This window comes from Aquamicrobium zhengzhouense, from assembly GCF_016124105.1.
Taxonomy (GTDB): domain Bacteria; phylum Pseudomonadota; class Alphaproteobacteria; order Rhizobiales; family Rhizobiaceae; genus Aerobium; species Aerobium zhengzhouense.
The window spans coordinates 114,014-170,444 of sequence record NZ_JADGMQ010000007.1 but is presented as its reverse complement, the minus strand read 5'-3'; the positions used below and the strand labels follow the sequence as shown (position 1 = coordinate 170,444).

The following is a 56,431-nucleotide window of genomic DNA, read 5'->3' as shown; positions in this document are numbered from 1 at the left end:
CGCGTCCTGCCGCTCAGCGCTACAGAGACCGCCGTCACCACAAAATGGCTGGTGCACAAGGATGCGGTGGAGGGCATCGACTATCGTCTCGAAGAACTGATTCATGTTTGGACCGAGACCAACGATCAGGATCGCAGGATCGTTGAGGACAATGCGAGAGGCATCCAGTCGCCGGCCTACGAACCAGGCCCTTATTCGCCGATACATGAAGGGGGCGTGATGCAGTTCATCGACTGGTACGCTGGTTTCATGGAAAAACGCTTGTCTGACCGCGGCCGGCCGGCCCTGCGATCTGTCGCCTGAACGGAGCGAATGCCATGTCGCTGATGATGACAGGTACGGTGCCAGTCCCGCTTCCATTAGACGAGATCAAACCGTGGAACGCCACCCGCCAGATGCTGGTCTGCACCAGCGTTGTCGATGAGGCACCGCATGTGAAGACCTTCACCTTTGTGGTCGAGAACGGCGGGTGGTTCCGCTACCTGCCCGGCCAGTTCATAACCGTCGAATTGCGCGCAAAGGACGGCGATTTGCACCGGACATATACGGTCTCGTCATCGCCGTCGCGTCCCTACTCCATCTCGATCACTGTCAAGGCGCAGCCGAACTCGATCGGGACGCGCTGGATGTTCGAGAGCATTCGGCCCGGTTCGCGCATTCGCGCCTACGGGCCGAACGGTCATTTCACGCTGATGCGGCATCCGGCAAAGAAATATCTCTTCATATCCGCCGGGTCCGGCATCACGCCGATGATGTCCATGCTGCGCTGGCTGTCCGATTGCGATCCCGCCGCAGACGTTACTTTCGTGAACTCGTCACGGCGGCCGGAAGACTTTATCTTCCGCGAGGAGCTCGAAATGCTAGCCTGCCGCATGCCGAACCTAACGCTTTGCCTCTTACCTGAAATACGATCGAGGGCGTCGCCTTGGGGCGGAATTACGGGCCGCATCGATCGACACAAATTCGCTCTCTTCGCCCCCGACTTCATGAGCCGGGAGATATTCTGCTGCGGCCCCGAACCGTTCATGGCCGCAGTAAGCTCGATTGTCAGGTCGGAAGGATTTGATATGGGGCGTTTCCACCAGGAGAGTTTTGGCGCTTCCTCCTTTGCTGAGCCAATACAAAAGGAAGTCGAGGAAAGTGGCGTCGAACGAACTTCGTCCGGACTTACGGTCACATTCCTCGGCGCTGGCAAGGATGCGGATTGCCTGCCAGGCCAGACGATCTTGGAAGCTGCGCGTCATGCAGGTGTGAGAATTCCTTCCGCATGCCAGTCCGGCATTTGCGGTACGTGCAGGGTTTTGAAGCGTTCCGGGAATGTGGATATGCGTCACAATGGCGGCATCAGCCAGCAGGACATCTCAGCTGGCTACGTGCTCGCCTGCTGCTCCCGGCCCTTGTCTCCGGTCGAGGTGGACGCATGACTGTTCCTCCACGCGATGGTTTGCGCACGGTGGGAAGACGAGGTCGCGATAGCGCAAAGATGGCGACTACTTCCCCCCTGCCGCCGCCCGAGGAAGTATTCGCCGACTGGCTCATCTCGGCACAATCCGAAGCCTGTCTGGAGGCGGCTGCGCGCCGGCAGATCGAGGTCATTGACCGCTCGATGATGTCGCTGCATCCATCCGTGCAGCAATTGCGCCTGATGCTCCTTGCTGTAGCGAACGGTGGGGACGCCAAGGCTCAATGGGGCGTGCCTGATCGATGAAGAAGCAGGCAACCTAACCGTTGAGATAACGGCGAGAGCAATAGAGCAGCGTCGCCTGCTCTTCGTTTTCCCGAATTCTCATCACCCGGCCAAAGAGGATGCGATGTGTCGCTTCATCCACGGCATTCGTCAGTTCGCATTCGAAACTCACGGAAGCCGTTGAGAGGAATGGGACGCCATTGAGGCCTTCCGTCCAGTCGCCGTAATCGAAACGCTCTTCCATCGGCGTCTTGCCACCGAAATGTCTTGAGAGGTCCTCCTGACCCGGCATCAGCGTATTGACGCAGAAATGACGCGCGTTTGCGAAGGCAGGGAAGCACGAGCTGGAACGATTGATGCACACGAGCAACGTCGGCGGCGTATCGCTCACGCTGCACACTGCCGAAGCGGTGAAGCCATAGCGCTGGTTCGCGGAACGCGTCGTGACGACGCTGACTGCCGCGCCGAGCCGCGACATGCCATTGCGAAAGGTGGACTGGTCCACGATGTCGAAGTGGTGACCCATAAGACCCATCTCGATCCCCTTTTGACTGGCGCGATGCGGCGCGGCGATTAGCGACGCCGCGCAACATCACGTGGCCCGATGCTAGGCCCCGAGTTCTCGGCGGACGATTTCTGCGCCCGCGCTCAGAGCTTTCAGCTTTCCAGTTGCAACATCGCGTGGCAGCGGTGCCATTCCACAGTTGGTGCAGGGGCAAAGCTTGTCCGCATCAACGAACCGAAGCGCGTTTCGGAGCGTATTTGCCACCTCTTCCGGCGTTTCGACCGTTTTGCTCGCAACGTCGATGGCGCCCACCATGACTTTCTTGCCACGGATGAGTTCGATCAGGTCCATCGGCACATGGGAGTTGTGGCACTCCAGGGAGATCAGATCGATCTTGGATCTCTGCAGCTTGGGGAAACTTTCCTCATACTGCCGCCACTCTGACCCAAGCGTCTGTTTCCAGTCCGTGTTCGCCTTGATGCCGTAGCCGTAGCAAATGTGGACCGCCGTCTCGCATTTGAGACCTTCGATCGCCCGTTCGAGAGTGGCGACGCCCCAGTCATTCACCTCATCAAAGAAGACATTGAACGCCGGCTCGTCGAACTGGATGATATCGACCCCGGCCGCCTCGAGCTCCCTGGCTTCCTCGTTGAGGATCTTGGCAAACTCCCAGGCGAGCTTTTCGCGGCTTTTGTAATGGCTGTCATAGAGCGTATCGATCATCGTCATCGGGCCGGGCAGAGCCCATTTGATCGGTTGCTTCGTATGCTGGCGCAGAAATTTGGCGTCTTCCACGAAGACGGGCTTCTGGCGGGACACTTCGCCGACAATTGTGGGCACGCTCGCGTCGTAGCGATTGCGGATTCTGACGGTTTCACGCTTCTCGAAATCGACGCCGCTGAGGTGCTCGATAAACGTTGTGACGAAGTGCTGACGCGTCTGCTCGCCATCGCTGACGATGTCTATTCCTGCATGCAGCTGATCGTGAAGAGACAATAGCAGAGCATCCCGCTTGCCACCGGCCAGTTCCTCACCTTCCAGCTTCCAGGGCGACCAGAGCTTTTCCGGTTCCGCGAGCCAGGAAGGCTTGGGCAGGCTGCCTGCTGTCGATGTGGGCAAAATTTTATTCATCGCGAAGGACCTTGTTCGTCGGTTGGTCAGAGAGCGGAACTGGAAGACCACTTCTCAAGAATGCTTTTGTAGGGGCTTATGAAGTGCTCTTCCGCGAACCGTCCCTGCTCGACGCCAAGGCGGCTACGCTCCTCGCGGTCGTAGACGATCTGCGTCAGGGAATAGTCCTGATGCTTCAGGTCTGGCTGATAGCAGGCCCCGGCGGAGGAGTTGGCGTTGTAGATCTCGGGGCGATAGATCTTCTGGAACGTCTCCATCGTGCTGATGACGCTGGTCAGCTCAAGATTGGTGTAGTCGGTTGGCAGGTCGCCTGAGAAATAGAACGCCAGCGGAGCTGCGCTATCCGGCGGCATGAAAAAGCGGACAGTGAGACCCATCTTGGCGAAATACTCGTCCGTCGCCGACGGCTGATCCTGCACGTATTCCCAGCCAAGGATTGGATGCAGATTGTCGGTCCGGCTGTAGGTTCTGCTGCTGGATGCGCTGATGCAGATGACCGGGGCCTTGGCAAAGCGCTGTTTGTACGCGCTGGAGCGCACGAACAACTTGAACAGATTGCCGTGCAAGTCTCCGAAGCCCGCAGGTGTGCTGAACCCGGAACCATTCGCGTTATGAGACGGCAGCAAGACACTGAAGTCGTAATCACGAATGTAGGACGAGAAATTGTTGCCCGCGACGCCTTCTATGCGTCTTGAGGTCTTTCGATCCACAATCGTCGTGTTGAGCATCTCGATCAGGGGAATGGCGTCGGCCGAGCTAGCCCCGCCGATCTGCAACTTCGCCGAGATGATTTCGATCTCGACGGAATAGCGATCACCTTGCGGATTGTCCCAGCTCGCCAAGGCGTTGAACCGGTTATCGATCATTCGCAGCGCTTTGCGCAAATTGTCCCGTCGGTTCGCTCCCCTTGCAAGGTTGGCAAAATTGGTGGTCAGGCGCGTTGCGTCGCCGGGCTGATAGTTCTCATCGAACCGGATGCTGTCGATGTGAAACGCAAAGTCGGCCTGATTGGCCGCGTGCTGGCCATCGAGAGGTTGCGGGCCTGACGGCACAACCGGATTTTTGGTCTGGGACATGCTTCACCGCGATATGTTGGGGAAGGGGGCCCGGCACATAGCAGCGTCAAGCCGCAACGCGGCCCTGCTAAGACACCGGGACACTCCTCCCGTCGACGTACATTCACCAAGGCAGGTCTCCTGGCTCGCGGATCCTCGCCGTCGTCCGCTCCCCGGAAACACCCAGTGACAATCGGACATCAGCTCACCGCTTACAGGTGCGGGGGCAGCCTCGGCCTCACACCGACTTCCCTCTTAGCCTCCGGACATGTGCCCGAAGGACCCTGGTGGCCCAGTGATAAAAAACAAGAGCCGTGGGTGTCAAGCAGATATAAGGAAATGTTTATATCTTTACCTCGTGAACTCATTTTTGGTTCGTGACGTGACAGCCCGCTGTCAGGCAGAGCCGCGCTGCAGGAGCGAGTTGAAGCTGGGGAGGGGTAGCAATACGGCGGTTAGGCGAGGGCAGGGCGGGCCTGAGTATTTGCGCGGCACCGAGAGGCCCTTGGCGATCGCCGGGCCAAGAATGATCATGAGCAGAGCGTTCACGGCGAGCCTTCATTTACAAGGTGCCGCAAACGGTCGGTGACGAGGCGGCTGAATTTCAGGCAACCCCGGCACCATCGGGTCTGCTTCTGGCGATGAAGGCAGCGCCAAGATCAGCAGGTAACGTAAGCGGCTAGGTCATCCACCGCTGGAAACGCGCCGAGCACCGGAGATTCCGGTTGCAGCCTAAAAAAAGAGGAAATGTCGGGGAATAATGGGTGCCCGATGCCCACAAGGGCCGGAGAGGCCGGCCCTGGGAATGCGCATCACGCCTCTATGGCTGCGTCGACCGGGGCGCCGAGCGTGAAGCGGTTGTTGTAACTCTGACTGAGGGTGAAGCGTATATTCGGATCGCTCTCCCAGATCGATATCTGCGATGGACCGACGTCGATCAGCCGGTCTTGAAAGGGATACTGACCGGCAACAACCGGACGCCCGAGCTCCTCATAGCCAATCGTCATCATGCGGCCACCCGTTCAATCTTCATGCGCATTTCGCGCAGCCGGGCGGTCTTGCTGTCTCTCTTGCGGCGTTCTTCATGAAGAATCTGCCGTGCAATACGGTCCGATCGTTCAAGTCTTGATTCGCGGCGCTCTGGTCCTTCTCTCATCATGTTGCTTATCTCCTTTGTTGCATTACCAAGATAAGTATTTGTTTTCGTTAAACAAGGTATCGCGACGTTGCGCCACAGCGTCGCCCGAAAGGGCGCAGAAAGGATGTCGCATCTATTCTTGCGCTCCTTGAATGATTTGCTGCGAAGGCCATAGAATTACTTCTCCTCACTACCCCTCCCCAGCTCCGCACTTGGTCTTCGGGGAAAGACAGAGCAACGGTCCGTATTTCTAGCCGCCGCTCCCGCTAGAGCATGTCTCCCGAAAGTGGGAACCGGTTTCGGGAGACACGCAAGAAACAAAGACTTAAAGCGTGCGGAGCGAATCCGAAGGATCGCGACACGCTTTAGTCCCTGGAGCAAGTGCCACGAGGCGTCACTTTCCGCCACGTCTAAAGCAGCGTGTTTCAAACGATCGGCCCCTCAAGAGAAGAATAATTCTCGGTGCCTTGCGTTGGACGCAATTGCCGCGTAAGGTGTCTTTATCGATCTTGCTTTCGAACTTTGTTTTCGCGCTGCGGCGCTTCTTCGATCTTCCTTATCAACTTCGTGTCTTTCAGCGACTGCCATTCGGGCAGGCGACTGGTTATATTTGCCGATTTGAAAGGAAATCGTCATGAATACTGGAACCGTAAAGTTCTTCAACTCCACCAAAGGTTTTGGCTTCATCGAGCAGGATGGTGGCGCCGGTGACGTGTTCGTCCACATCTCAGCTGTCGAGCGTGCAGGCATGCATGGCCTTGTCGAAGGCCAGAAGCTCAGCTTTGACCTGGTGAAGGACAACCGCAATGGCAAGTTTGCGGCCGAGAATATTCAGGCTGCCTAACTGATCGCGCTTCCGGTCTTTGACCACGGATGTACTGGCACTGACCATTAAAGCGTTTAGAGGAAGGTCGGGTTTACCCGGCCTTTTTCGTTATCTGCGCCGATCTGAGCGGTCAGCGCGATGACTGCACGTTGGACTGTTTGGAATAATCGCCCGATGCTCCTGTTGCAGCATCGACAGCCCTCGAAGCGCAGGGGCTATTGGGACCGGGCGCGATCTGGAAACCAGACAATGACCGCAACCATCGCTGGTAGCGGTCATAGGCACTTTTCGCTTCTTTTGCGGGCTACCTGACGACGAGCACCGGTATTGTGGTTGTCGTGACGACCTCTGCCGTCTGGCTACCGATCACGAACCGTCGGATGCCGCGCCTTCCATGAGACGACATCACGATCAAATCGCATTTCGCCTCCTCCGCGAAACGGACGATCGCTTCTGCCGGATGGCGATCGATCTCGTGAGCCAGCTCCACGGGAACCTTCTTCTCTGTTGCGCGCCTTTGAATGTCGGCAAAGCGTTCCTTCATCATTTCGTCTACCGAGGCATCATACGAAGCGGTCGGATCCTCAACGCCAGCAAGGCTCGCGGCATGCCGCGCGCGATCATCAAGCGGTTCGGTCACGCTGAGAACGGTGACTTTGGCACCGAGTGCATGCGCAAGCTTCATGCCGTGCTCAAGGCCGCGATCTGCCAGTTCGGACCCGTCGGTTGCAATGAGAATATTCTGGTACATCTGTTTCCTCCCGATGTTAGCGTGAGACAACGACATGTTGCCGGCACATTGCGCAGTCATCTCCCCAAGATGATCGAGCGCGACCTGATCATTCGTTGCCAAACTAAGAATGGCAAGCGACACGCTGGCAGAGGTGCGAAGTCGAGCAGGCTGACGGCTTTAATTCGCCTTCTGCTCGAGCCGGCTCCGACCGAGATCAAGCAGATCGCCAATGCGACTGACGCTGAGCAAGCATAAACTCGAGACTGGCATCACCTGACGTTCCATAATATGCGTTATGAAACTGCTTCTGGCGACGCGTCGGCTCACCGCTGCGTTTGCTGCGGTGAGTGTAGCCGGGAAGGTTAGAGCAATTCCGCTTTTGCCAGATCACGCATCAGATGGCTTGGACCGTAGGTCCATGGCGCGCATTGTGTCGACAGCCGGACGCGGTTGACCAACTCGCCGAGCGTCGGCGTCGAGATCGTTACGATATCATCTAGGTGATGGGTGAAACCCTTGCCTTTCCCGTCCCGATCCTGAATGGGCGCGAACATGGTGCCGAGATAAAGGACCAACCCATCAGGGTAGTGATGGTGATCGCCGATTGCTGCCTCGACAAGCAATTCGGGTTCGCGAGAAATCTGGCTCATGGATGACGAACCCTTCAGGACAAATCCGTCCTCGCCCTTTACCTCCAGGGCGATATCCATCTGCTTCACCGCGTCGAGAGAAAAATTGCCGTCGAACAGTCGGATGAACGGCCCCAAGGCGGCGGAAGCGTTGTTGTCCTTGGCTTTGCCGAGCAGGAGCGCGGAACGTCCCTCGACGTCGCGAAGGTTCACGTCGTTACCAAGCGTCGCTCCAACGATTTTCCGTGCTGATGAGACGACCAGAGCAACTTCCGGCTCCGGATTGTTCCAGCTTGAATCCGGGTGAAGGCCGACATCCGCGCCGTAGCCGACGCTCGCCATGGGCTGGCACTTCGTGAAGATCTCGGCGTCCGGACCGATGCCGACCTCAAGATACTGGCTCCACACCCCGCGCTCGATCAACCTCTGCTTCACCGCAGCTGCGGTTTCGGAGCCGGGGACGAGGGCTGATAGATCTTCGCCGATCAGCTCCAGAATGTCGCCGCGAAGAATGTCGGCACGCGCAGGATCGCCCTTTGCCTGTTCCTCGATCACCCGCTCAAGCAGGCTGACGACAAAAGTCACGCCCGAGGCCTTAACCGCCTGAAGATCGATAGGCGAAAGGAGCAGCGGCTTCCCACTGTCGCGCGCGCCAAGACTGTTGCTCAAAACATCGTCGAGCGTTCCGGCAGATTTTCCCTCAGCAGAGTGGACATATCCGGCAGGGTCATCCATCTCGCATATGTCGCGGACAGTGGGTGCTGCCCTCGACGTGATTTCGACAATATGGCCATCGCGTATGGTGACGACGCTCGGATGTTGCACCCCCGGCAATTGCGCCCGTCCCAGAAATACGCCTTCGTTGAAAACGTCCATGAATTCCTCCCCGTACTTGGCCCCCTCAGGCGCCTGTCTTTCCACCCAGCTCATCTTCCACATGGACGCGGATGATCTCGTCGAATGAAGATTCTGCCGCAAAGCCGAGCTCCAGCGCCCGGCTCGCGTCAAAGTCCTTCGCCCAGCCATCGACCATCTCGATGATCATCTGGTCAGGCTCGCGGCGGATAAGCTTGACGGCTCCCTCCCCTGCCACCCTGCGCAATGCTTCAATCTGCTCGCCGACGGTGGCCGACAGGCCGGGCATGTTGAGATTGCGCCGCGCGCCGAGCAGATCCGTGTCGATCTCCGCTGCCTTGATCAGGAACCGCACGGCACTGCGGGGGCTAACATGCCAGTGGCGGACGCTTTCATCGACCGGCAGAACCGCTTCCTGCCCCGCCAAAGGTTCGCGCAAAATCGAGGAAAAGAAACCGGAGGCGGCTTTGTTGGGCTTGCCGGGGCGGATGCAGACGGTCGGCATGCGGATGCCGACGCCATCCACGAAGCCGCGTCGTGAATAGTCGGATAGCAGCAGTTCGCCGATTGCCTTTTGCGTGCCATAGCTCGTGCGCGGCGTCGTGAAGAATTCATCGCCGATCTTGTCGGGGAACGGTGCGCCGAAAACCGCGATTGATGAGGTGAAGACCAGTCGCGGACAGTAAGGCTCGTCCTGCCCGGCATGGCGGATCGCCTCAAGAAGATAGCGCGTCCCGTCCAGATTAATCGAATAGCCCTTTTCGAAGTCGAGCTCCGCCTCTCCCGAAACGATTGCCGCCAGATGGAAGATCACGTCTGGCCGGTCCGCAATCAGTTGGCCCGCACTCTCGGGATCGGAGATATCGACCGCAACGCTGTCAAATTCGATGCTGTCGCTGACAGGGAGATCTGCGGGAACCACATCTGCAAGCTTTATCCGGGTGATTTCCTTGCCGTCGATCTGTCGGCTTGAAACGAGCGCCTGGGTCAGCTTGCGGCCCAGCATTCCTGTGGCACCAATGATCAGGATATTCATGTTCGCGGCGTTCCTCTGTTGGTGCTTTCGCGGACTTTCAGTTCGTAGCCAATATTGATCGCAGCTGGCTCCGGTCGCTCACCTCTGGCGGCGGCCAGCACCATTTCCACGGCGCGGCGGCCGACATCGTAGCGAAAGGTGCGGATCGACGAGATGGAGGGAACGCTGGCGGCTGCATATTCAAGGTCGTTGTAGCCCATGATTCCGAACTGATCTGGCACGCGGATGCGCCTGCGCTGGCATTCGAACAGCGCGCCCAGCGCCATGTCGTCATTGTTGCAGAACACCGCGTCAGCGGTGGGAACGAGGCCGAGGAAGTCGGCGAAGATCTGGCTACCCAGTGTCACCGAGGATGGCATTGGCGTCGTCAGGACGAGGCGCTCGTCATAAAGGTCCGCGTCTCGCATCACCTCTTCATAGCCTTCAAGGCGCCTGCGGGCACGTGGGTCCATCCGTGCGCCGATGAAGCCGATGCGCCGATAGCCTTGCTCGATCAGGTGGCGGGTGGCGGCGCGTCCCCCTTCCCGATGGTCGAACCCGATCATCATGTCGATCGGATCGTTGCCGTAATCCATGATCTGAACCACCGGGCATCCGAGACCGGACAGAAGCGCCCGCGCTGCCGGGGTCTGATCGACACCGGACACAATCAGCCCGGCAGGTCTTTGCGAAGCGAAGACCTTGAGCAGCTCTTCTTCCTTGCGAAAGGTGTAGCGCGAGTTGCCGAGCTGGACCTGATGGGACGTGCCTTCCACGGCGTCATAAACCCCGCGAAGCACGTCAGAAAACACCTGGTTGGTAACAGACGGGATGATCACCCCGATCGTCGGGGTGGTCGCTGACGCAAGGGCCCTTGCCGCCTGGTTTGGGGCATATCCCAGCTGGTCGACGGCCTGCGTCACCCGTGCCCGCATCTTGTCGGAAACGATATCGGGCGTCCGCAATGCCCGCGATGCGGTGATAACGCTTACACCGGCAGCATCTGCAACATCTTTGAGAGTTACGGCCTTGTAAGTATTGGTCTTTTTACTCAAGTCCTCCCCCAATCCGCTTTTTATTGTCTGAGGCGGATATTGACAATGACATACGCTGTCATTTAACCATTTGTCTAGTCGGCCGATAAATATACCCAGCCGATGTCGGGGAGAGGATCGTGCGTTGCTATCAATGCGCGACCCCAAGGGAGGAATAAACTTGCACTCTGCTGAACCGCTAGTCTCAGCGGTGGAGTTGGCTCATGCATAGAGCGGCCACCACTGTCACACGCATCATCGAGTTCGTCATGGTGGCGCTGATTGCCGGCATGGCGCTGATGGTGTTTGTCAATGTCGTGCTGCGGTACGGCTTCAATTCCGGCATCGCCATTTCCGAGGAGATGGCCCGCTTCTTCTTCATCTGGCTCACCTTCATCGGCGCGGTCGTGACCTTTCATGAGCACGGCCATCTGGGCGTCGAGACCCTGGTGCGGACCTTTGGCCGGCCCGGCCGTGTCATCTGCATGGGCCTCAGCAACGCGATGATCATCTTCTGCTGCGCCATCCTGTTCTGGGGCACCTGGCTGCAGATGCCCATCAACGCATCGATGAAAGCGCCAGTCAGCGGCATGCCGATGATCGGCGTCTTCGGCGTCAGCTTCTTCACCGCAATCGGTATCGGCCTGATCGCGACGGTACGGCTGATCAGGATCCTTCTCGGCCGTGTGACGGAATACGAAATCGCGCAGTTCGTTGGCGATTATGATGACATGGACGCTTTGACGGGGCGCGGCGAATGACAATCGTAGTATTTCTCGTCTCGCTTCTTGGCGCCATGGCAATCGGCACGCCCATTGCCTTCGCATTGATGTTCTGCGGCGTTGCCCTGATGACCTATATGGGCATCTTCAACACACAGATCGTTGCGCAAAACATGATCGAGGGGGCCAACAGCTTCATCCTCCTCGCCATTCCATTCTTCATTCTCGCAGGCGAATTGATGAATGCGGGCGGCCTGTCCAAGCGCATCATCGACTTTGCGATCGCTATGGTTGGCCATCGTCGCGGCGGACTTGGCGTCGTCGCCATCGTCGCGGCCCTGATCATGGCCTCGCTTTCGGGCTCTGCCGCTGCAGACACGGCTGCATTGGCCGCGATTCTGATCCCGATGATGCGCACTGCCGGTTATGACGTTCCCCGATCGGCAGGCCTGATCGCTGCTGGCGGCATTATTGCCCCTGTTATCCCGCCGTCCGTAGCGTTCATCGTCTTCGGCGTGGCTGCTAACGTATCGATCACCCAGCTCTTTTTGGCAGGCATCGTGCCGGGCATCCTGATGGGCGTCGCGCTGCTCATCGCGTGGCAGATCGTCGTTCGCCGTGACAAGGTTGCGGTGTTGCCAAAGCAAAGCTGGGCCGAACGCGGGCGAGCAACCGCGCGGGCGGGTTGGGCGCTTCTGATGCCGGTCATCATCATGGGCGGCATCCGCTTCGGCATCTTTACACCGACCGAGGCAGGAGTCGTCGCGGCCGTCTACGCCCTTTTCGTCGGCCTGTTCGTCTACCGCGAACTCAAGTTCAGCCAGCTCTACGGCGTATTTCTGCGGGCAGCCAAGACCACGGCGGTCGTGCTGTTCCTGGTTGCGTCGGCCCTCGTGTCGGCCTGGTTGATCACGAGCGCCAACATTCCGGCAGAAATCAGCGGCGTGCTGCGTCCATTGATGGATCACCCAACTCTGCTGCTGATCGTGATCATGGTGCTGGTTTTCGTCGTTGGCACCGCATTGGACCTCACCCCGACGATCCTGATCATGACGCCGGTTTTGATGCCGATCGTTCGCCAGGCAGGAATTGACCCGGTCTATTTCGGCGTCCTTTTCATCATGAACAACTGCATCGGCCTGATCACGCCGCCGGTGGGCGTAGTGCTCAATGTGGTCAGTGGCGTCGCCAGAGTGCCGATGGGCAAGGTCATCATCGGCGTCCTGCCCTTCCTGCTGGCGCACACAATTGTGATGTTCCTGCTCGTGTTCTTCCCTCAGATCGTGACCGTGCCGCTCGCATGGTTGCGCTAGGATGACAGCTTCAAAAAACAACAATTAACGGAGGAGAATGAAATGAAACTGAAATCGATCCTTTTGGGAACAGTTGCAGCCGCCATGGCGATTGCATCGACCCTTCCCGCCCATGCCGAGTTCGCAGATCGGGTGCTTCGCCTGTCGAACGGCATCAACCAGGACCACCCGGTTGGCAACGGTGTTGAAGCAATGCGCGCCTGCCTGACCGAGAAGTCCGGCGGCAAGATGAAGATCGCCGACTTCTGGGGCGGCGCACTGGGCGGAGACCTTCAGGCGACGCAGGCCCTTCGCTCGGGCACGCAGGAGATGGTTGTCACCTCATCTTCGCCACTCGTTGGCATCATCCCGGCACTCGGCGTTTTCGACCTGCCCTTCCTGTTCGCCAATGAGGAGGAAGCAGATGCTGTGCTCGACGGCGAGTTTGGCCAGTATCTTTCCGACATGCTGCCGGAATACGGTGTCGTGAACCTTGCCTATTGGGAGAACGGCTTCCGCAACCTGACCAATTCGAGCAAGCCGGTTGAAAAGTGGGAAGATCTTGAAGGCATGCGCGTCCGCGTGATGCAGAACAACATCTTCCTCGACACCTTCGCCAATATGGGCGCAAACGCGATGCCCATGAGCTTCGGCGAGGTGTACTCGGCACTTGAGACCAAGACGATTGACGCGCAGGAAAACCCGTTCGTCACCATCGACACCTCGAAGTTCTACGAAGTTCAGGACTATCTGTCGGTCACGCGTCACGCCTATACGCCGTTCATGCTTCTGTTCTCCAAGCCGATCTGGGACACGCTCGGCGCGGACGAACAGGCTGCTCTTCAGGAATGCGCCATTGTCGGTCGTGACGAGCAGCGCCGCGTCAGCCGCGAGCTGTCGAACAAGTCTCTGGAGAGCGTGATGGAGGCAGGCCTCCAGGTGAACGAGGTCACTCCGGAGGAGTATCAGCGTATGGTGGACAAGGCTCAGGTCGTCTACGACAAGCACGCTGAAAGCATCGGCAAGGAAGTGGTCGAGCGGATGCAGGCTGCCCTGACGGCGATCAGAAAGCAGTAATCAATTGAGACTTGGTGGCGGGGTGTTCACGCCTCGCCACCATCCTGGCAAAGAAGTGACATGGCCCCCCTACCCATCCCGATAAATCTGATTGTCGCTCGCGACGCTCTGACCTTAGCATCCACTCCCGGAGCCGCGCGATGACATCGGTAACGACGGGAAGCGGGCGGCAAGGCATGTCCGATACCGCACGCGGCATGCTGATCATGGTGCTCGCCATTTTCCTCTTCTCGCTCAATGATGCGATGGGGAAGTGGCTGGTGGTTACGTACACGGTCGGTCAGGTTCTCCTGATCAGATCGGCGGTGGCGCTTGCGATCCTTCTGCCTTTCGTCTGGCAGGCCGGGCTTTCTTCCCTGATCAAGGTGGAGCGACCCTGGCAGCAATTTGCTCGTGTGGTTTGCTCCACGGTCGAGGTGTTCTGCTTCTACTTTGCGGTGTCCTACCTGCCATTGGCGGATGTCGTTACCTATTGGCTTGCCGCGCCGATCTACGTTGCCGCCATGTCGCCCTTCCTGCTTGGAGAGCGTGTCGGACCGGTCCGCTGGGCAGCTATCGCGCTTGGATTTATCGGTGTTGTCATTGCTCTCACTCCATCGGGTGAGATCGAACCGCTTGCGATCCTGGCAGCGATCATCGGAACCCTTGCCTTCGCGCTCATGGTGGTAACGGGGCGCACGCTGCGCGGAACGCCGGACAAGACACTGGTTACCTTCCAGTTGGCCGGATCTCTGGTCGCCGGACTGGTGCTTGCGCCCATTGGCTGGGTCACGCCAACGGCACCTGATTTTCTACTGCTCGGCGCATTGGGCGTCGTGGCGATGTTCGCCCATATCTGCGTCAACCGCGCAGTAAAGCTTGCCGACGCTGCGATCGTTGCCCCCTTCCAATACACCATGCTGCCATGGGGAATCATCCTCGGCTGGCTGTTCTTCGACGATCTGCCGCGGCCGGTCATGCTGATCGGAGCCGCGATCATCACCTTGTCCGGCCTCATCATCTATGTGCGCGAGCGCAAGCAACAACGTGAAATTTCGGCCGCCACTGATCCTCTTTCCGGAGATATCCCATGAAGAAGCTGCGCTCCCGCGCGTGGTTCGACACCCCTGAAAACCCTGACATGACAGCGCTCTACCTTGAGCGATACATGAACTACGGGCTTTCACGCGAAGAACTGCAATCCGGCAAGCCGATCATCGGCATTGCGCAGACGGGTTCTGACCTGTCGCCTTGCAACCGCCATCATACCGTCCTTGCCCAGCGCGTTCGCGACGGGATCCGGGAGGCCGGCGGCATCGCATTCGAGTTTCCGGTTCATCCGATCCAGGAAACGGGCAAGCGCCCGACCGCCGGCCTCGACCGCAACCTTGCCTATCTCGGGCTGGTCGAAGTTCTTTACGGCTATCCGATCGATGGGGTCGTCCTGACGATCGGCTGCGATAAGACAACGCCTGCCCTGCTCATGGCCGCTGCGACGGTCAACATCCCCTCCATCGCCTTGTCTGTCGGCCCGATGCTGAATGGCTGGCACCGTGGCGAGCGCACTGGCTCCGGCACCATTGTCTGGAAAGCCCGAGAAATGATGGCTGCGGGCGAGATCGGCTATGAGGAATTCCTCGACCTTGTTGCAAGTTCTGCGCCCTCCGTCGGTTATTGCAACACGATGGGCACCGCCTCGACCATGAATTCGCTTGCAGAAGCCTTAGGCATGCAACTTCCGGGTTCTGCAGCGATCCCTGCGCCGCACCGTGACCGGGCGGAAATTGCCTGGCGCACCGGAAAGCGCATCGTCGAGATGGTTCATGAAGATCTGAAGCCGTCGGACATCATGACGCGAAAGGCATTTGAAAACGCCATCGTCGTCAATTCAGCGATTGGCGGCTCAACCAATGCGCCGATCCATATCGGCGCAATTGCCCGGCATATGGGCGTCGATCTTCCCCTCCAGGACTGGCAGACAATCGGTATCGATGTGCCGCTGCTCGTCAATCTGCAGCCTGCCGGCGACTACCTTGCGGAGGATTATCACCGGGCGGGCGGCGTTCCAGCCGTGGTCGGCGAACTGATCCGGCACAATCTCATCAACACCGACGCGATGACCGTCAACGGCAAGACGATCGGCGAGAACTGCGACGGCGCGACCAGCAAGAACAAGGACGTCATTCGCGACTTCGATAACGCCTTGCGAAAGAGCGCCGGCTTCCTCGTCCTTCGCGGCAACCTCTTCGACAATGCGATCATGAAGACCAGCGTGATCAGCGAGGAGTTTCGCGCGCGTTATCTGTCAAACCCGGACGACCCGGAAGCGTTCGAGGGCCGTGCGATCGTCTTCGACGGCCCGGAAGATTACCACCACCGCATCGATGATCCCGAACTTGCGATTGACGAGCACTGCCTGCTCTTCATGCGGGGAACAGGCCCGATCGGCTATCCGGGAGCGGCCGAAGTCGTCAACATGCGCCCGCCGGACTACCTCATCAAGCAGGGTGTACACTCGCTGGCCTGCATCGGGGACGGTCGCCAGTCAGGAACATCTGGCTCGCCCTCGATCCTGAACGCTTCTCCTGAAGCTGCTGCAGGCGGCGGACTTGCGCTGCTGAAGACCGGAGACCGGGTACGCATCGACCTGCGCAAGGGCGAGGCAAACATGCTGGTCCCGGAGGAAGAGCTGGCGAGCCGGCGTGCCGAGCTTGCGGCTAACGGCGGATATCAGTTCCCCGCGCATCAGACACCATGGCAGGAAATCCAACGCTCTATGGTGGACCAGCTCGGAAATGGTGCGGTGCTAAAGCCCGCTGTCGAGTATCAGCGTATCGCGCAAACCAGTGGTCTGCCACGCGACAACCATTAGATAACTCGGCATCTGCTGAGAGCCGATGGCGCTTGCGCGTCATCGGCCAGCAGGAGACAGGTCCTCTCAGGCTATCCGTTAAGTTCCCCGTTGCTATCGAACTCGATGGGATAGGGCAGCATGCTCGCTGACCGAAGAACAAGTTCTTCGAGGTCTTCCAGTGCGATATTCAGATGCTCATGCTTGCGCCTGAGACGTTCTGCCACCACCGGGACGTTGACGACACGGTTCCTGGCCATTGCCTGTTGCACCATGATCGCCAGGTCTGCTTTCAGTTCAGGCAAGTCGAGCCTCTTCATCATGATCGGCTCCTTTCCTTTGATGAACAACCTTAGCCCACCTGATCGCGTCACGCAAGCAATTCCGTAGAATTATCGTTTGTTTTCAAAAAGTTAGCCAAGTTAGCACTACCCGATCCTTGATGTGATTACATCTAATGCTCGGCGCATCTAGTTGATGTACTTGACGCTGATTGGGGCCCTGCCTAATTTTGATCCAAAGGCAGAACTTACTCATCTTCAGAGGGGCCACGTGTCAGACCTCGAGCGACAGGAACGACTGCAGATCATGCTGTCCGTGGAAGAGCTTGCAGCGCTGGAGGATTGGCGCTTCGAGCAAAGGATGCCCAGCCGCGCGGCTGCTGTTCGCGAACTTCTGCGGCGGGGATTGGCTGCGGAAGGCAAGCTCGTTGCCAGGCCGGGATCAAAATCCGGCGATTTCGGCGTACTTGAACCCGGCCCGGAGCCGGAAGATCAAGACCCTGCCTAGCTCTTCAGCGCAGCGAGCCGCCTTACACGCTCGCGCCAGAGCGTGAACAATCCCGCTCCGACGACGATAGCGGCTCCGACGATCACGTTTACGCTCAGCGCCTCGCTGAACACGAGCAGCCCAACGATCGAGACGAACGGGAATTGCAGATAGGCAAAAGGCTGGATGCTGGACGCGTCGGCAGTGTCATAGGCTTTGATCAGCATCCAGTGCCCTGCAATCGCCAGCACACAGAGGGCTCCAAGCCAGATAGCTTCCTCGCCGGATACTGGCCCCCAATGCATGATGCCGAAGGGGGTGATCAAGATCGCGCCTAGAACACCTGTCCAGAAGAAGCTGACCGAGGCGCTGTCGCCTTGCGCGACATAGCGTGTCAGCACGCTGTAGACCGCAAACATCAGGGCCGCCGCAAGCGGAACCAGGGTCCAGAAGCTGAGAACACCTGAGCCGGGATTGATAATGACCAGCACACCAATGAAGCCCACGAAGATTGCGAGCCACCGTCGCCAGCCGACCTTTTCTCCAAGAATAGGTACCGACAACGCAGCGATGATCAGCGGATAGCAGATGAATACCGCGTGGGTGGCAATGAGGCCGAGCTTCACGAACGAGAACATGATCACGCAGATTTCCGCGATCATGATCAGGGCCCGCAGAAACTGAAGGCCTGGATAGGCGCTGGTAATCGCAGCCCTGAAGCCGCCGCTCGTTCGGGCTGCCCATGCAAGGGCCAGCGCCCCGAACACCCAGAACCGAACCATCACGATCATGTAGACGCTGATGTTCTCCGCCAGATGGCGCGAGATGCCATCCTGCGCCGCAAAAATTGCGCAGGACGCGGTCATGTACAACATGCCGGTACGGTTGTTGGAAGAGCGGTTCTGGGGCTGACTCAAGATCAATTCCGAATCTGTTTGTGGTGTTGATAGCACCTGTTTACGCTCGGAATGCAACCGGGTGACCCCGCATGCGTTAGGACTATCGCGAAATCCATGGAGTGGGTGATGAAAACGTGGGAATCCATTCTGGGGGCGACGATGGCGCTCCTGATCACAACCGGTCTGTCTCACGCTCAGGTCATAGTCGGCTCGAAGATCGACACGGAAGGCGGCGTGCTTGGCAACATCATCCGGCTCGTCCTCGAAAATGGCGACATTCCGACCGTGGATCGCATCCAGCTGGGTGCCACCCCTGTGGTCCGCAACGCGATCATTGCCGGCGAGATCCACATCTATCCCGAATATACTGGCAATGCGGCCTACTTCTTCGACAAGGCAGATGAGCCGATCTGGACTGATGCCGCACAGGCATATGAAGAGGCCAGCAAGCTCGACCTTGAAGCCAACAAGATCGTCTGGCTGACACCCTCGCCCGCCAACAACACTTGGGGCATTGCGATCCGGCAGGACGTTGCGGATGCCAACAATCTGAAATCGCTTTCGGATTTCGGCAAGTTCGTGAAGGATGGCGGCGGGGTGGTTCTCGCAGCGTCGTCCGAATTTGTGAATTCAGCGGCGGCGCTGCCTGCCTTCCAGAGCGCCTACGGGTTCGAGCTTGCCGCCGATCAGCTCATCACGCTCTCCGGCGGTGATACCGCCGCGACCATCGCGGCGGCCGCGAACCAGACGAGCGGGGCCAATTCGGCCATGGTCTATGGCACGGATGGCGGCATTGCCTCCTCCGGACTGGTGGTTCTTGAAGACGACAAGCACGTTCAGCCCGTCTATCAGCCCGCGCCGATCATCCGTGAGGACGTTTTGCAGCAATATCCGCAGATTGCGGATCTGCTGAAACCGGTGTTCGAAAAACTCGATCTCGTCACGCTTCAGGATCTTAACGGTCGCGTTCAGGTTGGCGGCGAGGCAGCCAGTTCTGTTGCCGAGGATTTTCTGTCCGAAAACGGCTTCATGAAGTAGGTGCCGCCGGTGGCCAACCCCGCCACTTCGCCCAGGGGCATTGCGGCGCTGCATGTCGATAAGCTTGGTCTGCTGGTCGCCTTGCTGACGGGTTGGGGGCTTGGTGGCGCCTCCTTTGCGACGTTTCGCGCAAACCGGATCGTGCAGGGAAGCGCGGTCGAGTTCTGGAACGCGCTGCCCTCCAGTCTCGCCTTGGCCGCGATGCTGGGGATCGTCGCGGCGGCAGCGGCAGGTGCGCTTGGACGGTCGCATCTTCTGCGCCTGGCATCAGGTCTTGCGGGCCTGATCGTCGTCCTCCTTCTCATCGGCACTGCTGCGGGTTACCTGACTTCCGAGGGCGACAAACTTGCACGCGTCTCGCCAGCCGCCGGCTTCTGGCTTCTGGTGATTGCGTTTGCGCTTCTCATCATCGACGCGCTGTCGCGACTGTCCGTCAAACCGCTGGTGCGGCTGGTGATACTTGCCGCCTTCTATCTTGTCTTTGGCCTCGGGCTGGCAGCTGGTCTTTGGGATGACCTGTCGCTCCTGAAGGAATATTCCACCCGCGCGGCATCCTTCTGGGCGGAAGGCCGCAACCATCTCGTGCTCGCAATGGGCTCGATGGCAGCGGCGATCCTGGCAGGTATCCCGATCGGTCTCGTGTGTTACGCCCTGCCCGCCACGCGCAGCGCAATCCTAAACATCCTGAATACCATCCAGACCATTCCATCGATGGCGATGTTCACCTTGCTCATCGCGCCCTTGGGCTGGATCGCAACAAATATTCCGGGTGCCAGCGAATTGGGGATCCGCGGGATCGGCACCGCCCCGGCTTTCGTTGCGCTGTTTCTCTATTCGCTTCTGCCGGTTGTCGCCAACACCGTCGCGGGGCTGGCTGGCGTTCCGCACAACGTCCGGGATGCGGCGCGCGGCACGGGAATGACCGCATGGCAGCGGCTCGCAAGGGTCGATTTTCCGCTGGCGCTGCCGACCATCCTGACCGGCATTCGGATCGTTCTTGTTCAGAATATCGGGCTGGTCACCATCGCCGCCCTGATCGGCGGCGGCGGATATGGGGTCTTCGTGTTTCAGGGGCTCGGACAGATGGCAACGGATCTGGTACTGCTTGGCGCACTGCCGACCGTACTTCTCGCCGTCTCGGCCGCGGTGGTTCTTGATGCGGTGATCGAAGCCGCATCATCGCCCGGCGCACAGGGAAAAGCCGAATGATCGAAATCGAGAACGTCAGCAAGAGGTATAATGGCCTTCCGGCGGTCAAGAACGTCTCGATGACAATTCGGGCCCATGAATTCGTCACCATTGTCGGCATGTCCGGTTCGGGCAAGACGACATTACTGCGGATGATCAACCGGCTGGTGGAAGTCGATGAGGGTACGATCAAGATCGACGGGGTCGATAATCGCGATGTCTCCGGGCCGCAGCTGCGCCGATCCATCGGCTATGCGATCCAGCAGCATGGCCTGTTCCCTCATCGCAGCGTCGCCGAGAACATCGGCACAGTGCCAGGACTGCTCGGCTGGACGGTAGAGAAGACCGGCGAGCGCGTGGACGAGCTGCTGAGCCTTTTCCAGCTTGACCCGGCAATCTACCGAGACCGCTACCCGCACGAATTGTCGGGCGGACAGCAGCAGCGCGTAGGCGTTGCACGGGCTCTTGCTGCACGACCAAACATCCTCCTCATGGATGAGCCTTTCGGCGCGCTCGACCCGGTGATCCGGAACAAGGCGCGCGAGGACCTCCAGAAAATTCAGCAGCAATTGGGAACGACCATCGTCATGGTCACGCATGACATGGAAGAGGCGCTGGCGCTTGGCCACCGCATCGCGATCATGGACGGCGGCGAACTCGTCCAGTTTGCCGAACCGGCAGATGTGCTGCGCAATCCCGCGAGCGAGTTTGTCGAGTCCCTCGTTGGCAAGGGCGAGAAGCCGTTCCGGCTGCTGGCCTTTGCCAGCGTTGAAGATCTGATCGAGCCAGGCGAAGCATCAGGCTCTCCGATTTCAGGGCAGCTCTCCTTGCGCGACGCTCTCGCGGAATTCGTGGCGCAGGGGAAAACCAGCCTTCCCGTCAAAGATGAGAACGCCAGGATTGTCGGCCAGATCACGCTGGACAGCTTGGTGCGCAACGGATCTGGCACGCCATGAAGCGGCTGCCGGCACTGCTGCGTATTCTAGCCTTTGTCTGCCTGCTCGCGTTCCTGATCTCTCCGACGAGTTTCGCGCCACTTTTGTCGATGGCGGCGCAGGGAAATGGACCTGTCATCTATGAACGCCAGAGCCTTTGGGTGCTGGCGCTTCAGCATCTTGGCATCGTCTTTGCGGCGACCATCGTTGCCAGCGCGATTGCCGTTGCGATGGCGATATTCGTTACCCGCAGATCCGGCACCGAGCTGCTGCCTCTGGCGCGCAGTGTCGTCAATATCGGCCAGACATTCCCGCCGGTGGCCGTTCTCGCGCTGGCAGTTCCCGCCACGGGATTTGGCGTCGTGCCGACCTTCCTGGCCCTGTTCCTCTACGCGATGCTGCCAATTTTCGAGAACACTCTGACCGGGCTCTCCACTCTGCCGCGGGATGTCCAGGAGGCGGCCAAGGGCGTCGGCATGACGGGAACGCAGCGGCTGTTTTCGGTCGAGCTGCCCCTATGCTTGCCGCTCATCCTCGCGGGAATTCGCGTGGCGGTCGTCATCAGCCTTTCGACGGCGACGATTGGTTCCACCGTCGCTGCGCCGACACTTGGCGAAGTCATCATCGCGGGGCTGCAATCCAACAATTTCGCCTATGTGCTTCAAGGGGCGGTGGTGGTCGCGATGATGGCGGTCCTGATCCACGATGCGCTCTATGCTCTTGAGCGCCGTCTCTCCGCGATCCGATCGGCTTGATTTGGTCGCGCCTTGAAGCGTTTTCGGAGCGGCTCTTCCTCTCGATCCAGCAGCCAGAAGCCGCTGCCGAGAAGGAAGGTGAAGAGAACATAGGTCGATTCCCAGAAATAGACCGCCCACCCAGTCATGAAGAAACCTGCGATCGTGAACATGTAGGCGGCGCGGAAGGTGCGCAGCTTGTCGTCCGTCAGGGAGACCCGTCCGATTGTCCACAGCGCGCTTCCGAGCGCGAGGAAGGTGAGGACACCTGCGGGAATGCCGTGGCGCACAGCATCGATGATCCAGTGCATGTCGATGCTTTCAGTCAGCCATGCAGGCTTGTCCCACATGTTGAAGCCGACCCCGAACAGCGGATTGTTCATGATCGACTGCGTCCCGTACTCCCAGGTCAGCGTTCTGATGTAGGCAGAATCAGCATCGAACGCGAACATGGAAAGGAGGATCACGGCCATCGACCGGTTGGCGAACAACTCCGTGAGGACGAAGAGGGTAATGCCGCCCGCCGCCATGAGGCTCCATTTCAGCGGAAAGCGCTGCAGGACCCCGCCCCAGCCCATCAAGCCGATCTGCCCCACCATTGAGGACAATGGTCCAGATGACAGGGACAGGAACGAGGTGAAGAACACCAGCCCCGCGGCGACAAGGCGCTTTATCAGCGGTTTCCCGTAGCCCACAACCATCCAGGCAAGCGTCAGCGTGCAGCCAATATTCAGGCCGAAATGGATCGGATGGATGTAATTGACCTGCGCGCGATCAAGCCCCCACCGCTGGGGCATCGCGATCATTTCATAAGTCGGCATCACCAGCTGCAATGTCTGCAGCAGCACTTTGCCGCCCGTGAAGGTCTCGTGCATGGCAAAGGGCAAAAGGACGAGGGTGATGATGAAGAGCAGCTTCGCCATCTGGAAGAAGGCGTGTTCATCGCGAATGTAACATCGGGCGACCAGAAAACCGCCCATCGTCTCGATGAAGTAGATCCCTGCAGGCTCGATCGTCTCGCCAAGGCCATGAATGACGAGAATGGCAAGGGTGCACCAGACGCAAAGACCGAACAGCGCAAAATCAGTGAGGCGGACCTTGCCTGCCCCGCCTCTTGCCCATCGCACCAACAACAATGGAACGAGAATGAGGAGGACGAGGCGGTAGGGCGTCAGGCGCAGCGCGCCAAGATTGATGATCCACGGGATCTGGAGCGAGACCAGAAGAAGAATGACAGGCAGCGGCAGCCTTTGCCGCGTCGCGTCGAGCTCACCTGAAGCGGCATTTAGCCTCGATGAATTGGGTTTTGACCGCCTGGCACCCTTAGGCGGACGCTCGCGTGCAATCGGGCTCGCCGCTGTCGACATCGCCTGGCGGTGTTGTTGCTGAGATGTTTGCATGTGCGTCAACTGCTACCTGGGTAGCGAACATAAAGACGTCGTCCGGCCGAAAAGAACCTGTTCTTAAGTGGTAGCGCGCAGATAGTGCGACGTAGCAACGCGCGCGGATCGAACGAGAAACTGGTTCGTCAATGTTTGCCGCAGGTCGGCGCGACCTTATATTGCGGCGGAGTTGGTGGCGGGATCGGCAGCTTTTTCGCTCGGTTCCACAAAATCAGGCGGTGAGTTTTGTCCAAACGGTGGCTTGTTGTTGTCGTCCTTTTCGCAGCCGCCGTATTCGTAGGATACTTCCAGCCCTGGGCGGAAAAGCCGATCGAGGTCGCTGTCGAAATTGCCACTTCTGGACCGATTTCGCAGGTGTTGGCGGTCAATGGGCGGGTGGCTGCCCGCAACAGCGTAACCGTACGCGCTCCGGTTTCCGCGAAGGCGCTCGAACTGCATGTCGATGAAGGCGACGTCGTCGAGGCTGGCGATATTCTGGTGTCTCTCGACATGGCGATTGTCCAGGCGCAGGTCGATGAGGCCACCGCCGCGCTCGAAGGACAGCGCAGCAAGCAACGCCAGGCGGAAGTGACCGTGGCACGCGCAAGGGCCCTTGGTGCGAACAGTCCACGTTCCGCCCTTGAAGATGCCGAGCTTGCTCTGGAAAGCGCGATTACCGAAACGGCACGGCTGGAAGCTGTTCTTGAGCAAGCCAAGGAGCAAGCGTTCCAATATCTCGTCCGAGCGCCGATCTCCGGCGTCGTCCTGACGCGCGGTGTCGATCTTGGCCAGCTTGTCGACACGCAAAGCGAGCTGTTTGTGATCGCTGACACCAGCGAACTGATCGTCGAAACTGACGTAGATGAACTTTATTCTGCGCATATCAGCGAGGGCTTGAAGGCGCAGCTTTTACCGATTGGCGTCAGCGTGCCGCTGGAAGGGACCGTCACCTTCACGGCCCCCAAAGTTGATCCCTCGACGGGCGGACGCAAGATCAAGATCGCGTTCGACAGCGACGGAACGCTGCCGATTGGCCTCACGGTCAATGCCAATGTCATCATCAAGGAATTCGATGCGGCGCTTTCGCTTCCGCGCAGCGCCATCGCTTCTGAGGGCCGGGAGACTTATGTGATGGTGCTCGGCGACAGGATCGTTGAAAAGCGGGTCGTACAATTCGCGGACTGGCCGTCTGAGCGGGTGATCGTCACCGAAGGTCTTGGTGAAGGAGACAGCGTTATCCTCGACCCGGCACGCGTCAAACCTGGCGTCAAGGCGACGGCAGGGTAACCGATGCTCTACGTCCTGAAGTTTGCCCTTCGCTACCTCGCCTCAAGCAAGCTGCAAACGGGATTGCTCGTTCTTGGCGTCGCGATCGGCGTCTTTGTGTTCGTCTTCATCAGCGCGCTGATCGGTGGTCTTGGAAGCTATCTCGTTGACCGCACAGTCGGCGATATCGCACATGTCACGCTGGAGGCCCCCAAGCGTGATGCTACCCTCATTTCCGGAGAGCCGAATGGTTCGGCCGTTGTCTTCCAGAAGGCGACCGCGCAACGGGAGGTCCTGCGGACCGGCGACATTTTCCTTCCTCTGATCGAGGAAATGGAGGGGGTGAAGGCCGCCTCTCCCCAAATTGTTGGTAACGGGTTCGTCATACGCGGCCAGTCCCGCGCACCCGTCTACGTCACCGGCGTGGAGCCCGGAAAGGTTTCGGCAATTGCCGACATTCGCGGCAAGCTGGTGAGCGGCAGTGACCGCCTGACCAATTCCAGCATTTTGATCGGGGCCTCGCTCGCCTCAGATCTGGGCGTCGGGGTCGGCCAGATCATCACTCTTCAATCGGACCGCGACGTCGAGCGTTCCTTGATGATCGCGGGCATCTTTTCACTCGGCGTGGAAACGCTCGATGCAAGATCGGCTTTCGTCAGCATCGCGGCGGCGAGATCCCTCTTTGATCTCGACCAGGGCATCAGCAGGATAGAGATCAAGCTGAACGACCTCAATTCAGCGGAATTGTTCGCAGACCGCATTGCTGCTGCAACGGGGCTTGAGGCAACACCCTGGACCGAGAACAACGCCCAATTACTGGATGGACTGCGGGCTCAGGCGAACTCCGGAGACCTCATCAAGGCGTTCTCGCTGATCACGATCGTCATTGGCGTTGCCAGCGCGCTCCTGCTTTCGACCTACCGCCGCCGCCCGGAAATCGGAATCATGCGCGCATTTGGCGCGAGCCGCATGTTCGTCGTCAGCGTCTTCGTCTTTCAGGGCATGCTCGTCGGTCTTATCGGCGGCGTCCTCGGCGCAGGAGCCGGCTATCTCGTCATGTCGCCATTTCCGGTGCCTGAGGAGGCCGCCTCCGGCGGCTTTCCGATTGACGTTCGCCAGGGAGATTATCTCCTCGCCATCGTCCTGACCGTAATAGGCGCGATCATTGCTTCCATCTTGCCCGCACGCGCCGCTGCCAAGGTGGATCCGGTCGAGGTGATCGGCCAATGAGCGTGCTCGTCGAAGTCAGTGATCTGGTGAAAACCTTCGGCGAAGGCGACACTGCGACCCGGGTTCTTCGCGATCTTTCCATGGTTCTTCACGAGGGCGATCTTGCCGCTCTGCTCGGGCCGTCGGGTTCGGGCAAGAGCACGCTTCTCACCATTTTGGGCACCTTGATGCGGCCGACATCGGGTGAACACCGCATGCTTGGCGAGGACATGACCCAGGCGAGCGACGCGGCACTAACGGAGTTCCGTAACCGCCATATCGGTTTCGTCTTCCAGTTTCATCATCTGTTGCCGGACTTCACGGCGCTGGAGAACGTGATCTTTCCCACGGCGGTCAGCGCAGGCCGCGAGACCCGCAAGGCGCGTCAGCGCGGCGAAGAACTGTTGCAACGTGTTGGTCTTGAAGAACGCATCCACTTTAAAGCGACGCAACTTTCCGGCGGCCAGAAACAGCGCGTCGCAATCGCCAGAGCGCTGATGAACCAGCCGGAGCTTGTCCTTGCGGACGAGCCGACCGGAAACCTTGACCGGCAATCTGCAGAGCAGGTCATGGACCTGATTCGCGAGATCAACACAGTCGAAAAGACTACTTTCCTTATCTCCACCCACGATGAGAAAATTGCTGCCGCGTGCAGAAGACAGATCAAGGTTGTGGACGGAAAGGTGGAAAGCGGAGATTGACAGCACCCATCCTGGTTCGCTTAGTTTCGCTTTCCCGTCCTGTGGACCAAAAGTGAAACTGTAAGCAGAAAATCAAAACGGTTGTGAAACTGTCACATCAGGACAATACTAGAGCACGCGGAACGGGCACAGTGGGGAGAAAATCTCTGCCTGTGGGCCGACCTTCGCCAACTGATGGGAGCGAGCAAATATGAAGACTCTGGGCTTCGCGGCGGGTATCGCCGCATCCTTTACCATTCTGTCGTCTTCGGCTGCATTTGCGGTCACCGAGATTTCCTGGTGGCACGCAATGACAGGCGCGAATAATGAAGTCGTGGAGACTCTGTCCAAGGAGTTCAACGAGAGCCAAAGCGACTACAAAGTCAGCCCTGTATTCAAGGGAACCTATCCGGAAACCCTGAACGCAGGCATCGCCGCGTTCCGTGCGGGTCAGGCGCCGCACATCATGCAGGTGTTCGACGTTGGCACCGGCGTCATGATGGGCGCCGAAGGCGCGGTCAAGCCGGTCGCCGAAGTCATCTCCATGGGTGGCGCCGAGTTCGACAAGAGCAAGTACCTGCCGGGCATCGTTGCCTATTACTCGAAGCCGGACGGCACCATGCTGTCGTTCCCGTACAACTCCTCCTCGCCGATCCTCTATTACAACAAGGATCTTTTCGAGAAGGCTGGCCTCGACGCCGACAACCCGCCAAAAACCTGGCCGGAAGTGTTCGAAGCTGCCAAGAAAATCAAGTCGAGCGGCGCAGGATCCTGCGGCCTGACCTCGACCTGGCTGACCTGGATCGGCCTCGAAAACTTCGCTGCCTGGAACAATCTGCAGTACGGAACGCAGGAAAACGGCCTGGCTTCGACCGACGTCGAGCTGACCTACAATTCCGAGCCGTTCGTGCGTCACTTCCAGAACTTCGCCGACCTCGCCAAGGATGACACTTTCCGCTACGGCGGCCGTACCTCGGAAGCCAAGCAGCTGTTCCTGTCGGGCGAATGCGCGATCATGACGGAATCTTCGGGTGGTCTGGGTGACGTCCTGAAGTCGGGCATGAACTATGGCCTTGGCCAGCTGCCTTACTACGACGATCTCGAAGGTGCGCCGCAGAACACCATTCCGGGCGGTGCTTCGCTCTGGGTCTTCGGTGGCAAGAGCGATGAAGAGTACAAGGCTGTTGCTGCCTTCTTCAACTTCCTGTCGCAGACCGACATCCAGCAGCGCCTGCACGAAGTTTCGGGCTACCTGCCGGTGACGCTTGAAGCTTACGAAGCCACCAAGGCATCGGGCTTCTACGAGAAGAACCCGGGTCGTGAAATTCCGATCCAGCAGATGATGGGCAAGGAACCGACCCCGAATTCCAAGGGTGTTCGCCTCGTCAACCTGCCGCAGGTCCGCGACATCCAGAACGAAGAGTTCGAGAAGATGCTTGCTGGCGACCAGTCGGCGAAGGAAGCGCTCGACAAATCCGTGGAACGCGGCAACGCGGCCATCCAGGAAGCCATCGGTAACTAATCGTCGCTTCACCGCTTCAAGTCACCATCCGCGCCGGTTCGCGCGGATGGTTTTGTGCTCACGAGAAAGCATGAGGAGACCATTTGTCCCCGCGCGTCGTCTTTCCGAACAAGATCCTACCCTATCTTTTGCTGGCCCCCCAGCTCGCGATCACCCTCGTCTTCTTCTACTGGCCCGCAAGCCAGGCGCTGTATCAATCGGTCCTGCGTGAAGACGCCTTTGGCTTGAAGACCACTTTCGTCGGTCTCGCCAATTTCAAGAAGGTGCTGAGCCAGCCAAGTTACATTGCCAGCGTCCAGACCACGGTGATCTTCTCCGTCGCCACCGCTTTCATCGCGATAGTACTTGCGCTGCTTCTGGCGGTGATGGCCGACAAGATCATCAAGGGTCGTGGCTTTTACCGCACGCTGATGATCTGGCCCTATGCGGTTGCGCCTGCAATCGCCGGCCTTTTGTGGCTTTTCATGTTCAATCCCACCATGGGAACGTTCGCTTACATGCTGCGCGCGGCCGGCTATCCGTGGGATCCGCTGCTCAATGGCCCGCAGGCCATGTCGCTCGTCATCGCGGCGGCTGCGTGGAAGCAGATCAGCTACAATTTCCTGTTTTTCGTTGCCGGGCTGCAAGCGATCCCGAAGACGCTGATCGAGGCTGCCGCCATTGATGGCGCGGGCGAGACGAAGCGTTTCTGGACGATCATCTTCCCGCTGCTCGCACCGACAACCTTCTTCCTGCTCGTCATCAACACGACCTACGCCTTCTTCGACACGTTCGGCATCATCCATGCGGTGACCGGCGGTGGACCCGGCAAGTGGACCGAGACACTCGTCTACAAGGTCTACAATGATGGCTTCGTGAACCTGAACTTTGGCGATTCTGCCGCGCAGTCGGTGATCCTGATGGTCATCGTCATCGCGCTGACGGCGTTCCAGTTCCGGTATGTTGAAAAGAAGGTGCACTATGGCTGATACGTCCACGGCACCCACCCGCGCCGCCGCACTCGGCCGAAAGGAGCATGGAGGCATGATCGGCCTCTCCCGCTCGTCGCGCTACACGGCACACGCGATCCTGATCATCGGCATCTTCATCGTTGCCTTCCCGATCTATTACACCTTCGTCGCCTCGACCCATTCGCTGCAGACGATTCTGCGTCCGCCGCTGCCGCTCTTGCCGGGTGACCAGTTCTGGGAGAACTATTCGACGGCGCTCTTCGGCGGGATCGGGCGTATCGGCGGTGTCGACGTCTCGACGCTTTTGTTCAACACCACGGTCGTCGCGCTCGCGATCGCCATCGGCAAGATCTTCATCTCGATCCTGTCGGCCTTTGCGATCGTGTTCTTCCGGTTTCCGGGGCGCATGTTCTTCTTCTGGGTGATCTTCATCACGCTGATGCTCCCGGTCGAGGTGCGTATCCTGCCGACCTACAAGGTGATGGTCGATCTGGGTCTGATCGACACCTATACCGGCCTGACGCTGCCCTTGATGGCATCGGCCACGGCGACGCTTCTCTTCCGTCAGTTCTTCCTCACCATTCCGGGCGAACTGGTTGAAGCGGCGCGTGTTGACGGGGCCGGACCATGGCGGTTCTTCAAGGATATTCTGCTTCCGCTGTCGAAGACCAACATCGCGGCTCTGTTCGTGATCCTCTTCATCTACGGCTGGACGCAGTACCTTTGGCCGCTGCTCGTCACCAACCGCAACGACATGAACACCATCGTCATCGCGCTGAGGAAAATGGTCTCCTTCGCCGATGCAGACACCCAGTGGCACCTCGTCATGGTCACCTGCGTGCTCGCAATCCTGCCGCCGATCCTGGTGGTGGTGCTGATGCAGCGCTGGTTCGTGAAGGGCCTGGTTGAAACCGAGAAGTGAGAAGGCCGACTGATGGCAACCGTTGATTTGAAAGACGTTCGCAAGGTCTATGGCGGCCGCGTCGAAGCCGTGAAGGGCGTGTCGATCTCCATTCCCGATGGTGCAATGTGCGTGCTCGTCGGCCCGTCCGGCTGCGGAAAGTCGACGCTCCTGCGCATGATTGCGGGGCTTGAGGAGATCACCTCCGGCACGGTCGAGATCGGCGGCGAGGTCGTCAATGACCGAGGTCCCGCAGAACGCGACATCGCGATGGTGTTCCAGAACTACGCGCTCTATCCGCACATGAAGGTCTACGACAACATGGCCTATGGCCTGCGCAATCGTGGCATGGCCAAGGACGAGATCGACAAGCGTGTGCGGGAAGCTGCCGCCACGCTCGGCCTTGCCGATTTCCTCGAGCGCAGGCCGCGCGAACTCTCGGGCGGCCAGCGTCAGCGCGTCGCAATGGGCCGCGCCATCGTGCGCAGCCCGAAAGCGTTCCTGTTTGATGAACCGCTGTCCAACCTCGATGCCAAGCTGCGCGGCCAGATGCGCATCGAGATCAAGAACCTGCAAAAGACGCTCGGCGTCACCAGCGTTTACGTGACCCACGATCAGGTCGAGGCAATGACGCTTGCCGATACGCTGGTGGTCATGAACCAGGGCCTTGCCGAGCAGATTGATACGCCAATGGCCATCTATGAACGGCCGGCCAGCGTCTTCGTCGCCGGCTTCATTGGCTCACCTGCGATGAACCTCCTTGCTGCAAAGTCCAGCCAGAGCGGGCATATATTGGCCGATGGGACGGAAATCGCAATCAGCGGAGCGACGCTGCCGGACAGCGGACGCGAGGTTCTGCTCGGTATCCGCCCGGAACATCTGACATTGATCGAAAATGGCGCAGCGCCAGATTTACAGCTCAAGGTCACCGCGGTCGAAACGCTTGGAGCAGACACTCTGGCACACGGCCATCCCGCCAATGGCGAGTCGCGCTCCAGTGAACTGGTCGCACGGCTCCCGGGAAGCGTCCGCGTGCGCGACGGAGATCTCCTGCCGCTGTCAATCGACCCCAGCATGGTGCACATCTTCGATGCGGCAAGCGGGCGGCGGATCTGAGCGCCGCGACCTGATAGCCCTCACCTTGAAAGCCACTGGTTCTGACGCTATATTGCGTCAGAGATAGTGGCAACTTTAGGGTGTCGAGATGGGTCTGGCGCAATATGCTGACGATGGGTTTTTTTCCCCTCGCAAGATAGCTGCAGCCCTACGCACGACGAGCGAGGAAATCGCGCGGTCGGCGGGGCTGGGCCGTGACGCCATCCAGCGCAAGGAACGGCTTCACTCGGACAAGACGCAGCGCCGCCTGCGCGAGGTGACCGAGATCATCAACAAGGTAGAGCCCCGCTTTGGCTCGGCCTTGATGGCTTACGCCTGGTATCGTTCAGAGCCCCTGCCCGGCTTTTCGGGCATGACGGCGATGCAGCTTGTTCGTGATGGCCGCGCGATGGATGTGCTCGATTATATCGATGCCGTCGACGCTGGCGTTCACGCCTGAGCGAAGTCTTGCACTATCGCGGCATCCTCTACCGGGCGCTCAACCCGGTCTATGCGCGTGAACCAATGTCGGGCCGCGGGGCCGAGCTATATGGCGGGCGGTTCAACTGCAAGGGAACCCCGGCGCTCTATCTTTCCCTCAGCATCATGACGGCCCTTCGCGAGGCAAATCAGGCGGGCAGCCTCCAGCCGACGACACTGGTTTCGTACGACGCCGACATCGAGAACATTTTCGATACGCGGGACGCTCAGGCTCTGGCCGCATTCGACATGAGCGCGGATGCGCTGGCCATGAACAACTGGCGCGACGAAATGAGAGAGCGCGGCGCTTCTGCTACGCAGGAGCTTGCCAGACGCCTCTTCGAGGCCGGTCATCACGGACTTCTGGTGAAAAGTTTCGCCAAGGGCGCAGGCGATGAGGATCTCAACATCGTCCTTTGGCGCTGGGGAGACACGCCACCCGCGAAGCTTGCGCTGATCGATGACGAGCAGCGCCTCAGTCGCTGAATTCTAAGGCCCTGACCTCAGCTCCTAACGGCCCAGCGAATAGAATTCGTCATTGGGCCGCATGCTGGAGACGTTGGCGAGACGGTTGGACATTCCGAAGAAGGCAGTAATTGCGGTGATGTCCCAGATGTCGTCCTCGGTAAAGCCATGGGCCGCAAGCGTATCCGTGTCGGCCTCATCGACTTCGTGCGCGCGCGTCGAGACCTTCATCGCAAAGTCGAGCATCGCCTTCTGCTTTGGCGTGATGTCTGCCTTGCGGTAATTGACGGCAATCTGGTCGGCGATCAGCGGATCTTTCGCCCGGATGCGCAAGATCGCCCCGTGCGCAATCACGCAATAATGACACTGATTGGCGCTGCTGGTCGCAACCACGACCATCTCGCGCTCGGCCTTGGTGAGGTTGCCGGGCTTGTCCATCAGTGCATCGTGATAGGCAAAGAACGCGCGAAACTCATCTGGCCTGTGGGCGAGCGCAAGAAACACATTCGGCACGAAGCCCGATTTTTCCTGCACCGCCTCGATACGTTCCTTGATGTCGGCAGGCAGTCCATCGAGAGCTGGAACCGGAAATCTGCTGATCGGGCGTTCAGTCATCGCGTTTTCCTTTGTCTCCGCACTCAAGGCCTCTCGCCGAACCGGATGAGGCAGTGCCTGTTGGGGCACCTCTCATCTCAGTTTCTTCGCGACTCGCGGATTAATCAACGCAACAGCGCGTTAATTATGCGCGGTATCGGTCGACAAGCGTGACGAGGCGCTCGACCGCGGCGACGGCTGCCTTGTGGTCCTGCGAGAAGTTGAAGCGGATGCTATCGGCACAGTGCGGGCTGAACTCGGTGCCCGGCGTGACGCTGACGCCAGCCTGCAAGCGCAGGATCTTGATGAAGTCAGCGTAGGAGACGGCAAGCTTCGGCAGGCGCGGGAAGAGATAGCTGCCAGCCTGCGGCGTGCGGGCAAAGACGCCGTCACAGCCACGCAGGACCGTCAGAAGGTCATCGCGGATTGCCTGATGGAGGCGAATGCGCTCATCCATCCAGCCAGCTTCCTCGGCGAACCAGGTGCGCAGCACGGCCTGGCTGTAGCCACCGGCGCGCAGCGACACGATCGCCTGCAGCTTTTCCATGCGGTCGATCAGCTTCTTTGAGCCGAAGGCGACCCCAAGACGATAGCCGCTGAGCGATTCCGTCTTCGACGGGCCCATGATGGTGATGACGTTTTCCGGATCGATCTTGCTGGCGCGAAGGTGGGTGTAGGCCAGGCCCGAATAGAGCAGGCGCGAATAAAGCTGGTCGACGATGACGGTCGCACCATAACGGCTTGCAAGCTCGGCAATCGCTGCAATCTCGTCGGCGGAGTAGACCACGCCGGCCGGATTATTCGGATTCGAGAACAGGAAGACCTTTGCGCCGTCCTTGAATGCCTGCTCCAACTCGTTGAGGTTGATGCCGGCATTGTTCCCGGCGTTCACATAGTCGAGCTGAACCGGGATCATCTCGCCTTCGAAGAACTCGACGAGCTTGCGGTTGGCAAAATAGTCCGGCTGCATGATCGCAACCTTGTCGCCGCGCGCCGTGGTCGTGGCGATAGCGAGGAACAGTGCGCCCTGCGTGCCCGGCGTGATGATGAGGCCGTCGCGCGCGTCGACCGGGGCGCCGGTGAAGGCGGAGAGGCGCTCGGCAACCATCTCGCGAATGCCGATATCGCCGCGATATTCGGTGTAGGCCTGCTTGGCCCCCATGGCGTAGCCAGCCGAAAACACCTCCAACGAGCCCGGCGTCGGCAGGAACGCGTCGACATCGCCATGCGAAAAGTCGACTGGCGTGCCTTCGAGCGTGTCGCCGCGCATCAGCTTTTCGATGCCGTCGGCGGCCTGGCGCACTTCCTGACCGGGCGCATTGTCGGTGCCAAGGCGGGCAAATTTTTCTTCAATCGACAAGTTTACTGTCCCCCGTCTCCATGTGCCGGATCCGGCACAATCTCTCCGTAGGAGAGGTAAAGCACTATCAGCTGCGCGACACAAATGAATAGGGCCGGGCTGCTTGTGCCGCCCGGCCCTTCACTATTTCTCGCCTTGAGCTGCGATTACTCGTCGATATCGACGTCCTTGGTCTCGGTACCGACCAGCAGCGCGACGAGGGTCACCAGCGCCATGATGGAGAGGTACACGCCAACCCAGTAAGGGCTGCCATCGCCGTAGCTCCACAGCGCAACCGCAATGAACGGTGCGACCGCGGCACCAAGGATGGACGAGACGTTGTAGGAAATGCCCGAGCCCGTGTAGCGGACATTTGCCGGGAAGAGTTCCGGCAAGAGTGCGCCCATCGGCCCGAAGGTCAGCCCCATCAAGGTGAAGCCAATGATGAGCCACGCCATGACGCCCACGAAGCCCGAGCTGAGCATCGGCACCCAGACCATGCCAAAGACAGCAATGGCGAGCGTCACCCAGATCAGCGTCTTGCGGCGTCCCCAGCGATCAGCCCACGGTCCCGAGACCATGGTGAAGATGCCAAAGAAGACGACGCCGACAATCATCATCAGCACGAAATCCGTGTAGTCGTAGCCGAGGCCCGGAAGTGCGCCTGTCTCTGATGCGCGCCCATAGCTGAGCGAGAAGGTCGTCATCAGATAGAACAGCACATAGGTCGCAAGCATGTAGAACGTGCCGAGGATCAGCTCGAGCCAGTGCTTCTTGAAGGCTTCAGCCATTGGCAGCTTGCGAACGCGACCCTTTTTGACCGCGTTTTCGAACGCGTTGCTCTCAACCAGGTTCAGACGAACCCACAGGCCGACGACCACCATGACGGCAGAGAACAGGAAGGGAATGCGCCAGCCCCAGCTGAGGAAGGCCTCGGATGGGCGGGACGGATCTTCAGACGGCAGAAGCGCTGCAATAATCAGGAACAGACCGTTGGCGAGGATGAACCCAAGCGGAGCGCCGAGCTGCGGGAAAGTGCCATAGATGGCGCGCTTTCCGGGAGGCGCATTTTCCGTCGCGACCAACGCCGCGCCGCTCCATTCACCACCGAGCGCAAACCCTTGGGCAAGGCGCATGACGACGAGCAGGAACGGGGCAATCCAGCCAGCTGTCGCATAGGTCGGAAGCAGACCGATGAGGAAGGTGGCGATACCCATGGTAAGCAAGGCGGCAACAAGGGTGATCTTGCGGCCGCGCTTGTCGCCGAGATGCCCGAAGAAGATCGCGCCCAGCGGGCGGGCAATCATCGCTGCGCCGAAGACAGCGAAGGACGCAAGAAGTGCGACCGTCTCGTTCCCCGACGGAAAGAACAGGTGCGGGAAGACAAGAACAGCTGCCGTTGCGTAAACGTAAAAGTCGTAGAACTCGATTGTCGTGCCGACAAGACTTGCAAACAGAACTTGCGTCCGTGAGTTCGCTGGCGCGCTATCAGGTGGCGCGGCGGAAACGGTGGTGGACATTCAATTCACTCCATAGCCAGGCGATACCTCGTACGATGCGCGCTTGGGAGGAGACAGGCCGGCCTGGCTAGCCGGGTCACGCGCGTGCACTCGCAAGGTCTGGCCGCGACAAGCGCTAAGCCGCCTTACTTGATACGAGGCGGCCTATAACAAGCGCGATCACATTCGTGAATTCAAATTATTCGCGATCAAAACGATATGATGATAACGATTGTCGCAGCTCTGACGAAATTTCGTTAAACCGAGGGCGAAAAATCGCAGGCGCGGAAACGGATCAGCCTTCGATCGCGCGGGCGTAAGCGAGCATGATGAAACGCTCCGCCTGCAAGAGATAGCTGTCCAGCATTTCAGCCGCTGTGCGGAAATTTCCGAGTTCAACCTGCTCCAGGAGCTTCTGGTTCTGGTCGACAAAGGGCGCGTGCAGATATTCGGGATCTTGCAGGAGACCGAAGACGAGACGCAGTTCCAGCAGGATCTGCGCAAAGAATGATGACAAGCGGGAACTGTCTGCGAGTTCCACGATCGCAGCATGAAACGCAATGTCCGCACTGCCTACGGAAAGCCACTTGCCTTCCTCGCGCGCCTGTCTCGCGGCCTCGACCGCCTTCTTCATCCTGGCGATCGCCGGATGGTTCGGATATCCCTCGGCCAGCGCCTGGCACTCGATCAGACGCCGGATGCGGTAAATGTCGATGATTGTCGAAATGCTCGGTGTTGCGACAAAGACCCCGCGATTGGCCTCGTGACGTAGAATGCCCTCCTTCGTCAGCAGGCGGAACACTTCCCGCAATGTATTGCGCGAAACCTGCAATTCCTCGCTGAGCGCGACCTCGGAAAGATGCTCGCCCGGTGACAACTCACCAGACACTACCTTCTGGCGAATTCGGTCCGCCACCATCTCAGCCAGAAGCTGGGCGGGACCCGAAACCGGGGCGGTAGTGTTCTCGATCAGTGCCATGTTTCTCTCAGTGACTGCGCAAGACTGCCTGTGACGCGCGGGCCGGATGGTGGCAAGGCCCGATAGGGACCAGCCCAACGCTGCGCTTAACATACACAGCAATGACGTGTCGTCACGTGGTATAAACAGGAAAGATTGTTCAACATTATGGACAGGGTTGTCGGATGTTGTTAGCCTTCGGGGTCATTATCAGTCCGTCTGACATCTGTTTGTCCGGGTGAGGTAAGATTGGTTTGTGATCTAAACAGCGATCTGGGCGAGAGCTTCGGGCCTTGGCCGATGGGCGACGACGTCGCCATGCTCGACATTGTCAGCAGCGCGAATATCGCCTGTGGGTTTCATGCTGGTGACCCCGCGGGAATTCTGCGCACCATAAAGGCGGCCGTCGAACGCAACATCGCCATCGGCGCCCATGTCGGATATCGAGATCTTGCCGGCTTTGGCCGAAGGAACATGGAGCCGACCAGCGAAGAGCTTTTCGGGGACGTGATCTATCAGATCGGTGCCCTCAAAGGCCTCGCTGCCGCAGCCAAGGCCAAGGTTACCTACGTCAAGCCGCACGGCGCCCTCTATAACACGATTGCCCACAATCAGCGGCAGGCTGACGACGTCATCCGCGCGATCAAGGCGATTGATCCTGAACTCGTCTTGCTGGCGCTTGCCGGAGCTCCTGTCGTGGAACAGGCGCGTGCGGCAGGCCTGACAGTGGTCGAAGAAGTCTTTGCCGACCGCGCCTACACTGCCGATGGTCAGTTGGTTTCGCGTACCCAGCCGGGCGCTGTCGTCCACGACGTGAACGAGGTTGCATCGCGCGCGCTGGCAATGGCGCGGGACGGCGTGGTCAAATCCATCGACGGGCAGACGATCAAGCTCAACGCACAGTCGATCTGTGTGCACGGCGACTCCCCGAATGCGGTTGCCCTCGCGCGTACTGTTCGTCAGGCCTTCGACGCTGCGGGTCTGAGGATCGAACCCTTCGCCCCGGCCATCTGACATGCAAAATTCGCCGTCATCATCTTCTCGAGCGCGAGTTCTGCCCATGCGGCCGGGCGCGTTCCTCATCGAGTTTGACACGCTCGCCGAGGTGATGTCGGCAAGTGCCGGACTGACGGCTGATCCGGTAGCCGGTATCGAAGAATTCGTGCCCGGCGCTCGCACCCTGCTCGTTCGCCATGACGCGCAAATTACGAATCGCAACGAGATTGTTGAGCAGGTTCTGGCGCGCAGCGCTGACACAGATCTCGGTCAGGCAGGCGAAATCGTCGAGATCCCGGTAGTCTACGACGGAGAAGATCTCACCGACGTAGCCCAAATCCTCGGCTGCGATGTCGATGAAGTCATCCGCCGCCACACGGAAACGATTTTCTCGGTCGCATTCACCGGGTTTGCGCCGGGCTTTGCCTATCTGTCCGGCGGAACAACAAACCTTCATGTCCCGCGCCGCTCCTCGCCGCGAACGATTGTTCCGGAAGGAGCTGTCGGTCTGGCCGGTGAATTTACCGGCGTTTATCCGAAGGCGAGCCCCGGCGGATGGCAGCTGATCGGTCGCACGGATCTGGCGATGTTCGACATCAACCGCGAGCCCGCTGCCCTGTTGCGGCCGGGACTTCGGGTGCGTTTCCGGGCTGTGCAGAGCTTTGAGACCCTTCGCGAAAACACCGCAGTCTCCGCAGTCCGCAAGGCTGACGCCGCCTGCTCAATCGAGGTGATTTCCGCACCTTTGCCGGTCCTGGCGCAAGATCTTGGCCGTCCCGGCCTGTCTCAACATGGGATCAGCCTTTCCGGTGCAGCAGATAGCGCTTCCTACCTTTCGGCCAATCGCATTGTTGGGAATGCACGTTCGGCAGTCGCGCTGGAAATTCCGCCTGCGCCGTTCACGTTCAGGGTCAACGGTAAAATCGTTGCGGCGGTCACCGGAGCGGCCGAAAGCATAGCTGTCCTCGACTCTGATGGGGCTAGGACAAGCCTGAAATCGTGGACAGCTCTCGCGCTCGATGATGGTGATGTCGTCACGATTGAAGCGCCGAGCGCAGGCGTCCGGTCTTATCTTGCAGTACGCGGCGGCTTTGATTTCACACTGGTCCTCGGCAGCGCGTCTGCCGATACTTTGGCGCAACTTGGTCCCGAACCGGTCAAGGCTGGTGATCTGGTGCCGCTGAACCCGACGAAGACGCGGCTTGCCGTACAGCCAACGGCCGAACCTGCCTTTGCGATGCCGCGCGCGGGTGACACTGTCGCGCTTGATGTCTATCTCGGGCCGCGTCACGACTGGTTCACGCAAGACGCGGTGGGCCAATTCCTGAGCCAGGAGTGGGTTGTGGGCCAGCAGAGCAACCGGGTCGGCATGCGGCTAACGGGCGATGCGCTTGAGCGTCTGGTTCAAGGCGAATTGCCTAGCGAGGCGACCCTTGCCGGCGCAATCCAGGTGCCCGCAAATGGCCAGCCGGTTCTCTTCCTGAAAGATCACCCCGTGACGGGCGGTTATCCTGTCATCGCAACGCTTCGCGCCGAACAACTCGGTTTAGCGAGCCAGATTCCCGCCGGAGCGCGCATTCGCTTCAATGCCATCGGCAGCACGAACATGAACGGCAGAACATGAAGAAGGTCCTGATCGCCAATCGCGGTGAGATCGCCCTGCGCATTGTCAGGGCGTGTCGCGATTATGGGGTCAAGTCGGTCGCGGTCTACGCTGACGACGATGCGAACGCTCTGTTCGTCCGCCATGCTGACGAAGCCTTCGCGCTGGGCGGCAATGGCCCGAAAGACACCTATCTCGACATCGAGAAGCTGATCGGCCTCGCGAAGCGTAGCGGCGCGGATGCCGTGCATCCGGGCTATGGCTTCCTGTCGGAAAGCGCGGAATTTGCCGAGGCAGTGGTCGATGCCGGGCTCATTTGGATCGGCCCGTCCGCAGATGTCATTCGCTCGCTCGGCGACAAGCTCGAGGCGCGGCGTACCGCGGCTCGCATTGGCGCTCCCCTCGCCAAGGGCAGTGAAAACGCTCTCGACAGCGCGGCGGATGCGTTGGCTTTTGCCCGCCAGATCGGGATGCCGATCGCAATCAAGGCTGCGCATGGCGGCGGCGGACGCGGCCTGAAGATCGCCCACGATCTGGCTGAAGTTGAGGAACTCTTTGAGTCTGCGCGGCGCGAGGCACTTGTCGCTTTCGGTCGTGGCGAATGCTTCATCGAACAATATCTTGATCGTCCGCGCCACATTGAGGCGCAGGTCATTGCCGACACCCATGGCAATGTCGTTGTGGTCGGCACGAGAGATTGCTCGCTGCAGCGGCGCAACCAGAAGCTGGTTGAGGAAGCTCCGGCTCCCTTCATATCCGACGCGCAGCGCGCCACGATCCACGAATCCGCTGCCGCAATCTGCCGGGAAGCAGGGTACGTCGGTGCAGGCACCGTCGAATACCTGCTCAGCTCCGCTGGCGTTTTGTCGTTCCTCGAAGTCAATACGCGGCTTCAAGTCGAGCATCCGATCACCGAAGAGACGGCGGGCATCGACCTCGTCATCGAACAGCTGCGCATTGCTGACGGTCTGCCCTTGTCGATCAGCGAGACGCCAGCTCCTCGCGGTCACTCGCTCGAATTTCGTATCAATGCGGAAGATCCGGGACGCGGCTTCCTTCCCGCCTTTGGCGAAATCAAGCGGTTTGATCCGCCGTCCGGGCCGGGCGTGCGCCTCGATACCGGCGTCGAAAGCGGATCGGTCATCCCAAGCCATTTCGACTCGTTGACGTCGAAGCTGATCGTGACCGGTCAGACCCGCGATCACGCCATTCGGCGAGCAAGAAGAGCGCTGGCCGAATTCAAGATCGAGGGCGTTCCGACCGTCCTGCCGTTCCATCGTGAGGTGCTTGAGCAGCCGGATTTCGCCGGCCCCGAGTTCAATGTCCATACAAGATGGATCGAGACGGAATTCGCCGCTATCATCGAGGCCGATGCCCGCGCGAAACCCGCGCGCACGCCCCAAACCCGGCAGGCACGGATCGAGATCGAAGGCGAGATGGTTGACGTCAATGTACCGCGTGCCTATTGGACGGTTTTCGGTTCAGGTGACGCAGACGTCGCCGAAGAACTCGACGCGACTACCGATGATTCTCCCGGCCAGGTCCGCGCTCCGATGTCCGGTACGCTTGTCGCGTGGCGGGCGGCGGCGCGCTTGCCCGTTCAGCAAGGCGATGTGCTGGCCATCATCGAAGCAATGAAAATGGAGACGCCGATCCTTGCGGGATGCGCCGGCGTGCTTTCAATATCTGTGGCCGAAGGAACATCGGTCAGTGCTGGGGATATTCTTGGAGAAGTTCGGTCGACCCAAGCGTCCGCCGAACCGGAGAAGCCGACAGAATGACGACCCAAACTCCTCTTCTCTCTGTTGAAGACCTGACCGTCGCATTTGGCGAAAACCGCGTGGTCGAGAATCTGAGCTTTACGGTTGAAGCCGGCCAGACCGTTGCCGTCGTCGGCGAATCCGGCTCCGGCAAGTCGATGACCTCGCTGTCGATCATGCGCCTGACGGACAATCTTGGTGCTCACTTCAAGAGCGGCAAGATCATGTTCGAGGGCCGCGACCTTGCCCAGGCGACGCAAAAGGAAATGCGGTCCATTCGCGGCAATGAGATCGCCATGATCTTCCAGGAGCCAATGACCTCGCTGAACCCGGTCTTCACCGTGGGCGATCAGATCAGCGAAGCCATCCTGCTGCACGAAAACGTCTCGCGCGCTGTGGCTGAGGACAAGGTTCGCCAGCTGCTGGAAATGGTGCGTCTGCCGGATGCCGCCAATCTGATGAAGCGCTACCCGCATCAGCTTTCAGGCGGCATGCGCCAGCGTGCGATGATCGCGATGGCGCTGGCCTGCCGGCCAAAGCTGCTGATCGCGGACGAGCCGACAACCGCGCTCGATGTTACGATTCAGGCGCAGATCCTCACCATCATGCGCGATCTGCAGCGCGAGCTCGGCATGGGGATGATCTTCATCACGCACGATATGGGTGTGGTCGCCGAGATGGCCGACCATGTCGTTGTGATGTGGAAGGGCCGCAAGGTCGAGGAAGGTCCGGTCCGCGAGATCTTCGCCAATCCCCAGCATCCATATACGCGCACCCTGCTGTCAGCGGTTCCCCGCCTTGGCAGCATGAAAGGCGAGCGCCTGCCCAAGCGCCGTCCTCTCACCGTCCTCGAAGATGGCCAGCCGAAAGTTGTCGGCGAGGAGCGTGTGCAGGACACGGTGCGTACTGACGAGCCGCTTCTGTCTGTCGAAGACATGCTGGTGCGGTTCGACATCCGCAAGAACTTCTTCGGCAAGGTCACCCACCGTCTCAGCGCCGTCTCCAAGGTCAGCTTTGACGTTTATCCGGGCGAAACCCTGGCGCTTGTGGGCGAATCCGGCTCCGGAAAATCAACGATCGGCCGCACCATCCAGCAATTGCAACGGGCACAGTCGGGCGTGATCCGCGTCCGAGGCAAGAGTTTTGCCGACATGTCGTCAGCTGAACTCTTCAAGATGCGGCAGGAAGTGCAATACATCTTCCAGGATCCGTTCGCCTCGCTGGACCCGCGCAAGACAGTCGGCTTTTCAATTGCCGAGCCGATCCACACGCACGGGCTCATCGGCGACCGCAAGCAGGTGACGAAGCGCGTCCACGAATTGCTCGAGCGCGTCGGGCTGCCCTCGGCGGTCGCCTCACGCTACCCGCACGAGTTCTCCGGTGGCCAGCGCCAGCGCATCTGTATTGCCAGAGCCCTTGCCTCGAACCCCAAGCTGATCATCGCCGATGAAGCGCTTTCGGCGCTCGATGTCTCGATCCAGGCGCAGATCATCAATTTGTTCATGGATCTGCAGGCTGATCTTGGCCTGTCCTACCTGTTCATCAGTCATGATCTGGCTGTCGTCGAGCAGATGAGCCATCGCGTTGCCGTGCTCTATCTTGGACAGATCATGGAAATGGGCAGCCGCCAGCAAATCTTCGAACAGACGTCTCATCCCTACACCAAGCGACTACTTTCCGCGGTGCCGATTGCCGACCCGGCTTTTGACCGCGCCGAGATCCGGATCGAGGGCGAGATTCCCAATCCCGTGCGCCGGGTGGGCGATGAGCCGGCCATTCTCGGCCACGACGAAATATCCCCCGGCCACTTTGTGGCGCGGGGTGCCTGACCAAATCGCGTAGAGGAGTGATGCAGATGAAAATCATAAGACGGGGAATTCTGGCAGGCCTGACAGCCGTTGCGCTTGGTGGCGTCTCCTTCGCAACAGTGCCTGCTTATGCCGAAGGCACGGTCACGGTTTCGGTCCCGCAGGATCCAGCAAGCTGGGATCCGATCGACACCTTCCTTGTCGCCTGGGCAGCGGTCGCGACCAACATTTATGACGGCCTGACCTATCGCGGTCCCGACATGGAGATCGTTCCGGGTCTCGCCGAGTCCTGGGAAGAGCTGGATGATGGCAAGCGCATCCGCTTCAAACTTCGCCAGAATGTGAAGTTCCACAATGGCGAAGAGTTCAACGCTGAAGCGGTCAAGTTCACCTTCGACCGTCTCCTTGGCGATGAAGGTGCGAAGGGTCCCCAGCGCTCGAACTACACCTCGATCGAAAGTGTCGAGATCATCGATCCCTTCACGGTCGACTTCAAGCTGAACGCTCCCGACCCGGTGCTTCTGACGAAGCTTGCCGGCTATGGCGCGATGATCGTCCCCCCGAAATATGTCCAGGAACAGGGCGAAGCGTTCAACCTGAACCCGGTCGGAACCGGCGCATTCAAGTTCGTCTCCTACAATCCGAAGGTCGACATCAAGCTTGAAGCCAATCCGGATTATTGGGGCGGTGCTCCCAAGATCTCCGAGCTGAACTACCGCTTCATCTCCGAGCCGTCGACCGCGGTTGCCGAGCTTCAGGCCGGCCGCATCGACATCGTGGTTCCGCCGACCATTCCGATTGCGATGATTCCGGTCATCGAGGGTGCGTCGAACCTTGAGGTCGTCAGCGTCCCCGGGCCAACGGTCGATGCACTTCGCTTCAACACGCGTGATGGCATCACCACGGACCTCAAGGTCCGTCAGGCGATCATCATGTCGGTGGACCGCGCGACCATCGTTGAAGCCATCCTTGCCGGTCAGGCGTCGGAGATCGTCAGCTTCCAGAGCGCGCTCTCCTTCGGCCACGATCCGGAGCTGCAAGGCCTGCCCTACGATCCGGAAGGCGCGAAGAAGCTGCTTGCAGAAGCAGGTATCCCGCAAGGTGCCCCGCTGCAGATCGACATTCGGAGCAATGACGCTTCGATGAATGAAGTCGCTCAGGTGATCGTCAGCTACCTGCAGGCGGTTGGGCTCAACCCGACCATCAAGCCGTATGAGACCAGCACGCTCATCTCGGACATCATCCCGCAGGGCAAGACCGGTGCGATGTTCCAGCAGAAGTGGGGTGGCTGGACGTTCGACTACGACAACACTGCCTACGCCATGTACCACACCGGCGAACAGTGGAACCCGTACGGCAACGATCCGGAACTCGATCGTCTGCTGGAGTCGCAGCGCCCGCTCACCGACCGCAACGAGCGCGAGAAGGTTCTGAAGGAGATCGGCAAGTACGTCGCCGATCAGGCACTTGAGCTTCCGCTGTACAACACCAACGCGATTTACGGTGTCAGCAAGCGCGTCAAGAATTTCGTCGCAGCACCGGACAACCGTCTGAAGCTCAACGAAATCACCGTCGAGTAATGTCAATCGGAGCGCCGCAATTGTGCGGCGCTCCCCACTCCGGGGTCGGATCGTGGCAACCTATCTCTTCAAGCGAATATTGCAGGCGATCTTCGTCGTCATCGTCATTACGCTGTTCGTATCCTATGCCGTCCGCCTGACAGGCGACCCGGCTGTGATGATGTTTGCCGGCGGCGGCGGTTCCATGTCGGAAGCCGACCTGGAACGCGTGCGCGCAGCGCTCGGCACCGACAAACCCTTCTACCTGCAGTATTTCGAGTTCCTGAAAGGGCTGGTGACGTTTGACCTCGGCCGCAGTTTCGCTGGCGGCGCGCCGGTTTCCGGCCTGATTGCGGCAGCAGCACCATCGACCCTGAAGCTCGCTTTCGTCTCGATGCTGGTCTCGATTGTCATGTCGATCCCGCTCGGTATCTGGGCGGCTGTCTCTCGCGGCAAGGCAGCGGATCAGATGATCCGCATCTTCTCGCTGGTCGGCGTATCCTTCCCGAACTTCTGGCTGGCCACGATGCTGGTCCTGTTGTTCTCGATCGCCCTTGGCCTGTTGCCACCAAGCGGGATGGGAAGCTTCGAAAGCTACATCATGCCGACGCTGACCATGGGCATCATCCTGACTGCGACCAATGTGCGGCTGGTGCGAACGGCCATGCTCGAAACTCTGCAGTCGCAATATGTGATGGTCGCCCGGGCAAAAGGGCTGAGCGAGAGCAAGGTTCTCTACAAGCATGCGCTGAGGAACTGCGCGATCCCGCTCATCACCTATTTCGGCCTGCAGTTTGGCGGCATGCTCGGCGGCCTCGTAGTCATCGAGAAGGTCTTCAGCTGGCCGGGCCTTGGCACCCTCGCCTTCGATGCGGTCAATGCGCGCGACTATCCGGTTCTTCAGGCCGTGATCACTGTCCTTGCGCTGCTGATCGTGGCGGTCAATCTCATTGTCGACATCGCTTACGGCCTCGTCGATCCGCGTATCCGGTTGGAGTAGCACCATGGCCACGACCACAGCCCGTCGAAGCAGGTTCTACAACCTCGAATTCATCATCGGCGCCTCGCTGACCGCGATCATCTGTTTCGGCGTTCTTTTCTCCGAGGTGCTTTTCCCCGGCGGGGCAACGAAGGTGGATCTGGCCGCGCGCCTCACCGCCCCGTTCACCAACTGGACACATCCGTTCGGCACCGATCCGCTTGGCCGTGACGTTCTTGCCCGCGTGCTCGCAGGCGGCAAGGTTTCGCTCCTCGTCGGCGTTGTTTCGGTGATTGGTGCGGTGCTGCTTGGCGTCGTACTCGGCCTAGTCGCGGGCTATTATCGCGGCTTCTGGGATATGCTGCTGATGCGCTTTGCCGACATCCAGCTCGCCCTGCCCTTCATCCTGTTGGCGATGACCTTTGTCGCCATTGTCGGCCCCAGCCTGACCAACACGATCATCCTGCTGATCGTGTCGGAGTGGGTGAAATATGCCCGTCTCGTCCGGGGACAGGTTCTGACCCTGCGCGAACGCGAGTTCGTGCTGTCGGCGCGCGCAATCGGCGTCACCAACTGGCGGATCATCTTCCAGCACCTTTTGCCAAATCTGTTGGGCCCGGTCATCGTGCTGATGACCCTCAATGTCGCGAACAACATTCTGCTCGAGAGCAGCCTGACCTTCCTTGGTCTTGGTATTGATCCGAGCACGCCGAGCTGGGGCGGAATGCTGGCCGATGGCCGGACTTATTTGCAAACCGCCTGGTGGGTCAGTGTTTTTCCCGGTCTGGCGATCCTTCTGACCGTGCTCGGCCTCAACCTCCTCGGCGACTGGCTGCGGGACAGCCTTGACCCGAGCGGACGCAGCTCCAGACCGTGATACTGACAATGTTGCTTGAACAGAGTTTTGAACGGACCCTCGACCGGATTATCGCCGGGGCCAAAGAAGGCGATGAACTGGAAGCCTGGCTGTTCGATGATCGAGCGAGACGGCTTGCGGCGCAGCGCCTTCTTGCCGAAAAGGGTGTGAAGGCACGACTTCGTTCGGCCTACAAGCCGCTTCTCCATGCGTTTCTCGAAGAGATTAATCTCGATGGAGTTCAGGCCATCGAGATTAGCTATCCAACGCATGAGGCGGCGCCACAAAACCGCTTCCGCCTTGAATGCTATCCGCTGGTCGCGCTGGTCGGGGAGCGCCCGGTCAATTTCATCGAGCGTCACGACGATGCCCTGCACTATGACGTGCGCCTGAGCCATTCCGATGGGCGCATTGAAGATCTCAGGGTCTTTGCGCCAAACCATCTGCATGACGATGCAGCAGGCGAACCTGCACTGTCGCCGACCGGTTGGATCAAGCGCGGGGGTGAGCCTGTGGGCGAGCGGCTCATCACCGATTACGAGCAGGTTTATCAGGCCGCACTTGCAGCGATTGCCGCGCATGATTGGGGCAAGACAGAGCCGTTCTTTGAAGAGTTGAACCTTCGCGTTGAATATCCGGCCCAGGACGAGCCGCTGGATTACGGCGATGAGGTCATCAGCCTGAAGGAAGCGCTCCACGAAGATCTGTATTTTTCGGCCATCGAGTTCTTCACCCGCAAGACCGGGCGGGCCTTCACCGATCGGACCCTGCGCCCCGGCCAGATCGTTCCCGAAGTCGTTAAAGGCTCTGGCAAGGTTACGCTGCGGATCGAGGAGCGGGCTTTTACCACCAGCTTCCTTCCAACACCCGTCCAACCGCTTGACGAGGCAATTGCTCCCCTGTCGGCAGAGCAGATCGCGTCAGAGCTGGAGGGTATCGGTGGATCCCTTTTCACCGCATCTGCCCGCTCGGGACGCAAGGTGCAGGCAGTGCATGTCGAGGGTGCAGATGCGCCAGTGATGATCAGCGGTGGTCAGCACGCCAATGAGACGACCGGAATTGTTGGCGCGCTGCGCGCCGCCCGCATCCTCTCCCGCCGCGAGAGCGCAAACTTTACGCTCGCTCCCGGCGAAAATCCGGACGGATATGCGCTGCATCAGCGGCTCCGCCAAGACAACCCGCGTCACATGTCGCATGCGGCGCGCTACACGGCGCTGGGCGATGACCTCGAATATCGGGACCCGGACAACGCTGGCCCTCTCCTGTTTGAAACCGCCATCAGGATCGAGGCCGAGAAGCGAAGTGGCGCAAGGCTGCATGTCAATCTGCACGGCTATCCGGCCCATGAGTGGACCCGGCCCCTTTCAGGCTACATCCCGCGCAATTTTGCGATGTGGACGCTGCCGAAGGGCTTTTTCCTGATAGTGCGCCACCATCAGGGATGGGACATTCCGGCCCGCAAATTGACAGAGGCCGTGACACGCCGTCTGGCCAAGTTGCCGGGATTGCTCGATATGAACGCAAGGCAGATAAAGCTGTTCGAGCAGCATGCCGGAGAGACCGGTTTCGAGATGATCAATGGGTTCCCGTGCCTTGTCTCGCTGGACGAGAGAAACCGGATCCCCGTCACGCTGATCACCGAATATCCGGACGAAACCATCTATGGCGATGCGTTCGTGGCCGGCCACACGGCGCAGTGCGAAACGGTTCTTGCTGCCTATGAAGCGTGGCAGGAGATTGCCGAGACTTTGGACGCGGCCCCGTCGGTTTAGCGCCGCGTGCCACCGGGCAGCTACGGAAGCGTATAAGCGATCACGTAGTCGCCCGCCTTGGTGCCGATCGAGCCGTGTCCACCGGCGACGATCAGGACATATTGTTTGCCGTCCTCGCCGGTGTAGCTCATCGGCGTCGCCTGCCCGCCGGCGGGTAGTCTCGCTTGCCACAGCTGCTCACCGTTCGTGACATTGTAGGCGCGAAGGTAATTGTCAACCGCCGCCGCCAGGAATGCCACGCCGCCCCGGGTGATGATCGGTCCGCCAATGCCTGGTACGCCGAGCTTGAAGGGCAGCGGAAGCGGCGTCATGTCATAAACGGTGCCGTTGCGATGCTTGTAGGCAATCTCGCCCGTTCGCAGATCAACACCGCTGACATAGCCCCATGGGGGAGCCTGACACGGGATACCGAGGGGGCCGAGGAACGGCCCCATAAAGACGCCATAGGGCGCGCCTTCATTGCGGTTCAGCCCCTGCTCGCTCGCCTTCTCATCTTCGCCCTTCGGCGGTATCTGGTCACGCGGCACCAGCGTCGAGGTGAAGGCGAGATAAGTCGGCATGCCGAACATGATCTGCCGCTCCGGGTCTACCGCCACGCTTCCCCAATTGAAGGTGCCGAAATTGCCGGGATAGACGATCGTGCCTTCCAGTGATGGCGGCGTGTAACGCCCCTCATAGCGATAGCGATGGAACTGGATCCGGCAGGCAAGCTGGTCAAAGAGGGTCAGCCCCCACATGTCCTGTTCGCGCATCGCCGGAGGCTCGAATGAAAGGTCCGAGACCGGCTGGGTCGGCGCGGTGAAATCTTCAGGAATCGCGCCGGTCGGTGCCGGGACCTCACGAACCGGGATGATAGGATCGCCGGTTCGACGGTCGAGAACGTAAATGTCGCCCTGCTTGGTTGGCCCGACCAGAGCAGGTACCGTGCCCTCATCAAGCGTCAGATCGACCAGCACCGGTTGTGCCGGCACGTCCATATCCCAAAGGTCATGATGCACCGTCTGCATCACCCACCGCACTTGTCCGGTTTCGATATCGAGCGCGACTATCGAAGAGGAATAGCGTTCGACATGTTCGCTGCGGCCCATGCCAAGCTGATCCGGCACCTGATTGCCGAGGGGTATGTAGACGAGGCCAAGATCCGGGTCATAGCTGAAGATCGACCAGCTGTTTGGCGAGTTGGTCGTGTAGAATTCCCCCTCGCCTATCGGCTCGGTCTTGTCCGGATTGCCAGAATCCCAGTTCCAGAGGAGTTCGCCGGTGCGCACATCAAAGGCGCGGATGACGCCGGACTGCGACTGCGTCGAGTAATTGTCATTCACGGCCCCGCCGATGATGATTTTTCCCGCTGTAATGACGGGTGGCGAGGTCGAATAATAATAGCCAGCCGGATTGTACCGCATCCCCTGTTCCAGATGCAGTTCGCCATTGTCGGCAAAGCTCGTGCAGACTTCACCGGTTTCCGCATCGAGCGCGATTAGCCTGGCGTCCGATGTTGGAAGATAGACCCGGCGCCCGCACTCTGTCTCGGGCCCGGTTGCCGGATCGTCCCAATAGGTCACGCCGCGGCAGGTCTGGTGCTGGCGGTCAGGATTGAGGCCCGCATTCGGGTCGAACTTCCACTTCTCTTCGCCGGTGGTTGCGTCGAGCGCAATGGCCCAGTTGTGCGGGGTGCAGAGGTAGAGCGTGTTGTCGATCTTGAGCGGCGTGACCTGATAGGTAGTTTCACCGACATCTTCTGGCAGCTTCACGTCGCCCGTCTGGTATTGCCACGCGACTTGAAGACTTCCGACATTCTCGACATTGATCTGGTCGAGCGGCGAATAGCGCTGGCCCAGCGCAGTGCGGCCATATTGATGCCATTCGCCAGCGGGGACCGAATTGTCATTTCCCGCCTCGGCAACACGCTCCTCGGGCAATTGGCCCTTAATGCCGATTGTGTCGGAGAGCATCGAATAGGCGGCGACCGCAACCGCAAGCAGCATCGCGACGCCAAGCGCCACAGTCGGCATGGCGCCAGCGCCTGGAGAGGCCAGAGGCCGCCGGACCCAGGGCGTCAGCAGCCATAGGCCGAGAAGGACAATGATGCCGCCACGCGGCGCAAGCTGCCACCAGTCAAACCCGACTTCCCACACCGCCCAGGCCAACGCGCCAATCACGAACACGGCGTAGAGCAAGAGGGCCATCTCGCGCCGTCGATATAACAGACCGGCCACCACCAGCATCACCAAGCCGGCGATCAGATAGAAGAGGCTGCCCCCAAGCAGCACCAGCCAGATCCCTCCCCCGACCAGAGCGATACCGAGGAGGAAGAGAAGTCCGATTGTGATTTTGATGGCCATGTCATTTCCCGTTGCAGCGGTGACGCGCAAACGCGCGGCCGTCATTGGTCTTGGTCGATGGCATGTGGCGAAGGCGCCCCCGGGCGGTCCGGGTTTCCTCCGTCAGACGTGAAGAAAAAGATCGCAAGGGCGACGACAGCGATTGCGACTAACCAAACTGCGGTTCTGGAAGACATGTCAGGCCGCCTCGATGCGTGGTTCGAGGCTTAACCTTTGAGCCGGCGGCTTTGTTCCCGCCTGATCCAACTTAAGGATGTAGACGGCGCAAATTTTCGCGGAGTAAATGTATCCGTCAGTCTTGCTGACTTTGCAGATAGGCAATGACGCGTCCGCGTTGGCGCTCATCAAGCCCCCAAAAGACCATCTTGGTGCCCGGCACCGTTTCTTTCGGCGCGGCCAGGAAGACATCGAGGGTTTCCGGCGACCATTCAATGCCGGCCTCACGCATGGCGGGAGAGTAATCGAAACCCTCCATAGAGCCTGACTGCCGGCCAAAAAGCTGATGCAGCGTCGGCCCGGCGCGGTGATCATTTTCTTTTATCGAGTGGCAGCCGAGGCATTGATTGCGAAAAACGCGTTCACCGGCGCGTATCTGCGCCGGATCGCTTTGCGCAGGCAAAACCGCGGCAAGAAAAAGTGCGCTGGCAGATAAAGCCAGTAGGATGCGCGGCATGATCAGAAGCACTGAAGATCGGCTTCAACCTGCGCGCGACGGAAAGACTGCACTTCGTCCTCAAGCGCGCGCGAGGTGCGGAACATCAAGGCAAGTTCCCCTCGCCCTTCCCTCATCCGCATGATGGTCTCGATCCGCTCATAGGTCTCGTAAGGGATGCGCTCGGCGATGTAATCCAGGCTGCAGGAGCATTTCTGCATCACCAGATAGTCTTTGCCGTTCACCGCCATGCAGGCAACGACATAGTCGACGCGCGCTACCGTTGGGTAGTCATTGGTAGCGGCCATGGCCCCTGGGGTTCCCGAGGCAACGCCGAGAAATCCGGCAATGGCAACAAGCGTCGCATGGCGTCGAAGCCAGTCTCTCATCAAGCCAATCTCCTCCCGCTGGCAAACTGCCCCAAGAAAGTCTCGAGAGGCATCCTCCTTCGCGTCGCGAAAGATTGGCACCAACACCGTGTTGAAACAACGTTTTAGACTGCCTCTGGCACCAAAGTATTACGCAAGGAGTGTTGACCGTGCACCGCCCGCGCCCACTAATGAGACCTATGGTGAGTATGCTCACCGCCGCTCGTAGATGAGCTGAACAGCTGTGGAGGAGATTGTCATGGCTTGGTCCGCACCCAAAATTGCAGAATATGCATGCGGCATGGAAATTTGCCGTTACGTTCCTGCCGAAGAGGATCCGCTGTTCTAACAGCGTGAACGCAACGACTTAATTTTACGCCTGAGAAAACACGTATCCAATGCGCGCTGTCGTGCTTGGCGCGGCAGCGGGCGGCGGCTTTCCGCAATGGAATTGCGGTTGCCGCAACTGCTGCGCTGTCCGCCAGAAACTTCCTGGGTTTGTTCCGCGGTCGCAGTCCTCGATTGCCGTGACCGGCGATGGTCGCCATTGGGCGATCCTCAACGCCTCACCTGACATCCGCGACCAGATCAATCAAACCCCTGCCCTGCACCCGACCGGGTTGCGGGAAAGTCCGATCTCGTCGGTTCTGGTGACGAATGGCGATCTCGATCACGTCGCGGGGCTGCTGATCCTGCGCGAAAAACAGCCCTTTCGCCTTCACTTGACCGCCGGGATAGCCTCCATTCTGGACGAAAATCCCATCTTCCGGGTTCTCGATCCGCAGTTTGTCGAGCGAAGATCCGTTCAGGTCAACGAAGAATTCGAGTTGGCTCAAGGCCTGCGTGCCGTGATGTTCCCGGTTCCCGGCAAGGTGCCGCTCTATGCGGAAGATGGTGAGGTGGCGACGGATGTCGAGGGCGAGCAGACAGTCGGCGTCGAACTGAAAAGCGATAGCGGAACGATGTTCTACATTCCGGGCTGCGCGAAGATGACCCCGGCGCTCGCCGAGCGGGTCCGCGGTGCCTCACTCGTCTTCTTCGACGGCTCGTTCTGGTCACAGGACGAATTGAAAGAGAACGGCGTCGGCACCAAGACCAGCGCCCGCATGGGACATATGGTGATCGGCGGACCAGACGGATCGCTTGAGGCGTTCCGGGACCTTGACGTGAAACGGAAGATCTACGTGCACATCAACAACACCAATCCTATCCTTGATCCTGCTTCCGGCGCGTTCCGGGCTGTGAACGAGGCAGGTTGGGAAGTCGCCGTCGATCAGATGGAGGTAAGGCTATGACCGGGGGCGGGGTGGCGCATAGCCGTGACGAATTCGAAAAGCGGCTGCGGCGAATAGGCGAAGAGCGTTATCACGACAAGCATCCCTTCCATCATATGCTCCATTCAGGCCAGTGCACTCCCGATCAGGTCCAGGCCTGGGTGCTGAACCGCTTCGTTTACCAGGCGCATATCCCGATGAAGGATGCGGCCCTGATGTCGCGCTGCGACGATCCGGTCCTGCGCCGCATCTGGCGCTCGCGGATCGAGGATCACGATGGATCGGAGGAAGCGCCGGGCGGCATTGAGCGCTGGCTGCGCCTCGCAACAGCCGTCGGGCTGGATCGCGACTATGTCGCTTCGATGCAAGGCGCACTGCCCGCATCGCGCTTTGCGGTCGAGGCTTATGTCCGCTTTGTGCGCGATCGCACGCTCCTTGAGGCGATCGCGTCGTCGCTCACTGAACTGTTTGCGCCCAAGATCCACTCCGAGCGGATCGAGGGATTGCTCCAGCACTACGATTTTGCCGACGAAAACAGCCTCAGCTATTTCCGCAACCGGCTGGTTGAGGCACCAAAAGATGTGGCCTTTGGCCTGCAATATGTTCTCGACCATGCGGATACACGCGAAAAACAGGACGCCGCAGCCGCCGCACTGACCTTCAAGACTGATGTTCTATGGGCTCAGCTTGACGCGCTTCACAGCGCTTATGTCGAGCCAGGCCGCATCCCGCCGGGCGCATGGCGGCCAGGCGAAGGCATGGCAAAATGACCACCGCCATCACGCCATCGGCCCGACCAAGGCTCCTTAGCGGCGTGCGGACCCATTTTGACAAGGCTCGTGATCGGTGGGTTCTGCTTGCACCTGAACGGGCGCTCGAACTCGACGCGATCGCGATGCATATTCTTGCAGAAGTTGACGGCCAGACATCGTTGGAGAACGTGATTTCGGCTCTTGCAGCGAAGTTCGCGGCACCCAGGGAGCAGATTGAGCAGGACGTACGAGCCTTCTTCCTTTCTCTGGAGGACCGCCGGTTGATGGAGTTCGTCTGATGAACGCTGTGCCGCAGAACACATCACCCTTGCTTCCAATCGCAATGCTCGCAGAGCTGACATATCGCTGTCCGCTGGCCTGCCCCTATTGCTCGAACCCGCTTTCAATGAGCGGACGCAGTTCGGAATTGCCGACCGAGATCTGGGTCGATGTGTTTCGACAGGCAGCGGAACTTGGCATCTTGCACCTTCATCTATCCGGCGGCGAACCGGCCTCGCGGCGTGATCTGGAAGAACTTGTCTCGGCAGCCGGCGAGCATGGGCTCTACAGCAATCTGATCACGTCGGGTGTCGGCCTGACGGAGCAGCGGCTGGGTGAATTGAAACGGCGTGGCCTCGATCACGTCCAGCTTTCCATTCAAGGCGTGGACCATGCGACCGCCGACAAGTTCTCCGGCTACAAGAACAGCCTCGCGCGCAAGCTCGCGGTTGCCGAATGGGTGGCCCGCCTCGACATACCGCTGACGCTCAATGCCGTGATGCACCGGCAGAATCTTGATCGGCTGGAAGACACCATTGAACTTGCCGTGCAACTCGGCGCGCGACGCCTTGAAGTGGCGACGGTGCAGTTTCATGGCTGGGCCGAGCAGAACCGCGGCGCGCTGATGCCGACACGCGAGCAGGTGCGGCAAGCCGGCGAGATCGTTCGCGCCGCGCGTGAACGCCTGCGCGGCATTCTGGTCATCGATTATGTGCCGGCAGATTATTATGCCCGCTTCCCCAAGGCCTGCATGGGAGGATGGGGCGCAACCAGCATGAATGTTGCGCCGGATGGTGCGGTTCTGCCGTGCCATGCCGCACATACGATCCCGGGGCTCGTATTCGAGAACGTCCAGGAGCGCAGCTTGCGCGATATCTGGGAGGCGAGCGAGTCCTTCAATGCGTTTCGCGGAAATGAGTGGATGCAGGAGCCCTGCCGCTCCTGCGAGCGCAAGCATGTCGACTTCGGAGGATGCCGCTGTCAGGCGATGGCGCTGGCAGGCGATGCGCGGGCGACCGACCCTGCCTGCTCGCTATCGCCCCTGCATCTCGATCTGGTCGCTGCGGCAGAGCGTGATGCGGCCTCGCAAGAAACCGAACTGGTCTACCGCAAGCTGACAAGCCCTGCCTGAACGGTTCAGGCCTCGGTCGTTCGCTTTCGTGCCATCATCCCGCGCGCCGGATTGTAACCCAATATGGCAAGAGCGAGGAGTATCGCTGTCACGCCAAGTGTGACGGCGACGGCGTGAACGTTCACTTGGCCGTAGAACGAGAACCGGATCATCTCGACCGCATAGGTGAACGGATTGAACGTTGCGAGTTGAGCCAGCAGCGGCGATCCTTCCTTGATCCGCCAGATCGGGTAGAGCGCGGACGACAGGAAGAACATCGGGAAGATGACGAAGTTCATCACGCCCGCGAAGTTTTCCAGCTGCTTGATCAGGGATGACAGCAGCAGGCCCATCGAGCCCAGCATCAGGCCGGTCAGGAACAGGGCAGGCAGCAAAAGCAAGGCGTTTCCATAGGGCAGCCTGATGCCGTAAGCCCAGGCGAGGAAAAGAAACGCATAGACCTGCACGATTGAGACCAGCGTGCTTGCAGCAAGGCGGCTCAAAAGCAGGAACCAGCGAGGTAACGGACTGACCAGCAAAACGCGCATGCTTCCCAATTCGCGGTCATAAACCATGGAAAGCGAACTCTGCATGCCGTTGAAAAGCTGGATCATACCGATCAGGCCCGGCACGATGTAAATCTCGTAGAGAATGTAGGTTTTGTAGGGCGGCGAGATTGCCACACCGAGCGCCATGCGAAAGCCGGCCGCAAAGACGATCAGCCAGACGAGAGGCCGCACGAGCGCCGCAATGAAACGGCCGCGCTGGTGAACGAAGCGCAGTAGCTCGCGATAGACGATCCCGAGAAAGCATCGCAAATATGCTGCCGCACTCATTGTCTGCCTTCCGTCAGAGCTTGAAAAGTCCCGCCCAATGAGGCCGAACCAGCCGCAGCGGTGACCGTCGCGACATCGCCATGGGCGCGTATCTTGCCACGGTGAAGGATGATGACCGTATCCCTATCTTCCACCTCATCAATAAGGTGGGTTGCCCATAGAACCGCGACACCCTGCTCTTCGCAAAGGCTGTGTGTGTGATCCACCAGAACCCTGCGGCTCGCAATATCAAGGCCGACCGTCGGCTCATCTAGAAGCAGGAGGGCTGGCTCGTGCAACAGCGCACGGGCAATCTCGATCCGGCGCCTCTGGCCTCCGGAAAGCTGGCGGACCCTTGCTCGGACCTGATCCTGCATTCCGACGCGAAGCAGCTTCTCCTCCATTCGTTCCGCTGCCGTGCGTCGTGACAGGCCATGCAGGGCCGCGTGGTAGAGAAGGTTTTGCCGGACAGTCAGATCAAGATCGAGGGTCGGCTGCTGGAAAACAACGCCAAGCCGTGACAAAGCCGCCCCCGGCGCGGCCCGTACTTCCGCGCCATTGATGCTGATTTTGCCGACACGGCTGTCGTAAAGCCGCGTGATCAATGAAAACAGCGTCGTCTTGCCGGCACCATTTGGCCCCAGCAAGACAGTGAATTCACCCGGTTCGATCTTGAAGCTCACATCCTCCAAAACCGGCTTGCCGGAATAGCTGAATGTGAGACCCTCGACGCAGAGCGCCGAGGGTGTTGGGGACGCTGGGATCACTCGACGACGATCACCCCCCACGGGAAGCGGCCGACCGGGATCGAAACCTGCGGCTCGTTTGTCTCAACATCGATCACCGTCACGTCGCCACTGACGCCGTTCGTCGTGAACAGGCGTTTCTCGGCGGTATCGAGCGCGAGGTGCCAGACGCGCTGACCGACGAGGACGTAGTCGAGCACCTCGTAGGTTTCCTGATCAACCACGGCAACGCGGTTCGAAGGCCCGAGCGCCACATAGGCGCGCTTGCCGTCGGAAGACAGCTCCACGCCCACCGCCTGAACGGACTCGCGTGTCACGCCAGGCACGT

59 protein-coding genes and 1 riboswitch (2 of these 60 cut by a window edge) are annotated in these 56,431 nt (G+C 59.7%); of the genes, 37 read left to right on the top strand and 22 right to left on the bottom strand.

Features of this window, described 5'->3' with window-relative positions; translation table 11 throughout:
• The 3 genes in view from IOD40_RS11855 to IOD40_RS11845 are tightly spaced (at most 59 nt apart) and all read left to right on the top strand, a layout consistent with a single transcriptional unit that may run on beyond the window.
• Positions 1-303, top strand: partial view of an aromatic ring-hydroxylating oxygenase subunit alpha gene (locus IOD40_RS11855; protein WP_198476742.1) — the 3' portion only. Its footprint begins 945 nt before the window's first position; only the last 303 of its 1,248 coding nucleotides appear in the window; its start codon lies off the left edge, out of view; its stop codon occupies positions 301-303.
• A 14-nt stretch (positions 304-317) separates the two neighbouring features.
• Entirely contained in the window at positions 318-1,424 is a 1,107-nt protein-coding gene (locus tag IOD40_RS11850; RefSeq protein WP_198476741.1) for a hybrid-cluster NAD(P)-dependent oxidoreductase, read from the top strand.
• Positions 1,425-1,483: 59 nt separating this feature from the next.
• Positions 1,484-1,708, top strand: coding sequence for a hypothetical protein (locus IOD40_RS11845; RefSeq protein ID WP_198476740.1), 225 nt, complete (start codon positions 1,484-1,486; stop codon positions 1,706-1,708).
• Between the two features lie 13 nt (positions 1,709-1,721).
• On the opposite strand, the gene IOD40_RS11840 is transcribed toward IOD40_RS11845, so the two are convergent.
• The 5 genes from IOD40_RS11840 to IOD40_RS11820 form a co-directional block, all read right to left on the bottom strand.
• Entirely contained in the window at positions 1,722-2,222 is a 501-nt protein-coding gene (locus IOD40_RS11840; RefSeq protein ID WP_198476739.1) for a flavin reductase, read from the bottom strand.
• Positions 2,223-2,294: 72 nt separating this feature from the next.
• Entirely contained in the window at positions 2,295-3,323 is a 1,029-nt protein-coding gene (locus IOD40_RS11835) for a methionine synthase (RefSeq protein ID WP_198476738.1), read from the bottom strand.
• A gap of 26 nt (positions 3,324-3,349) precedes the next feature.
• Entirely contained in the window at positions 3,350-4,399 is a 1,050-nt protein-coding gene (locus tag IOD40_RS11830) for a DUF1852 domain-containing protein (RefSeq protein ID WP_198476737.1), read from the bottom strand.
• Between the two features lie 93 nt (positions 4,400-4,492).
• A riboswitch (cobalamin riboswitch) is annotated at positions 4,493-4,680 on the bottom strand.
• 94 nt (positions 4,681-4,774) lie between these two features.
• Positions 4,775-4,927, bottom strand: a complete 153-nt coding sequence (locus IOD40_RS11825) for a hypothetical protein (RefSeq protein WP_198476736.1) — start codon at positions 4,925-4,927, stop codon at positions 4,775-4,777.
• A gap of 263 nt (positions 4,928-5,190) precedes the next feature.
• The gene (locus IOD40_RS11820; RefSeq protein WP_198476735.1) at positions 5,191-5,388 is read right to left on the bottom strand and encodes a hypothetical protein; all 198 of its coding nucleotides are present in this window, start codon (positions 5,386-5,388) and stop codon (positions 5,191-5,193) included.
• A 762-nt stretch (positions 5,389-6,150) separates the two neighbouring features.
• Here IOD40_RS11820 and IOD40_RS11815 point away from each other — a divergent pair.
• Entirely contained in the window at positions 6,151-6,360 is a 210-nt protein-coding gene (locus IOD40_RS11815; RefSeq protein ID WP_198476734.1) for a cold-shock protein, read from the top strand.
• Between the two features lie 286 nt (positions 6,361-6,646).
• On the opposite strand, the gene IOD40_RS11810 is transcribed toward IOD40_RS11815, so the two are convergent.
• Positions 6,647-7,093, bottom strand: coding sequence for a universal stress protein (locus IOD40_RS11810; RefSeq protein ID WP_198476733.1), 447 nt, complete (start codon positions 7,091-7,093; stop codon positions 6,647-6,649).
• Positions 7,094-7,114: 21 nt separating this feature from the next.
• Between IOD40_RS11810 and IOD40_RS11805 the strand changes: the two genes are divergently transcribed.
• Positions 7,115-7,330: a hypothetical protein gene (locus IOD40_RS11805; RefSeq protein ID WP_198476732.1), complete on the top strand. Its 216-nt coding sequence runs from the start codon at positions 7,115-7,117 to the stop codon at positions 7,328-7,330.
• A gap of 107 nt (positions 7,331-7,437) precedes the next feature.
• On the opposite strand, the gene IOD40_RS11800 is transcribed toward IOD40_RS11805, so the two are convergent.
• Genes IOD40_RS11800 through gntR form a run of 3 tightly spaced genes read right to left on the bottom strand, consistent with a single transcriptional unit; the run spans position 7,438 to position 10,629 of the window.
• Positions 7,438-8,580 carry a fumarylacetoacetate hydrolase family protein gene (locus IOD40_RS11800; protein ID WP_198476731.1) on the bottom strand — a complete coding sequence of 381 codons (1,143 nt, stop codon included), beginning with the start codon at positions 8,578-8,580 and terminating at the stop codon, positions 7,438-7,440.
• Between the two features lie 25 nt (positions 8,581-8,605).
• On the bottom strand, positions 8,606-9,595 hold the full coding sequence (gene denD / locus IOD40_RS11795) for a D-erythronate dehydrogenase (protein WP_198476730.1): 990 nt from the start codon (positions 9,593-9,595) through the stop codon (positions 8,606-8,608).
• Positions 9,592-10,629, bottom strand: coding sequence for an HTH-type transcriptional regulator GntR (gene gntR / locus IOD40_RS11790; protein WP_198476729.1), 1,038 nt, complete (start codon positions 10,627-10,629; stop codon positions 9,592-9,594). Before gntR ends, denD begins: the two co-directional genes overlap by 4 nt.
• Positions 10,630-10,832: 203 nt before the next feature.
• Here gntR and IOD40_RS11785 point away from each other — a divergent pair, with 203 nt between their 5' ends.
• From IOD40_RS11785 to IOD40_RS11765, 5 genes are all read left to right on the top strand, one after another.
• Entirely contained in the window at positions 10,833-11,369 is a 537-nt protein-coding gene (locus IOD40_RS11785; RefSeq protein WP_233713955.1) for a TRAP transporter small permease, read from the top strand.
• Positions 11,366-12,643 carry a TRAP transporter large permease gene (locus IOD40_RS11780; protein ID WP_198476728.1) on the top strand — a complete coding sequence of 426 codons (1,278 nt, stop codon included), beginning with the start codon at positions 11,366-11,368 and terminating at the stop codon, positions 12,641-12,643. Before IOD40_RS11785 ends, IOD40_RS11780 begins: the two co-directional genes overlap by 4 nt.
• Before the next feature lie 48 nt (positions 12,644-12,691).
• Complete coding sequence (locus tag IOD40_RS11775) at positions 12,692-13,699, top strand: TRAP transporter substrate-binding protein (RefSeq protein WP_198476785.1); 1,008 nt, start codon at positions 12,692-12,694, stop codon at positions 13,697-13,699.
• 176 nt (positions 13,700-13,875) lie between these two features.
• Complete coding sequence (locus IOD40_RS11770; RefSeq protein WP_233713954.1) at positions 13,876-14,772, top strand: DMT family transporter; 897 nt, start codon at positions 13,876-13,878, stop codon at positions 14,770-14,772.
• The gene (locus tag IOD40_RS11765; protein ID WP_198476726.1) at positions 14,769-16,550 is read left to right on the top strand and encodes an IlvD/Edd family dehydratase; all 1,782 of its coding nucleotides are present in this window, start codon (positions 14,769-14,771) and stop codon (positions 16,548-16,550) included. Before IOD40_RS11770 ends, IOD40_RS11765 begins: the two co-directional genes overlap by 4 nt.
• A 71-nt stretch (positions 16,551-16,621) precedes the next feature.
• Here the strand turns inward: IOD40_RS11765 and IOD40_RS11760 are convergent, their stop codons facing one another.
• On the bottom strand, positions 16,622-16,852 hold the full coding sequence (locus tag IOD40_RS11760) for a hypothetical protein (RefSeq protein ID WP_198476725.1): 231 nt from the start codon (positions 16,850-16,852) through the stop codon (positions 16,622-16,624).
• Positions 16,853-17,081: 229 nt separating this feature from the next.
• Between IOD40_RS11760 and IOD40_RS11755 the strand changes: the two genes are divergently transcribed.
• Positions 17,082-17,318 (top strand): hypothetical protein, encoded by a 237-nt coding sequence (locus tag IOD40_RS11755; protein ID WP_198476724.1) that lies wholly within the window; start codon positions 17,082-17,084, stop codon positions 17,316-17,318.
• Here IOD40_RS11755 and IOD40_RS11750 read toward each other — a convergent pair.
• Positions 17,315-18,214, bottom strand: a complete 900-nt coding sequence (locus IOD40_RS11750) for a DMT family transporter (protein WP_233713953.1) — start codon at positions 18,212-18,214, stop codon at positions 17,315-17,317. The genes IOD40_RS11755 and IOD40_RS11750 overlap by 4 nt on opposite strands.
• Positions 18,215-18,355: 141 nt before the next feature.
• Here IOD40_RS11750 and osmF point away from each other — a divergent pair, with 141 nt between their 5' ends.
• Genes osmF through IOD40_RS11730 form a run of 4 tightly spaced genes read left to right on the top strand, consistent with a single transcriptional unit; the run spans position 18,356 to position 22,112 of the window.
• Positions 18,356-19,234 (top strand): glycine betaine ABC transporter substrate-binding protein OsmF, encoded by an 879-nt coding sequence (osmF, locus tag IOD40_RS11745; RefSeq protein WP_407649199.1) that lies wholly within the window; start codon positions 18,356-18,358, stop codon positions 19,232-19,234.
• A 9-nt stretch (positions 19,235-19,243) separates the two neighbouring features.
• Complete coding sequence (locus IOD40_RS11740; RefSeq protein WP_198476722.1) at positions 19,244-20,443, top strand: ABC transporter permease; 1,200 nt, start codon at positions 19,244-19,246, stop codon at positions 20,441-20,443.
• Entirely contained in the window at positions 20,440-21,378 is a 939-nt protein-coding gene (locus IOD40_RS11735) for an ABC transporter ATP-binding protein (protein ID WP_198476721.1), read from the top strand. The genes IOD40_RS11740 and IOD40_RS11735 overlap by 4 nt, the downstream gene beginning before the upstream one ends.
• Positions 21,375-22,112 (top strand): ABC transporter permease, encoded by a 738-nt coding sequence (locus tag IOD40_RS11730; protein WP_198476720.1) that lies wholly within the window; start codon positions 21,375-21,377, stop codon positions 22,110-22,112. The genes IOD40_RS11735 and IOD40_RS11730 overlap by 4 nt, the downstream gene beginning before the upstream one ends.
• On the opposite strand, the gene IOD40_RS11725 is transcribed toward IOD40_RS11730, so the two are convergent.
• Complete coding sequence (locus tag IOD40_RS11725; RefSeq protein ID WP_198476719.1) at positions 22,070-23,458, bottom strand: O-antigen ligase family protein; 1,389 nt, start codon at positions 23,456-23,458, stop codon at positions 22,070-22,072. The two genes, IOD40_RS11730 and IOD40_RS11725, sit on opposite strands and share 43 nt — an antisense overlap.
• A gap of 261 nt (positions 23,459-23,719) precedes the next feature.
• Here IOD40_RS11725 and IOD40_RS11720 point away from each other — a divergent pair, with 261 nt between their 5' ends.
• The 9 genes from IOD40_RS11720 (at position 23,720) to IOD40_RS11680 (ending at position 32,062) form a co-directional block, all read left to right on the top strand.
• Complete coding sequence (locus tag IOD40_RS11720; protein WP_198476718.1) at positions 23,720-24,760, top strand: efflux RND transporter periplasmic adaptor subunit; 1,041 nt, start codon at positions 23,720-23,722, stop codon at positions 24,758-24,760.
• A gap of 3 nt (positions 24,761-24,763) precedes the next feature.
• A complete protein-coding gene (locus IOD40_RS11715; protein ID WP_198476717.1) occupies positions 24,764-25,969 on the top strand; it encodes an ABC transporter permease in 1,206 nt (401 codons plus the stop codon).
• Positions 25,966-26,649: an ABC transporter ATP-binding protein gene (locus IOD40_RS11710; protein WP_198476716.1), complete on the top strand. Its 684-nt coding sequence runs from the start codon at positions 25,966-25,968 to the stop codon at positions 26,647-26,649. Before IOD40_RS11715 ends, IOD40_RS11710 begins: the two co-directional genes overlap by 4 nt.
• Positions 26,650-26,839: 190 nt before the next feature.
• Positions 26,840-28,150: a sn-glycerol-3-phosphate ABC transporter substrate-binding protein UgpB gene (gene ugpB, locus IOD40_RS11705; protein ID WP_198476715.1), complete on the top strand. Its 1,311-nt coding sequence runs from the start codon at positions 26,840-26,842 to the stop codon at positions 28,148-28,150.
• An 83-nt stretch (positions 28,151-28,233) separates the two neighbouring features.
• Positions 28,234-29,118: a sn-glycerol-3-phosphate ABC transporter permease UgpA gene (gene ugpA, locus IOD40_RS11700; RefSeq protein WP_198476714.1), complete on the top strand. Its 885-nt coding sequence runs from the start codon at positions 28,234-28,236 to the stop codon at positions 29,116-29,118.
• A 55-nt stretch (positions 29,119-29,173) separates the two neighbouring features.
• Positions 29,174-30,022, top strand: a complete 849-nt coding sequence (gene ugpE, locus IOD40_RS11695) for a sn-glycerol-3-phosphate ABC transporter permease UgpE (protein ID WP_198476783.1) — start codon at positions 29,174-29,176, stop codon at positions 30,020-30,022.
• A 12-nt stretch (positions 30,023-30,034) separates the two neighbouring features.
• Positions 30,035-31,117, top strand: a complete 1,083-nt coding sequence (gene ugpC / locus IOD40_RS11690) for a sn-glycerol-3-phosphate ABC transporter ATP-binding protein UgpC (protein WP_198476713.1) — start codon at positions 30,035-30,037, stop codon at positions 31,115-31,117.
• An 88-nt stretch (positions 31,118-31,205) separates the two neighbouring features.
• A complete protein-coding gene (locus IOD40_RS11685) occupies positions 31,206-31,556 on the top strand; it encodes an antitoxin Xre/MbcA/ParS toxin-binding domain-containing protein (RefSeq protein WP_198476712.1) in 351 nt (116 codons plus the stop codon).
• A gap of 8 nt (positions 31,557-31,564) precedes the next feature.
• A complete protein-coding gene (locus IOD40_RS11680) occupies positions 31,565-32,062 on the top strand; it encodes an RES family NAD+ phosphorylase (RefSeq protein WP_198476711.1) in 498 nt (165 codons plus the stop codon).
• 24 nt (positions 32,063-32,086) lie between these two features.
• On the opposite strand, the gene IOD40_RS11675 is transcribed toward IOD40_RS11680, so the two are convergent.
• The 4 genes from IOD40_RS11675 to IOD40_RS11660 all read right to left on the bottom strand — a co-directional run bounded on the left by IOD40_RS11675 (position 32,087) and on the right by IOD40_RS11660 (position 36,452).
• Positions 32,087-32,656, bottom strand: coding sequence for a peroxidase-related enzyme (locus IOD40_RS11675; RefSeq protein ID WP_198476710.1), 570 nt, complete (start codon positions 32,654-32,656; stop codon positions 32,087-32,089).
• 124 nt (positions 32,657-32,780) lie between these two features.
• A complete protein-coding gene (locus IOD40_RS11670) occupies positions 32,781-33,995 on the bottom strand; it encodes a pyridoxal phosphate-dependent aminotransferase (RefSeq protein ID WP_198476709.1) in 1,215 nt (404 codons plus the stop codon).
• Between the two features lie 146 nt (positions 33,996-34,141).
• Complete coding sequence (locus IOD40_RS11665; RefSeq protein ID WP_198476708.1) at positions 34,142-35,494, bottom strand: MFS transporter; 1,353 nt, start codon at positions 35,492-35,494, stop codon at positions 34,142-34,144.
• Positions 35,495-35,768: 274 nt separating this feature from the next.
• Positions 35,769-36,452: a GntR family transcriptional regulator gene (locus IOD40_RS11660; protein WP_198476707.1), complete on the bottom strand. Its 684-nt coding sequence runs from the start codon at positions 36,450-36,452 to the stop codon at positions 35,769-35,771.
• A 228-nt stretch (positions 36,453-36,680) separates the two neighbouring features.
• On the opposite strand from IOD40_RS11660, the gene IOD40_RS11655 reads away from it, so the two are divergent.
• Genes IOD40_RS11655 through IOD40_RS11620 form a run of 8 tightly spaced genes read left to right on the top strand, consistent with a single transcriptional unit; the run spans position 36,681 to position 47,764 of the window.
• Entirely contained in the window at positions 36,681-37,445 is a 765-nt protein-coding gene (locus IOD40_RS11655) for a LamB/YcsF family protein (protein ID WP_267905083.1), read from the top strand.
• Between the two features lie 46 nt (positions 37,446-37,491).
• Positions 37,492-39,051: a 5-oxoprolinase subunit PxpB gene (gene pxpB / locus IOD40_RS11650; protein ID WP_198476705.1), complete on the top strand. Its 1,560-nt coding sequence runs from the start codon at positions 37,492-37,494 to the stop codon at positions 39,049-39,051.
• Positions 39,048-40,811 carry an acetyl/propionyl/methylcrotonyl-CoA carboxylase subunit alpha gene (locus IOD40_RS11645; RefSeq protein ID WP_198476704.1) on the top strand — a complete coding sequence of 588 codons (1,764 nt, stop codon included), beginning with the start codon at positions 39,048-39,050 and terminating at the stop codon, positions 40,809-40,811. The genes pxpB and IOD40_RS11645 overlap by 4 nt, the downstream gene beginning before the upstream one ends.
• Complete coding sequence (locus IOD40_RS11640; protein WP_198476703.1) at positions 40,808-42,619, top strand: ABC transporter ATP-binding protein; 1,812 nt, start codon at positions 40,808-40,810, stop codon at positions 42,617-42,619. The genes IOD40_RS11645 and IOD40_RS11640 overlap by 4 nt, the downstream gene beginning before the upstream one ends.
• Positions 42,620-42,645: 26 nt before the next feature.
• Positions 42,646-44,178, top strand: coding sequence for an ABC transporter substrate-binding protein (locus tag IOD40_RS11635; RefSeq protein WP_198476702.1), 1,533 nt, complete (start codon positions 42,646-42,648; stop codon positions 44,176-44,178).
• Positions 44,179-44,230: 52 nt separating this feature from the next.
• Complete coding sequence (locus IOD40_RS11630) at positions 44,231-45,157, top strand: ABC transporter permease (protein ID WP_198476701.1); 927 nt, start codon at positions 44,231-44,233, stop codon at positions 45,155-45,157.
• A gap of 4 nt (positions 45,158-45,161) precedes the next feature.
• Positions 45,162-46,013: an ABC transporter permease gene (locus tag IOD40_RS11625; protein ID WP_198476700.1), complete on the top strand. Its 852-nt coding sequence runs from the start codon at positions 45,162-45,164 to the stop codon at positions 46,011-46,013.
• A 2-nt stretch (positions 46,014-46,015) separates the two neighbouring features.
• Positions 46,016-47,764, top strand: a complete 1,749-nt coding sequence (locus tag IOD40_RS11620) for a M14 family metallopeptidase (RefSeq protein ID WP_198476782.1) — start codon at positions 46,016-46,018, stop codon at positions 47,762-47,764.
• 20 nt (positions 47,765-47,784) lie between these two features.
• On the opposite strand, the gene IOD40_RS11615 is transcribed toward IOD40_RS11620, so the two are convergent.
• From IOD40_RS11615 to IOD40_RS11605, 3 genes are all read right to left on the bottom strand, one after another.
• Entirely contained in the window at positions 47,785-50,106 is a 2,322-nt protein-coding gene (locus IOD40_RS11615; protein ID WP_198476699.1) for a glucose/quinate/shikimate family membrane-bound PQQ-dependent dehydrogenase, read from the bottom strand.
• Positions 50,107-50,398: 292 nt separating this feature from the next.
• Entirely contained in the window at positions 50,399-50,779 is a 381-nt protein-coding gene (locus IOD40_RS11610; RefSeq protein ID WP_210336877.1) for a c-type cytochrome, read from the bottom strand.
• 2 nt (positions 50,780-50,781) lie between these two features.
• Positions 50,782-51,147 carry a hypothetical protein gene (locus tag IOD40_RS11605; RefSeq protein ID WP_198476697.1) on the bottom strand — a complete coding sequence of 122 codons (366 nt, stop codon included), beginning with the start codon at positions 51,145-51,147 and terminating at the stop codon, positions 50,782-50,784.
• Positions 51,148-51,385: 238 nt separating this feature from the next.
• Here IOD40_RS11605 and pqqA point away from each other — a divergent pair, with 238 nt between their 5' ends.
• Genes pqqA through pqqE form a run of 5 tightly spaced genes read left to right on the top strand, consistent with a single transcriptional unit; the run spans position 51,386 to position 54,563 of the window.
• Complete coding sequence (pqqA, locus tag IOD40_RS11600) at positions 51,386-51,475, top strand: pyrroloquinoline quinone precursor peptide PqqA (RefSeq protein ID WP_198476696.1); 90 nt, start codon at positions 51,386-51,388, stop codon at positions 51,473-51,475.
• 49 nt (positions 51,476-51,524) lie between these two features.
• Positions 51,525-52,421, top strand: a complete 897-nt coding sequence (pqqB, locus tag IOD40_RS11595) for a pyrroloquinoline quinone biosynthesis protein PqqB (RefSeq protein ID WP_198476695.1) — start codon at positions 51,525-51,527, stop codon at positions 52,419-52,421.
• On the top strand, positions 52,418-53,170 hold the full coding sequence (gene pqqC / locus IOD40_RS11590; RefSeq protein WP_198476694.1) for a pyrroloquinoline-quinone synthase PqqC: 753 nt from the start codon (positions 52,418-52,420) through the stop codon (positions 53,168-53,170). Before pqqB ends, pqqC begins: the two co-directional genes overlap by 4 nt.
• A complete protein-coding gene (gene pqqD, locus IOD40_RS11585) occupies positions 53,167-53,451 on the top strand; it encodes a pyrroloquinoline quinone biosynthesis peptide chaperone PqqD (protein WP_233713952.1) in 285 nt (94 codons plus the stop codon). The genes pqqC and pqqD overlap by 4 nt, the downstream gene beginning before the upstream one ends.
• Entirely contained in the window at positions 53,451-54,563 is a 1,113-nt protein-coding gene (pqqE, locus tag IOD40_RS11580) for a pyrroloquinoline quinone biosynthesis protein PqqE (protein WP_198476692.1), read from the top strand. The genes pqqD and pqqE overlap by 1 nt, the downstream gene beginning before the upstream one ends.
• Before the next feature lie 5 nt (positions 54,564-54,568).
• Here pqqE and IOD40_RS11575 read toward each other — a convergent pair whose 3' ends face one another.
• The 3 genes in view from IOD40_RS11575 to IOD40_RS11565 are tightly spaced (each overlapping or abutting the next) and all read right to left on the bottom strand, a layout consistent with a single transcriptional unit that may run on beyond the window.
• A complete protein-coding gene (locus IOD40_RS11575) occupies positions 54,569-55,378 on the bottom strand; it encodes an ABC transporter permease (RefSeq protein ID WP_198476691.1) in 810 nt (269 codons plus the stop codon).
• Complete coding sequence (locus IOD40_RS11570) at positions 55,375-56,124, bottom strand: ABC transporter ATP-binding protein (protein WP_198476690.1); 750 nt, start codon at positions 56,122-56,124, stop codon at positions 55,375-55,377. Before IOD40_RS11570 ends, IOD40_RS11575 begins: the two co-directional genes overlap by 4 nt.
• Positions 56,121-56,431, bottom strand: partial view of a PQQ-dependent catabolism-associated beta-propeller protein gene (locus IOD40_RS11565; protein ID WP_198476689.1) — the final stretch only. Its footprint extends 667 nt past the window's final position; only the last 311 of its 978 coding nucleotides appear in the window; the start codon falls outside the window, past its right edge; the stop codon is at positions 56,121-56,123. The genes IOD40_RS11570 and IOD40_RS11565 overlap by 4 nt, the downstream gene beginning before the upstream one ends.

Bases quoted from the DNA above. Each gene is read 5' to 3' on its own strand.
- IOD40_RS11645 (WP_198476704.1), top strand. From the start codon at position 39,048: ATGAAGAAGGTCCTGATCGCCAATCGCGGTGAGATCGCCCTGCGCATT.
- IOD40_RS11810 (WP_198476733.1), bottom strand. From the start codon at position 7,093: ATGTACCAGAATATTCTCATTGCAACCGACGGGTCCGAACTGGCAGAT.
- pqqA (WP_198476696.1), top strand. From the start codon at position 51,386: ATGGCTTGGTCCGCACCCAAAATTGCAGAATATGCATGCGGCATGGAA.
- osmF (WP_407649199.1), top strand. From the start codon at position 18,356: ATGGCGCTCCTGATCACAACCGGTCTGTCTCACGCTCAGGTCATAGTC.
- IOD40_RS11780 (WP_198476728.1), top strand. From the start codon at position 11,366: ATGACAATCGTAGTATTTCTCGTCTCGCTTCTTGGCGCCATGGCAATC.
- pxpB (WP_198476705.1), top strand. From the start codon at position 37,492: ATGCGGCCGGGCGCGTTCCTCATCGAGTTTGACACGCTCGCCGAGGTG.
- IOD40_RS11710 (WP_198476716.1), top strand. From the start codon at position 25,966: ATGAGCGTGCTCGTCGAAGTCAGTGATCTGGTGAAAACCTTCGGCGAA.
- pqqB (WP_198476695.1), top strand. From the start codon at position 51,525: ATGCGCGCTGTCGTGCTTGGCGCGGCAGCGGGCGGCGGCTTTCCGCAA.
- IOD40_RS11845 (WP_198476740.1), top strand. From the start codon at position 1,484: ATGGCGACTACTTCCCCCCTGCCGCCGCCCGAGGAAGTATTCGCCGAC.
- IOD40_RS11830 (WP_198476737.1), bottom strand. From the start codon at position 4,399: ATGTCCCAGACCAAAAATCCGGTTGTGCCGTCAGGCCCGCAACCTCTC.
- ugpB (WP_198476715.1), top strand. From the start codon at position 26,840: ATGAAGACTCTGGGCTTCGCGGCGGGTATCGCCGCATCCTTTACCATT.
- IOD40_RS11665 (WP_198476708.1), bottom strand. From the start codon at position 35,494: ATGTCCACCACCGTTTCCGCCGCGCCACCTGATAGCGCGCCAGCGAAC.
- IOD40_RS11730 (WP_198476720.1), top strand. From the start codon at position 21,375: ATGAAGCGGCTGCCGGCACTGCTGCGTATTCTAGCCTTTGTCTGCCTG.
- IOD40_RS11685 (WP_198476712.1), top strand. From the start codon at position 31,206: ATGGGTCTGGCGCAATATGCTGACGATGGGTTTTTTTCCCCTCGCAAG.
- IOD40_RS11735 (WP_198476721.1), top strand. From the start codon at position 20,440: ATGATCGAAATCGAGAACGTCAGCAAGAGGTATAATGGCCTTCCGGCG.
- ugpC (WP_198476713.1), top strand. From the start codon at position 30,035: ATGGCAACCGTTGATTTGAAAGACGTTCGCAAGGTCTATGGCGGCCGC.
- IOD40_RS11605 (WP_198476697.1), bottom strand. From the start codon at position 51,147: ATGAGAGACTGGCTTCGACGCCATGCGACGCTTGTTGCCATTGCCGGA.
- pqqD (WP_233713952.1), top strand. From the start codon at position 53,167: ATGACCACCGCCATCACGCCATCGGCCCGACCAAGGCTCCTTAGCGGC.
- IOD40_RS11640 (WP_198476703.1), top strand. From the start codon at position 40,808: ATGACGACCCAAACTCCTCTTCTCTCTGTTGAAGACCTGACCGTCGCA.
- IOD40_RS11770 (WP_233713954.1), top strand. From the start codon at position 13,876: ATGTCCGATACCGCACGCGGCATGCTGATCATGGTGCTCGCCATTTTC.
- IOD40_RS11850 (WP_198476741.1), top strand. From the start codon at position 318: ATGTCGCTGATGATGACAGGTACGGTGCCAGTCCCGCTTCCATTAGAC.
- IOD40_RS11715 (WP_198476717.1), top strand. From the start codon at position 24,764: ATGCTCTACGTCCTGAAGTTTGCCCTTCGCTACCTCGCCTCAAGCAAG.
- IOD40_RS11575 (WP_198476691.1), bottom strand. From the start codon at position 55,378: ATGAGTGCGGCAGCATATTTGCGATGCTTTCTCGGGATCGTCTATCGC.
- ugpE (WP_198476783.1), top strand. From the start codon at position 29,174: ATGATCGGCCTCTCCCGCTCGTCGCGCTACACGGCACACGCGATCCTG.
- IOD40_RS11675 (WP_198476710.1), bottom strand. From the start codon at position 32,656: ATGACTGAACGCCCGATCAGCAGATTTCCGGTTCCAGCTCTCGATGGA.
- IOD40_RS11610 (WP_210336877.1), bottom strand. From the start codon at position 50,779: ATGCCGCGCATCCTACTGGCTTTATCTGCCAGCGCACTTTTTCTTGCC.
- denD (WP_198476730.1), bottom strand. From the start codon at position 9,595: ATGAATATCCTGATCATTGGTGCCACAGGAATGCTGGGCCGCAAGCTG.
- IOD40_RS11625 (WP_198476700.1), top strand. From the start codon at position 45,162: ATGGCCACGACCACAGCCCGTCGAAGCAGGTTCTACAACCTCGAATTC.
- IOD40_RS11760 (WP_198476725.1), bottom strand. From the start codon at position 16,852: ATGATGAAGAGGCTCGACTTGCCTGAACTGAAAGCAGACCTGGCGATC.
- pqqC (WP_198476694.1), top strand. From the start codon at position 52,418: ATGACCGGGGGCGGGGTGGCGCATAGCCGTGACGAATTCGAAAAGCGG.
- IOD40_RS11725 (WP_198476719.1), bottom strand. From the start codon at position 23,458: ATGTCGACAGCGGCGAGCCCGATTGCACGCGAGCGTCCGCCTAAGGGT.
- IOD40_RS11815 (WP_198476734.1), top strand. From the start codon at position 6,151: ATGAATACTGGAACCGTAAAGTTCTTCAACTCCACCAAAGGTTTTGGC.
- IOD40_RS11635 (WP_198476702.1), top strand. From the start codon at position 42,646: ATGAAAATCATAAGACGGGGAATTCTGGCAGGCCTGACAGCCGTTGCG.
- IOD40_RS11820 (WP_198476735.1), bottom strand. From the start codon at position 5,388: ATGATGACGATTGGCTATGAGGAGCTCGGGCGTCCGGTTGTTGCCGGT.
- IOD40_RS11615 (WP_198476699.1), bottom strand. From the start codon at position 50,106: ATGGCCATCAAAATCACAATCGGACTTCTCTTCCTCCTCGGTATCGCT.
- IOD40_RS11660 (WP_198476707.1), bottom strand. From the start codon at position 36,452: ATGGCACTGATCGAGAACACTACCGCCCCGGTTTCGGGTCCCGCCCAG.
- IOD40_RS11785 (WP_233713955.1), top strand. From the start codon at position 10,833: ATGCATAGAGCGGCCACCACTGTCACACGCATCATCGAGTTCGTCATG.
- IOD40_RS11835 (WP_198476738.1), bottom strand. From the start codon at position 3,323: ATGAATAAAATTTTGCCCACATCGACAGCAGGCAGCCTGCCCAAGCCT.
- IOD40_RS11840 (WP_198476739.1), bottom strand. From the start codon at position 2,222: ATGGGTCTTATGGGTCACCACTTCGACATCGTGGACCAGTCCACCTTT.
- IOD40_RS11800 (WP_198476731.1), bottom strand. From the start codon at position 8,580: ATGGACGTTTTCAACGAAGGCGTATTTCTGGGACGGGCGCAATTGCCG.
- IOD40_RS11765 (WP_198476726.1), top strand. From the start codon at position 14,769: ATGAAGAAGCTGCGCTCCCGCGCGTGGTTCGACACCCCTGAAAACCCT.
- pqqE (WP_198476692.1), top strand. From the start codon at position 53,451: ATGAACGCTGTGCCGCAGAACACATCACCCTTGCTTCCAATCGCAATG.